Genomic DNA, 57671 nt, shown 5'->3' on the forward strand with positions numbered 1-57671 from the left:
CCGGACGCTGGCCGGCAAATGGCGTCGTTGCCACGGTCTGAATGGTCATGCTTCGCTCCTGATGTAAGTGCGTTCGTCTGTTAATAAAACGTTACGATACGCGAGGGGCGAAAAGCATGGCGCAAATTTAGCGGTGTTTATCGGTGACCAGCAGCGTCAATACGGCCGCCAGCAACATGCAGCCGCCGCCCAGGGCCAGCGTCTGCGCCGTGTGACCGTTAAAGAATTCGCGCGTGACGAAGCCGAGCAGCAGGCCGCTGACGATCTGCGGGATCACGACGAAGAAGTTGAACAGGCCCATGAAGTAACCCATGCGCCTGGCCGGCAAGGCGCCCGCCAGGATCGCATACGGCATCGTCAGGATGCTGGCCCAGGCAATGCCGACGCCGACCATCGGCAGCATCAGCATCTCTTTGCTATCGATGGCGACGATGCTGGCCAGGCTGATGCCGCCGATGGCGAGGCAGGTCGCGTGCACGACCTTGCGGCTGGTGGCGCGCGCGAACACCGGCAGGATGAAGGCGGCCAGCGCCGAGACGCCGCTGTAGACCGCGAACATGATGCCGACCCAGTTGCCGGCATCCTGGAAAGCAGCGGACTGCGCATCGCGCGTGCCGTAGACGGAATCGGCGATCGCGCTGCCGGTGTAGATCCACATCGCGAACAGGGCGATCCAGGTGAAGAACTGCACAAAGGCCAGCTGCACCATCGTCTTCGGCATCTTGCCGAAACCGCTCAGGATTTCGGTGAACGCCACACCGAAGCGGCGCGCATTGGCGCGTTCGCGGTTGAACGCGTCCATGTCCGGCGGCGGCAGTTCGTCGGCGGTGAACACGGTCCAGCTCACCGCGAGCATGAAGACCAGGGCGCCGGCATAGAAGGCGTAGCGCACGGTGTCGGGAATGCTGCCGTCGACCGGCACGTTCGACACGCCCATGCTCGTAAAAATGGCCGGCAGCAGCGAGGCGATCACGGCGCCGCAGCCGATGAAGAAGGTCTGCATCGCATAGCCCGCGGTCTGCTGCGAGACGTCGAGCTTGTCGCCAACAAAGGCACGAAACGGCTCCATCGAGACGTTGATCGCAGCATCCATCATCCACAGCACGGCCACCGCCATCCACAGCGCCGAAGAATTAGGCATCAGGAACATGGCGATCATCGCGAGCAAGGCGCCGACGAAGAAGAAGGGACGGCGGCGGCCCCAGGTCGGGTGCCAGGTGTTGTCGCTCAGGTAGCCGATGATCGGCTGCACCAGCAAACCCGTGACGGGCGCGGCGAGCCAGAACAGCGCCAGGTCGTCGGGGTTGGCGCCCAGGGTCGAGAAGATGCGGCTGGTGTTGGCGTTTTGCAGCGCGAAGCCGAACTGGATGCCGAAGAAGCCGAAGCTCATGTTCCACAACTGCCAGAACGACAGGCGCGGTTTGTCGAGCGCCTTGGTATGCATGTCCATCCGTGTCCCCAATGGCCCGGCGTCCCGGACTCTATGTGTGTGTGGCGAACGCGTCGCGTGCCGCGAAGCGCCGACTAAATTTGTAGCAAAATAACATGGCGTTTTCCGAGTGTCAATTCGAATGAGTCAGAGTAAAATCATCACGCGAGTCCGCTTCAAGACGGTCTTTGTAGTCAAATAACACAACCGATGGAGACCCCCATGCGCGACATGCAGCGCCGGCTGAGCAATTCCTTTTATGTCCTGAGCAGCTTGCCGGCCACGGCCATGGGCTTCGCCCTGTGCATCCAGATTTCCGCGCTCAGCTGGCTGCTGAGCACGAAATACGGGCTCGACATCCACGAGATCGGCGTCGTCTGGGCCGCCGGGCCGCTGGCCGGCATCCTCGGCCAGGTGATCATCGGTTTCATCAGCGACAAGACCTGGTTCTGGGGCGGGCGGCGGCGCCCGTTCATCCTGATCGGCGGCGTGCTGGCCGCCTTGTCGGTGTTCCTGCTGCCGCGCATCGAGGTCGTAGCAAGCCTGTTCGGCATCGGCAACCTGGTCGTGGTGGCGGTGATGGTCGCGCTGACGCTCGACCTGTCGATCAACATCGGTTTCAATCCCACGCGCTCGCTGATCGCGGACGTGACCCCGGATGGCGAAGCACGCACGCGCGGCTATACCTGGATGCAGACCATCTCCGGCTTCTGGGGTGTGATGGCGTATTTGATCGGCGCCTTCATCGACAACTACACGCTCATTTCGGTCGGCGTGGTGCTGGTGCTGCTGTTCTCGATCCTGCCTGTCCTGCTGATCGAAGAACCGCGCGAACTGGCGCCGGCAACCCGAGAAGCGGCCAGCGCCACCGACTGGCCCCAGCTGTGGCGCATCTGGGCGGCGCACGCGTTCACCTGGTTCGGGGTGCAGGCGATGTTCGTCTACATCATCGCGTTCATCCAGCAGCACGTGGTCGCACCCGGTGCGACCGTCGAACAGGCGGCGGCGCAATCGGGCCATGTCATCGCCATCTCGTTTGCGCTCATGAACGTGGTCGGCTTCCTGTTGCCGGCGCTGGTGCTGGCGCCCTTGGTGAAGCGCTTCGGGCGCGTGCGCACGCAAGTCGCCTGCACCGCCATCATGGCGCTCGCCTATTTCGCCATCGCCCTGTTCGCGCGTTCCCCGGTCACCCTGTACGTGCTGATGGGTGTGGTCGGCATCGGCTGGGCGGCGGTGGTCAGCCTGCCGTTTGCGATCATGAGCGAGCAGGTCGACCGCAGCCGCATGGGGTATTTCATGGGCCTGTTCAACCTGTCGGTGGTGCTGCCGCAGCTGGCGACGACCGTGGTCGGCTTCGTATTGAAAACCAGCGCCGACAAGAGCCTGCTGTTCCTGATCTGCGGCGGCTGCCTGGCGCTGTCGAGCGTGCTGTGGCTGCTGGTACGCGAAAAGGAGACGGCGCCTGCCGCCGCGCCGGCGCTGGCTGCTTCCCACTAATTCAAAGACCTCTCTCATGCCATCGATCCGTACCGTTTTCGTCCTGTTCGCCGCACTGCTGGCCGCACCCGCCTTCGCCGCCGACGCCACACCCGCTAAACCGTCGACCGCCCTGCCCGGCGTGCGCATCTTGCCCGACCTGGTCGAGATCCCGCAACTGCAGCGCAAGCGCCAGATCCGCCTGTACCTGCCGCCAGGCTATGCGACCTCCAACAAACGCTATCCGGTGCTGTACATGCACGACGCCCAGAACCTGTTCGACGACGCCACCGCGTTCTCGGGCGAATGGAAGGTCGATGAAACGCTCGACGCGCTGGCCAGGGAGGGCAAGCTCGAACTGATCGTGGTCGGCATCGACAACGGTGGAGATAAACGCATGACGGAACTGAACGCCTGGGACAACGCCCGCTTCGGCGCCGGGGAAGGCAGGCAGTACACCGACTTCATCGTCCACACCCTGAAGCCGATGATCGACGCGCAATACCGCACCCTGCCCGGACGCACCCACACGGCGATCATGGGCAGCTCGATGGGCGGCCTCGCCTCGCACTACGCGATTGCGCAATATCCGCAGGTGTTCGGTAAAGCCGGCGTCTTCTCGCCCGCCTACTGGACGGCGACGCCCGCCTTCGACTTCATGGCGCAGCACCCGCTGCCGCGGGATGCCCGCGTTTATCTGCTGATGGGCGACAAGGAAGGCGAATCAATGGTGCCGGACGTCGAGCGCATGGCCGGCGTCGTGCGCGCGAGCGGGCATCCGGCGGCAAACACGGTATTGAAGATCGTGCCGGGGCAACAGCACAACGAGGGGTTCTGGAGCGGCGAGTTGCGCGCGGCGTTGTTGTGGATGTTCGCCAGCGACAAGACAACGCCCTGACGCGACGGTGGTGCGCCGTAACACCGTAGGGTGGACTCCCGAGTCCACGCGTATGCGGCCGGTGCGTGTCGAAACGTCGGCGCCAGGACGCAAGCGTCGCACCGCGTGGACTCGGGAGTCCACCCTACGTTACTGATGCGTATCGAAACGGCGGCGTCGCGACACGGACGGTGCACCGCGTGGGCGAAGCGGTTCGCCGCCCGGCCCACTCTACAAAAACGGGGATCGACCCACTGGACCAATCCCCGTTTTTTGATTCATTGCGGCGAAACCGCAACCGTTACGCCTTCGGCTTGGCTTTCTTGAACGGCGGCTTGTCCGCTTTAAAACCCGGCTTTTCCGAGAAGCGGCGATCGCCCCCGAACGACTTCTTCGCGCCCGCCTTCTTCGGCGGCGGCGTTTCGCCGTCGCGCGTGATCTGCAACTGCTGGCCGGCGACCCACACGGTTTTCAGGTGATCGATCAGGTCCGGCGGCAAGTCGGCCGGCAGGTCGAGCGTTGAAAAATCGTCGTAGATTTCGATGCGGCCGATCAGCTTCGAATCGATGTTCGCTTCGTTGGCGATGGCGCCGACGATGTTGCCCGGCTTGACGCCGTTGGTGTGGCCGACTTCGATGCGGAAGGTGGCCATGCCGTCTTCCGGCGTCCGTGCGATGCGCTCCTTCTTGAAGCCGGCTTCGCGCGGCGCACGCGGGGCGCGTTCTTCCCAGCTGCCGCCATCTTCGCGCGACGGGCGCGGCAGGCGCTCGACGAAGTCGGTGCGCGCCGGGCGGTCTTCCCAGCTCGATGCCTTCGGTTCGCGGTCCGGCTTTTCCAGCAGCAGCGGCACGTCGCCGCGGCCCAGCTTGGCCAGCGCGGCGGCGATGTCGACCGCCGGTACGTTGTTCTCCTGCTCGTATTCCTCGATCAGGCCGCGGAACTGTTCCAGGCCGCCGGCGGCCAGGGTTTCCGTGATCTGTTCCTTGAACTTGGCGATGCGCACGTCGTTCACGGCTTTGATCGTCGGCAGCGTCAGCGGCGCGACCGGCTGGCGCGTGGCGCGTTCGATGGCTTTCAAGAGGCCACGCTCGCGCGGCGTGATGAACAGGATGGCGTCGCCGCTACGGCCGGCGCGGCCGGTACGGCCGATACGGTGGGTGTAGCTTTCCGGGTCCGACGGCACGTCGTAGTTGATGACGTGGCTGATGCGCTCGACGTCGAGGCCGCGCGCGGCGACGTCGGTGGCGACCAGGATGTCGATCTTGCCGTTTTTTAGCTGCTCGATGGTGCGCTCGCGCTGCACCTGCGCCATGTCGCCGTTGATCGCGGTGGCAGCGAAGCCGCGCGCCTGCAGCTTGGTTGCCAGCTCTTCGGTACCGAGCTTGGTGCGGGCGAAGATGATCATGCCGTCGAACGGTTCGGCTTCGAGGATGCGGGTCAGCGCTTCGAGCTTCTGCATGCCCGACACCAGCCAGTAACGCTGGGTGATGTTGTCGGCGGTGCCGGTCTTGGCGGCGACGGTGACTTCCGACGGATCACGCAGGTAGGTCTTGGCGATGCGCTTGATCGCCGGCGGCATGGTAGCCGAGAACAGCGCGATCTGGCGTTCGTCAGGAATCTGTTGCAGGATCTGCTCGACGTCGTCGATGAAGCCCATGCGCAGCATTTCGTCGGCTTCGTCAAGCACGAGGGTCTTCAGTTGCGACAGGTCGAGCGAGCCTTTTTCGATGTGGTCGATTACGCGGCCCGGGGTGCCGACGATGACTTGCACGCCGCGGCGCAGGGCCTGCAGCTGCGGGCCGTAACTCTGGCCGCCGTAGATCGGCAGCACGGCGAAGTTCTTCATGTGCGCCGCGTAGCTCTGGAAGGCTTCGGCCACCTGGATCGCCAGCTCGCGCGTCGGCGCCAGCACCAGCGCCTGCGGCGCCGACTGTTTGGTGTCGATGCGCGACAGCACCGGCAGCGCGAAGGCGGCGGTCTTGCCGGTACCCGTCTGCGCCTGTCCCAGCACGTCGCGGCCTTCCATCAACAGGGGAATGGTGGCGGCCTGGATCGGCGACGGCGTCTCGTAGCCGACGTCCTTCAGTGCCTTCAAAATAGGCGCCGGGATGTTCAGATCGGAAAACGTTGGGAGTGGGGTGTCAGACATGGATGAGTTGCTCTTAAATTAAAACGGAAGCGACAGTTTACACCGTCGCCCGCAAGGACGTGGGCCGATTGCCGACACATCCCATTTTTGGAATAGAAAAAGCCCTTGCAGGCAACAAAGCCTGCAAGGGCTGGGGTTCGCCCGCAGGCGAAAATACTTACAGCTTGTAGTTCAAACCGAGCAGCATCTGACGGCCGTACTTGGTGTAGCCGCGTGGACGATCCTTGGTGCCGGCATAGGTTTCGAACGCGGTGTCGGTCAGGTTATTCACCTGGAACAGCACCGACAGGCCCTTCACTTGCGGGAAGTCGTAACCCAGCTGCAGGTCGACGACCTTGTCCGACTTCACGAAGGTCAGTTCGTTGGCGCCGCCGATGCCGCCGATCTCGCCGACGAAGTCGCTGCGGTAGCGCTGGCTGACGCGGGCCGAGAAACCGTTCGCTTCATAGTAAGCGGTCAGGTTGATCACGCGCTTCGACAGGCCCGGCAGCGGGATCGCCATGCTGCCGAAACGCTGGTCCTTGACTTCGATTTCGCTGTTGTTGAACGAGGCGTTGGCAGTGACGCCGAAGCCGTCCAGCACTGGGGTCAGCATGTCCAGCGGTACCGAGGCAGCCAGTTCCAGGCCTTGCAGCTTGCCACCCTCGCCATTGCGTGGCTGGGTGATGGTGCCGATGTTGCTGGTGGCGCCTACCAGACGGTATTCCGAGAAGTCACGCGGACCGGTCAACTGGTAGATGTACGAATCGAGCTTCTTGTGGAAGCCGGCGACCGAGACATAGCCCTTGTTGCCGAAGTACTTTTCCCACGACAGGTCGACCTGCTTGGCGCGCCATGGGTCGAGCTGGGCGTTGCCGCCGTTGCCATATGGCGTACCGGTGCTCTGCGCGGTCAGGCCGACTTCCAGGGCGGCGTTGAGCTCGTTGAGCTTGGCGCGCGCCAGGGTCTTGCCGGCGCCGAAGCGGATGAATTGCTGGTCGGGCAGGCTCCAGGCCAGGTTCAGGCTCGGCAGGTAGTCGGTGTACTGCTTGCCGTCGGTCAGCGGCACCAGGTCGGCGAACGGCCAGGCGCGCAGCGTGTTGGCGGTCGAGCTCTGGTCGGTCTTGACGACCTGCACGCCGACGTTACCGCGCAGCGGCATCGCCATCAGCTCAGTGTCGATGTTGAGCTTGACGTAGCCGGTCTTGACCTTCTCGTCGATGGTCCAGTTCTTGGTCGCGCCCCATGGCACCAGCACCGACGGGCTATACGGGCCGAAGTTCTGGGCCAGCACGCCGGGGATATCCCAGCTCAGGGTGTTCGGCAGGCCGTACAGGTCTTGCGAACCGTTGACGACGTTCGATGCGAACGTACCGTTGCCGATCTTCGAGAAGCCGGTTTCCAGGTGCTGCTTGTCCTTCGAACGCTTGGACAGGTTGAAGCCGACTTCGACGCTCGAGAAGGCGCCTTCGGCGAACTTGTATTCGACGCTGGCGCGGGCCGAGTTCAGCTTGTCGGTCAGGTTCGGGGCGTTGACGTAACCTTCGCCGAACTGGCCGCCGATGGCGATCTGCGACGGGTCGTCGTAGATGCCCGACAGGTTCAGGCCCGGGATGGTGCCGTTGCGGTAGTCGAAGCCGAGGGTCTGGCGCACGGCGCGGCCGGCGTTGATCTCGACCAGCTCTTCCTTGTGGTCGGCCTTCGAGTGGCTCAGGTCGATGATGCCGACCCAGGCGCCGCTGGTGAAGCGGTTGTTCCAGCCGATGGCGGACAGTTTGTCCTCGCGCGTCAGGCGGTTGTTGCGCACGACCGGATTGACGTTGTTGGCGTTGCCGGCAACCATCACGCCGTTGACGATGGTTGGATTCGCGAAGACCACATTGGCGCCGTCATCCTGCAGCGGGATTTCCATGCCGCGGCGGATTTCTTCCTGGTCGAAGCGCGAATGGTACATGTCCAGGGTCGAGCTGAAATTCTTGTTCGGACGCCATTCGAGCACGCCCATCAGGCCGTCGCGCACCTGGTCGCCGGTGGTCGCCAGCGCCTTGATGCCCTTCGGCACCTTCACGGTCGAGCCCGGCACGACGGTCGAATTGTCGAGCCAGTCCCAGGTCTCGAACTGGCGCGAGACGTTCGGCTTGTCCTGGCGTGCGTAACCGATGGCCACGCCAATGGTGCGGTTGGCAAACTGGTCGATGTAGGAAGCGCTGACGCGGCTGCCGGTGTCGGGCGAACCGGCGCTGATCGAGCCGGCCGAGTTCTTTTCGCCGCGCACGTTGACGCTGATCGCGCGCTCGCGCAGCGACAGCGGCTTGATGGTCTGCATGTCGACCGTGCCCGACAGGCCCTGGCCGACGACGCCGGCGTCCGACGTCTTGTACACAGTAACGGCGTTGATCAGTTCCGATGGGTACTGGTCGTATTCGACGGTGCGGTTGGCGCTGGTGCTGACCTGCTCGCGGCCGTTGAGCAGCGCGGTCGACAGGTCGCCCGAAGTGCCGCGGATGCTGATCTGCTGTGCCTGGCCATTCACGCGCTGCGAGGACAGGCCCGGCAGGCGCGCCAGCGATTCGGCGATGGAGACGTCCGGCAGCTTGCCGATGTCTTCGGCGGAGATGGCTTCGACGATGCCGGTCGCATCGCGCTTGGTGGCAATCGCCGTTTCGATCGCGCGGCGGATACCGGTGACCGTTACGGTCTGGACCGGCGCATCGGCGGCCGCTTCGGTGACGGCGGTTTGGGCGCTGGCGCTGCCGGCCAGGGCCGACGCAAAAATGGCGCAGCCGGCCGCAACCGGGCTCAGCTTGAAGACAAGGCCCGAACCAGCGGTGCGCTTGTTTGCGAAGATATTCATGTGTCCCCTCAGATCAGACTACGTAATTTCCCGCAAGACAGCTGCACAGCCACGGCACGGGAGCTTTGTATAACGCCTCTTTAGACGTTCTGGCAAGAATTTTGTACTAAAACTAGATGCACTGTCAACGGGAGTTCATCCGCACTACGTTCTTCCCGCCTTGCACGTCCGCCTATATAGAGGAACGTATCCCGGCGTTGTATCCCAGCTACAAGAAGGCTTGTCGGTACGTGTAGTCGGACTACAAGTTGATTTACTTTCACCAACTTAGTGCAAAAATGCACTGTTTTGGTGCGATATTGCGGGTTTTGGCGATGCACTTGCCGCAGGGACCGTATTGCGTTAATCGGCATATGCCGTGACGCGGACACAACGCCGCCCAAGCACCTTCCCTGCCAGCACGAAGCATGTACCTAAACTAGAAATATTGTTGAATTGGTGACAGCCTATTCATATGGTATTCTCGCCAACGCATAGAGCGAATACTGCGTTTTGGCTCGTTGCTCGACAAACGTTTATGTAGGCAGACTACGTCTCATCGCATTAGAGCTTTTCTTCCATTCCTTTTTCCAGCCGAGTCCCGCATGCGACGCTCTTTTGCAACACTTTTTCTTGTCCTGGCTTGCCTGCAGCCGGCGCTGGCCGCGCCCGCCATCGAACACCTCGAGCCGCCCTTCTGGTGGACCGGCATGCAGCACAAGAACGTGCAACTGATGGTGCATGGCGCCGACATCGGCCGCATGCAGCCGACCCTCGCTTATCCGGGCGTGCGTATCGTTTCCAGTACCCGGGTGGCGAACCCGAACTACCTGTTCATCGATCTCGAGATCGCTCCCGGCGCCCAACCCGGCAGCGTCGATCTCGTGTTCGAAGGCGCCGACGGCACCCTGCGCCAGCCTTATCAACTGCGTGCGCGCGAGTCCGGATCGCGCGCACGCCAGGGCTTCGGCAATGCCGACGCCATCTACCAGATCATGCCGGACCGCTTCGCCAACGGCGACCCGGCCAACGACAGCGTGCCCGGCATGCTGGAACGGGCCGACCGCAAGCACCCGGGCGGGCGCCATGGCGGCGACATCCAGGGCGCGATCGACCGCCTCGACTACATCGCCGGCCTCGGCTTCACCCAGCTGTGGCCGACGCCGCTGGTCGAGAACGACATGCCGGCGTACTCGTACCACGGCTACGCCGCCACCAATCACTACCGGATCGACCCGCGCTATGGCAGCAACGACGATTTCGTGCGCCTGTCGCAAGAGGCGCGCAAGCGCGGCATCGGCCTGATCCAGGACGTGGTGCTGTCGCACATCGGTAAAAACCACTGGTGGATGAAGGACTTGCCGACGCCGGACTGGATCAACTTCGGCGGCCAGTTCGTACCGACCGCGCACCACCGCGTCGCGGTGCAGGACAAATATGCCTCGCAAGCCGACAGCCGCAACTTCACGGCCGGCTGGTTCGCCCCCAGCATGCCCGACCTGAACCAGACCAATCCGCTCGTGGCGAATTACCTCATCCAGAACAATATCTGGTGGATCGAATACGCGGGCTTGTCGGGCCTGCGCATCGACACCTACAGCTATTCCGACGGCGCCTTTCTTACTCAATACACCAAGCGCCTGATGGACGAATACCCGCATTTGAACCTGGTCGGCGAGGAATGGAGCACGCTCGTGCCGGTGGTGGCGCGCTGGCAGCGCGGCAAGGTCAATTTCGACGGCTATACCTCGTCGCTGCCGAGCCTGATGGACTTCCCGCTGGTGGAAGCGATGCGCACCGCCCTCGCCGACCCCACCAAAGGTTTCAACGAGGTCTACCAGACGCTCGCGCTCGACCACCTGTACCCGGAGCCGGACAAACTCGTCCTCTTTGGCGGCAACCACGACATGGCGCGCATGTACAGCGTGGTGGGCGAAGACTTTGACCGCTACCGCATGAACCTGGTGTTCCTGATGACGATGCCGCGCATCCCGCAGTTTTATACGGGCGACGAAATCCTGATGACCAGCACGACCAAGGGCCGTGACGACGCCAGTTACCGGCGCGATTTTCCGGGTGGCTGGGCCGGCGACCGGATCGATGCCTTCAGCGGCAAAGGATTGAGCCAGCGCCAGCGCGCGGCGCAGGAACTGGTGCGCAAGCTCGCCACCTGGCGCAAGACGCAACCAGTGATCCACAATGGGAAGCTGATGCATTTCGGCCCCGAAGACAATACCTGGGTCTACTTCCGCTACAGCGACAACAAGCGCGACAAAAAACGCGTGATGGTCGCCATGAACAACAACGACAAGGAGATGCGCTTGCCCATCGCCCGCTTCCAGGAAATGCTGCGCGGGACTGGCGCCGGCGTCGACGTCCTCACCGGCCAGACGGTCGACCTCACGCGCGAACTGCGCCTGGCGCCGAAAGCAACCCTCCTCATCGAACTGCCGGAAACATGATGCGCCGTACTCTTCTCGCCCTCTCCATTGCCATTGTTCTGACACCTGCCGCCGCGGTCGACAAACCCGGCGTCGACGCCTTTTTCGAGGCGATGGCGATCGAAGCCGGGTTGGTCAACAGCGGCCAGCAGGCGCGCTTCGTCGCCGGCGACAACCTGGCCGGCTATTTCGAAGGGTTTACCCACAGCCACGATGCCGGCGCCGGCTATGTGCTGAAAAGCGGGACCGTCTTCCACAACTACGTCAGCCATGTCGATGGCGTGCGCAACGAACGCGCCGGCGGGCGCGAACAGGTGCTCCCCTTCGGCCACCGCGTGGCCTACGCCAACGGCAGCAGCGAGGAACTGGCGCTGCTCTCGAAACAGCATGCGCTGGCGTTGCGCGTCACGGGCGCCAGGCCTTCGCTGCTGGGTTTGCAGCCGTTATTAAAAACGGCCGGCGCGGTCAGCTTCGCCGATGGCGTCGTCGTCGTCGCGCCGGGCAAGGGCGCCACCCAGTTCATGGCGCTGGCGGGCGACCGTCCGTTCGCGCTGGACGACAAGCTGCTGCTGCGCACGAGCGCACCTGCAGCCTCGTTCACCGTCGTCGCCGCATTCGGCGCCACCGCCGAGGAAGCCAGCCAGCGCGCACGCACCCTGGCCGCCGGCGACCCGATCGGCGCCGAACGGCGTGCTACCTACGCGACGCTCACGCGCAGCTATCTCGCCACCAGCGACGTTGAATACAACAAGGCGCTGAACTGGGCCAAGGCGGCTGCTCGCCTGTTCGTGGTCGACGAATACGGCGCCGGCATCTGGGCCGGCCTGCCCTGGTTCCGCGAAAACTGGGGCCGCGACACCTTCATCGCCCTGCCGGGCACGCTGCTGGTGTCGGGCCAGTTCGCGGATGCGCGCGCCGTGCTGGCCAACTTCGCGCGCTTCCAGAACCTGCGCACGCCCCGCGATAAAGATTATGGACGCATCCCGAACCGCGTCTCGCCCGACGAGATCATCTACAACACGGTCGACGGCACGCCCTGGATGCTGCGCGAAGCCCACGAATACATCCGCTACACGGGCGACCAGGCCTTTGCGCGCGAGATGTACAAGCTGGCCGTGCCCTATTTCGACGGCGCCATCGCCAACTATGTCGACGCCAACGGCTTGCTGCGCCACGCGGCCTCGGACACCTGGATGGATGCGCGCATCGAGAATGCCACGCACCAGCCCTGGTCGGACCGCGGTCCGCGCGCCAACGACATCCAGGCCCTCTGGTACACGGCGCTGGAAACCGGCGCCTGGCTGGCGACCCAGGCCGGCGACCACGAACGCGCGCGCGCATGGTCGGCGCTGGCCGCCAGGGCGCAGGCCAGTTTCCTGCGCCTGTTCTGGGATGGCGCGACCATGGCCGACCGCCTGCGCGCCGACGGCAGCCGCGACACCAAAGTGCGGCCGAACCAGCTGATGGTGGCGACGATTCCCTTCGACGACTTCGTGCCGGCGGCCGTGCAGGCGCGCGTGACGAAGAACGCCGTCTCGCAACTGCTCTACCCCTATGGCATTGCCTCGCTGAGCCAGGACGACCCCTACTTCCATCCACGCCACCAGAACCCCGGCTTCCACCACAAGGACGCGGCCTATCACAACGGCACCATCTGGGGCTGGAACGCTGGCTTTACGGTCACTGCCCTGAACCGCTTCGGCTACCAGGACCTCGGCTGGGCGCTGACGCAAAACCTCGGCGCGCAAATCCTCGGCCTCGACACGCTGGGCAACATGAGCGAAAACCTCGATGCGCTGCCGCGCGCGGATGGAAAACTACAGCCATCCGGCACCTTCGCCCAGTCCTGGAGCGTGGCCGAATATGCGCGCAACGGCTACCAGGACTACGTCGGCTTCAGGCCCGACCTGCCGGCCAATACGCTCGCCTTCGAACCGGCAATTCCGGCGGCGTGGTCGCGTTTCGAGGCCGTTCTGCCCTTTGGTATCGATGAGGACGTCGCCGTCGATTTCGTTCGCAGTCAAGGCGGCGAACGCTGGACCTTTACCCTGCGCGGCCAGAAGGCGCGGACCTTGCGCATGGCCTGGTTGAATCCCGACAAAAGCCGCTCCCAGGCAGCCTTCACGCTGGCGCCGGGCAAGGCGGTGACGCTGACGCTCGGCACGCGCCGCGCGACGCTGGATGGACGGCGGCTGGCCGTGCGCCAGCTGCGGCCCTCGTATGCGAAGGTCATCGGCGCCCTGCGCTTCGTCACGCCGAAGCCCTACCGCAGCGAAGATTTTCCCGTGCTGCGTGCGCAGGATGCGTTGCGCGGCATCATCGAACGCAACGAATACCGCTAATTGACAAGGATTCCCATGATCTCGCCCCGCTGGCTGCTGCCCGCCCTCCTCGCTGCAAGCAGCGCCGTCGCCGCCGATCCCGGCCCGCTGCGCGACGCTTTTTATGTGCGCGGCGGCTTCAATGCCTGGGGCCTGGACAACGCCTTGCAGCACAAGGGGAATGGGGTCTACCAGGCCGACATCCTGGTCAGCCCCGGCAACCATGGCTTCAAGCTGGGCAACGGCGACTGGAGCCGGGAGTGGGTACCGGCAGGGGTGCCGAACCTGGCGGCCAGCGTCGCCGTCAAGCCGGACCAGGAAGTGACCCTGGCCACCCGCGCCGGCCCGGAAGCGACGCTGTTCGTGGCGCGCACCGGCACCTACCGCTTCACGCTCGACGCTTCCAAACCGACCGCGCCAATGCTGCGTATTACTCGCCTGGCCGAGCGCAATACCGGCGCCGCGCCCGATCCGCATGCGGGCCGCGCACGCGTGGCGACGCTGCGCTATCCGACCTGGGACGGCAAGGAAGAAACGGCACGCTTCTCGATCGTCGACCCCGAAGCCCAGCTGCGCAGCTACACGCATTCGACCACGATGCAGCTGCGCGACCCGGTACCGCAGCACAGCAGCTACGCAGAAAGCGCCGATTCTCCCTACCTGCGCAGCGGGAACCTCGCCTTCGACGCGCTGTTCGCGCTGGCGGCCAGCGAGATGCGCCAGGATGCGGTGCGCGCCATCCGCGACGGCAACTACAACGGCGGCGCGCCGATTCCCTGCGACTGCTTCGAGACCGGAGAACAATGGCATTACGTCTGGACGCGCGACCTGTCGTATGCGGCCGACCTCGGCCTGGCCCTGCTCGATCCGGCGCGGGTGCGCAACTCGCTCGACTTCAAGCTGGCCGGGTTCAGGAAAGGCTTGCCGCAAGCGGCGCAGGTCGCGGGCAGCGGCCTGCAAATCGTGCAGGACACCGGCAGCGGCGGCAGCTGGCCGGTCAGCAGCGACCGCGTCGCCTGGGCCTTTGCGGCCGAAGAAACCCTGCGCACCCTGCCCGCCGCCGAACGCAGTGCCTTTGCCGCACGCGCGCTCGCGGCGCTCACCAACACGCTCGAGAACGACCGCATCGCCGCCTTCGACGCGACCGACGGCCTGTACACGGGCGAACAATCCTTCCTCGACTGGCGCGACCAGAGCTACGCCGCCTGGATCACCGACGACCTGGCGGCCATGGCGGGGGCGAAATCGGTGTCGACCAACGCCGCCCACTACCAGGCCCTGCTCCTCACCGCCCGTCTTGCGCGCGAAGCGGGAGACACCACGCGCGCAACGCGCTACACGGCGTGGGCGACTGCACTCAAGCAGGCCATCAACGCCAGACTGTGGCTGCCCGAGGCCGGCATGTACAGCAGTCTCACCGCCGCCCACTTCGACGGCGCGCCGCTGCACAAATTCGACTGGCTCGGCCAATCGCTGGCGATCATCACCGGCATCGCCAGCGCCGAGCAGGCGCGCAGCATCCTTGCGCGCTACCCCCACGGGCCGATGGGGCCGCCGGTGATCTGGCCGCAGCAGCCGGGCATGCCGGTGTACCACAACCGCGCCATGTGGCCCTTCGTCACCGGCTATGGCCTCAAGGCCGCGGCCCAGGTTGGCAATACAGCGGTGGCCGACGCCGCCTATGCTTCGCTGATGCGCGGCGCGGCGCTGAACATGTCGAACATGGAAAACCTCGAGTGGCTGTCCGGCCAGCCGCTGCTGCTCGACGAAAATCACCCAGGGCTGACCGGCCCGGTCATCAATTCGCGCCGCCAGCTGTGGTCGGTCGGCGCCTACCTCGGCATGGTGGTCGAACAGGTATTCGGCGTGACGGCGACCGATACCGGTATCGCGCTGCGGCCCTTCGTCACCACCACGCTGCGCCGCGAGACCTTTGCCGGCACCGGCCAGGCCACGCTGCACAACCTGCGCCTGCGTGGTGCGCGCGTTTCCGTACGCCTGCTGCTGCCGCCCGCCAGCACGGCGCCGGGTGTCCACCGGGTCGACGCGGTCCTGCTCAACGGCGCGCCGGCCGGCGCCACCATCGCCTGGGACAAGCTGCGCGACGGCGACACGATCGAGATTGCGCTCGGCGCGGTGGTCGCGGGCGAGCATGCCATGCGCCGCGTGAACGCCGCCCCCTATGTCGAAGCGCCGGCCGTGTTCGGCCCGCCCGAGCCGGCCATCACGTCGCTGGTGCGCGAGGGCGACGATCACGCACGCCTGTACTTCACGGCCGGCGCGAACGGGGGCGCCGCCACGGTGTACCACGTCTACCGCAACGGCAGGCAGGTCGCCACTACCGTCAAACCCGGCGAATGGCGCGACCCCGAAGTGCATCCCTACGCCTGCTACGCGGTCGAGGCGCAGTACCAGGGTTCGGGCAACCGTAGCCACCACAGCGCGCCGCGCTGCGTGGATGTGGCGACCGAGATTCCCGTGTCCGATCCACGCGTGAGTACGAACCTGAAACCGGCTGCAGGCAACGCGCCCTACCTGCCCAGCTGGGGCGCACCGCAAGACCGCTTCGAACTGCGCGACCTGCGCATCGACGCGGCCGGCACCTATGCGCTGCAGCTACGCTATCGCAACGAGGCGAACCAGATCAACCTGGGCATCAGCGCCGGCGTCAAATGGCTTACAGTCGAAGATGCCGCCGGGCGCACGCTGGCCGCCGGCGTGGTCCAGCTGCCGCACACGAAGCCGGTGGGCGCTGCAGCGCCGGCGACGCTGTCGACACCCTTGAGTGCGCGCCTGCAGCCGGGCGCCTACCGCATCCGGATGAGCGATTTCTACAACATGAGCTACCTGGAGAGCAATGCCAGCTTCAGCGGCGCCGGCGGTACCGGCGGGCCGTCGAACCGCTTCGACCTGTTCGGGGTACGAGTGCAGCGGGTGGAGTGAGAACGCGATGCCGGATGGGTACCGGCAGCGTTCGCAGCAGGACGTAGGGTGGGCGGCGTCAATGACGACGATGGTCATGCCCCGGAGTAGAGCCGCCCACCCTCCGGGTATGCCAGACGCGTATCGGCAGCATTTGCAGCAGGACGTAAGGTGGGCGGCTACACCCTGTGATATGAACAGACGCAGCGTGTGCGCCGCCCATGCGTTCAACGCACGCGTGCAGCGCACTCCCTCACACCGTCCCCAGTATCGCAAACAACTGCTTCGGATCGAGCGGCTTGACCAGGTGGTGGTCGAACCCCGCCTCCTGGGTGCGCTGGCGGTCGGCTTCCTGGCCGTAGCCGGTGACGGCGATCAGCAGGGTGCCGGCCGTCTCGGGCAGCGCGCGCAGGCGCCGTGCCAGTTCGTTGCCGTCCATGTCGGGCAGGCCGATGTCGAGCAGGCAGGCGTCGGGCCGGTCGGCCTGCGCGCGCGCCAGGCCTTTGCGCGCGTCGTGTTCGACCGCGACCTGGTGGCCCGCCGCTTCGAGCAGCATCGCCAGCATCGCCGCCGCATCGACGTTGTCGTCCACGATCAGGATGCGCAAGGCGCGCGGACCCGACTGCAGGGCGTGCTCGCCCGCCGCCGGCGCCGGCGACCGCTCCTGCGTGGCCAGGCGCGGCAGGCAGACGCTGAAGGTGCTGCCCTGGCCGGGACCGTCGCTGTGGCAGGCCACCGTGCCGTGGTGCAGTTCGACCAGGCTTTTCACCAGCGCCAGCCCCAGGCCCAGTCCGCCGGCCGAGCGGTCCGAGGTGCGCTCGGCCTGCGCGAACAGTTCGAACACGTGCGCGGCCAGCTCGGGCGCCATGCCGATGCCGTTGTCCGTCACCTCGATGCGCACGTGCGCGCCATCGACCGCGGCGCGCAGGCTGATGCTGCCGCCTTCGTCGGTGTACTTGGCCGCGTTCGCCAGGATATTCGTCAACACCTGCACCAGGCGCTTCTTGTCGCCGACGACCGTGGTCGCCTGCGGCGGCAGGTGCAGGGCCAGCTGGTGGCGCCGCGCCTGGATCAGGGGCGTGGCCTGCTCCACCGCATCCATGACAATCTGCTGGACGTCCTGAGGCGCGTTGTCGAGCGTGACCAGGCCGCGCGTGACGCGCGACACGTCGAGCAGGTCGTTGATCAGGTGCGTCATGTGGTCGACCTGGCGCCCGATGATCTGGCTCGTGTGGCGCACCCGCGCCTCGTCGAGCCGGCCCATGCGCAGCAGCTGGGCGGCGGCGCCGATCGGCGCGAGTGGATTACGCAGCTCATGCGCCAGCATGGCCAGGAATTCATCCTTGCGGCGGTCGGCTGTCTTGAGTTGTTCCTGCGCCAGGCGGCGTTCGGTGACGTCGCGGAAGAAGAAGGCGATGCCGCCGTCGAGCGAGCGGTGGGTGCGGATTTCGCTCCATGCAGATCCGCCGTCGGGCAGGGGATGCGCAATTTCAACGATTTCGGTCTTGCCGGTCTCCATCACCCGGCGGTAGACCGTTTCGGTATCGGTGCCCGAGATATGCGGGAAGACGTCCCAGTGATTGCGTCCGATGACCTGGTCGGCCGTGTGCTGGGTCAGGCGCAGCCCTTCCGCATTCATGCGCAGGATGGTCCAGTCGCGGTCGAGCACCGCGAAGCCTTCGGCCATGCTGTCGAAGATGTACTGGCTCTGGTCGCGTTCCATGCGCAGGGCGGACTGCGCCTGCGCCGCCTCGATCGCCGACCAGGTGCGCTCGGCCATGTCCTGCGCCAGCTGTACTTCGTCCCCGCGCCAGGCGCGTACCGTGGCATTGTGAATCGTCAACACGACCCGCAGCCGGCCGCTGCGCACCAGCGGCAGCAGCAGGTCGGCGCGCACGCCGATCTTGTCGTAAGCGTCGACGTAGCCGGCGGTACGCGGATCGCGCGCCACGTCGCCGTTGATCACCGCATGGCCGGCGCGCAGGTCGGCGATCATGTGCGGACCGAAGTCGTCCATGGTCTTGGTCTGTCCGGCCAGGCTGGCAAAGCCAGGCGCCGTCCAGTCGCTCCGGATGAAGAGCGTGCCGCGCGCGTCGTCCACTTCCGCATACAGCACGCGCGACACGCCGAGCTTGCGGCCCAGCATTTCGCAAGCCGCCTCGGTCACGTGGTCGGGGTTTTCCAGTTGGCGGATGCGGTCCGCCAGTTCCAGCTGGAAGGCCTGGTGCGAACGGATTTCCTCGAGCTGCTGCACTTTTTCCGACAGCGCGCGATTGGCGCGGTAGGCGCCGGTGACGTCGTTCCCCTGGGCGAAGATGCCGTTGACCCGCCCATCCGCTCCCAGGATCGGCTGGAACAGCAGGTCGACCCAGCGGTCTTCCAGCGCGGCGCCGGCCGACCGCTGCAGCGTGATACGGCGTTCGCGCAGGATGACCGGCTCACCGGTCCTGCATGCTTCATCGAGCAGCTCCTTATAGCCTTGTCCCGCCAGCTCCGGCAAGGCGTCGCGCGCCGGTTTGCCGACGATCTCGCGCTGCCCTACCAGGCGATACAAGGCCTGGTTGGCCATCTCGAAAACATGGTCCTTGCCGGTCAGGACGGCGATGAAGCCGGGCGCCTGGTCGAACAGGACCTGCAGCGCGCCGCGCTCGGCATTCAGGATGCGCGTCATGGCTTCGTGCATCTGCGGGCGGCTGATTTGCGTCACCTCCGGCACCGCGTTGGCGTCCTGCTTCAGGTAGTACGCGCCGCTCGCGTGGTCGAAGCGGTACAGGTCCGTGACGTCGATCGCGTTTTGCGCTACGTAGATCACCGCGCCGGCGTCGTCGAACACGGGACTGTGGATCGCGCTCCAGTAGCGCTCCTCGAAACCCGGTCCTTCTGGCGTCTCGACCGGAATCGCATAGCGCAGCAGGGCGCTGGTATGCGGCTGGCGCGTGGCAATCGCCTGCTCGATCGAGACCCGCACGTCGTCGAGGTTGGTCGAGCCGGGGTCGCTCGGATTGGGCGGGAAGGCGTCGAAGATGTGCTTGCCGACGAGTTCGTCCGCCGTCCTTCGCGTCGCGCGCAGGTAGGCCGGATTGGCGCCGATGAGAATGAAGCCGGTATCGATCAGCAGGTAAGGGTAAGGCGAGGCGGCAAACAGCGCCGCGAAGTCCGGTCGGGTATGCATGCTGCATTTTACATACAAAGGGAGCGCGGCGGCCGCGCCACGCCCTCCTTCTACAAATAACGTGGCCTACGCGTCGGCCGCGGCGGCGGCTGCCCGGACGGCGGGCCTCAGCAGCAGCAGCCGTCCCTCGACCACGCGAAACTCGAGCGGCATGCGCATGTGGGTGACCTCGCCATCGGTGGCGACCTTGATGCGCTTGCGCGGCGACAGCGCGGCATGCTTCACCGTCAGGCGCTTGAAGGAAAAGGCGATCACGTTGTCGGCATCGCCCAGGCGTCCGAGGGCGCCGCGCAGCAGCAGGCCGAGCATGCCGAGCTTGCCCACCGGGCGCGGCGCGATCGCGGCCAATTCTCCTTCTCCGAGCGCCTCGCCCATCGGCTCCAGCCCGACCTGCTCCATCTGCAGCCGGTTGTTGCCGACGAACAGAGTCGGCGTGCGCAGCTTGCGCATGATGCCGTCGAGCTCGAGCCGGATGCGCAGCGGACGGTGGCGCCCGAGCGCCGTCTTCAGAGCCGAAAGGATGGCCACCACGCGGCTGCGCCCGTACTGGCGTTTATCGAGCTCGCGCGCTTCCAGCAGCTGCGGATACAGGCCGACGCTGGCGTTGACGAGGAAGATACGGTCGTTGACCATGCCGATCTGGACCGGCGTGACGCGGGCGTCGAGCAGCGCGCGCACGGCTTCTTCGAGGTCTTCGGGAATGCCGTGGGTGCGGCCGAAATAGTTAAACGTCCCCTGCGGCAGCACGCCGAACAGGCAGCCTTGCTGCACCGCCTCGTGGGCGACGGTGTTGATGGTGCCGTCACCGCCGGCGGCAACCACCACGCCATCGTTCTCTCGAGCCTGGGTTGCCATGCGGCGCGCGATGTCCTGCAGTTTGCCGGGATCGTCGACGATCTCGAGGTGGACGGTGCGACCAGCCGCCTGCAGCACGTCGCGGATGGTCGACTCGCGCAATGCCGTTTCGGAATGGCCGGAGCCGGCGTTCATGACGACGTAGAAGGCTGCGTTCGGACCGGGTTCGACGGGATGCATGGATGGTTTGACTGTTGTAGGTTGGATGTCGAATTGACAAGCTCATCCTATCACTGTGCATACGGGCATGCTGCACCGCAGCCGTGCGGCAATAAAGAGTCGAACCAAGCCTACTCGTCGGCGGTCGGCCAGTGGTCCGGATCCTGCAGCAACTGGTACATGACGTAGGCGTCGACATAGCCGAGGCGCTTGTGGCGGAATGCCTTGGGCAGGGTGCCGACAATGGCAAAGCCGAGCTTTTTCCACAGCATGACGGCGGCCGTGTTGGTGCTCACCACATAATTGAACTGCATCGCCAGGTAACCCTGGCTGCGCGCCTCGAGCATGCTGTGTTCGCCCAGCATGCGGCCCACGCCCGCGCCCTGCGCCGCCGGGCTGACCATGTAGGAAGCGTTGGCGACGTGGCGCCCGCGCCCGAGCTGGTTCGGCACGACGCGGTACATGCCCAGCACGCGCTCGCCCAGCGCCGCCACGCGGCTGGTGACGCCAGGGCCGAACCAATAGGCCTGCACCGCTTCGCGGGTAGTTTCCGGCTCGAACGGATACGTTTCCCCCGCATGCACATGGGCGCTGAAAATGTTCCACATGGCGTCGAAATCGGCGCTGGTCGCGGGGCGGATCTGGAGTTCTTTCACGGCTCGGCAATACTTCTTATCAAAAATGAAATTGATTCTAGCACCGGGTTTGGCGAACTCAGCGCCCGATACGGAAGTCGACCGTGCCGGGGCGTCCGTCCAGGTGCAGGGTCGCGGCCGCGCGCGGCGCCTCGGCCACCACCTGCCCGCGGCGCACGACCAGGCGGCGCGCGGCGCGCAGGCGGATCGCCTCCACCGGGCTGGCAGCGTCGAGCAGCACGAAGTCGGCATGGCAGCCGGGAGCGATGCCATAGCCCTCGAGTCCGAGGATGCGCGCCGGCGTGTCGGTGATGGCCCGGTAGCACTGCAGCATGGCCGCCTGCCCCGTCATCTGCGCCACGTGCAGGCCCATGTGCGCCACTTCCAGCATGTCGCCCGAACCCATGCCGTACCAGGGGTCCATCACGCAATCGTGGCCAAAGGCGACGTCGACGCCGGCGGCCAGCAATTCCGGCACGCGCGTCATGCCGCGCCGCTTGGGGTAGCTATCGTGGCGGCCCTGCAGGGTGATGTTAATCAGGGGATTCGCGATTGCCGCCACGCCCGATTCGGCGATCAGCGGCAGCAATTTACTGACATAGTAATTGTCCATCGAATGCATCGAGGTCAGGTGCGAACCGGCGACGCGTCCCTGCAGGCCGAGGCGCCAGGTTTCGTAAGCCAGCGTTTCGATGTGGCGCGACAGCGGGTCGTCGCTTTCGTCGCAATGCATGTCCACGCGCAGGCCGCGTTCAGCCGCGAATTCGCACAGCAGGCGCACCGACTCCGTGCCCTGCGCCATGGTGCGCTCGAAATGCGGGATGCCGCCAACCACGTCCACGCCCATGGCAATGGCCCGCTTCAGGTTATCGAAGGCGCCCGGGCTGCGCAGCAGGCCATCCTGCGGAAAGGCGACCAGCTGCAGGTCGAGATACGGCGCCACCCGCCGTTTCACGTCGAGCAGGGCTTCCACCGCCAGCAGGCGGTCGTCGCAAATATCGACGTGGGTACGGATCGCCAGCAGGCCGCGCGCCACGGCCCAGTCGCAATATTGCAACGCCCGTTCGATCAGCGCTTCCTGCGCCAGTTGCGGTTTCAGTTCGCCCCACAGCGCGATGCCTTCGAGCAAGGTGCCGGATTGGTTGACGCGCGGCAGGCCGTAGCTGAGCGTGGCATCCATGTGAAAATGGGCGTCGACAAACGGCGCCGACAGCAGGTCGCCGCCGGCATCGATTTCGCGTGCGCCCTGTACCGACAGGCGCGCTTCGACAGCGGCGATGCGGCCGCCGGCGACGCCGACGTCGATCCCGCTGCGGCCATCGGCCAGGGTGGCATTACGTATTACAAGGTCCATGGGCGCTCCTGTTCAGGTCGAATGATTGTAGCGATTTCCCATCACTTTCGATGTTGTGTACGTGTTTAATAAGGTGTTCAATTGTAACGGTGCTGCGATGCAATATTGCGCTCATGACACGGTGACAAATTTCGCTTTGCGGCACTCAGCATCGGGGCTACACTGGTTATGTTGCAGTGCGCCATAAGCTTTATGTCATAGCCTTTGCGCCATCTACTGCCCGACCCGTCATAACCGATAGCCGATCGATAAGGATTTTCCGATGACTTCGCTTCCAGAACAGTTTTCAGCAGCGCGTCTTACCCAGCTCGACAATGGATTCAACCTGATGCGCAGCTTCGGCGACCAGGCCCTCGACCAGACCAGCCGCGTCGTCGCGCTCCAGCTCAACGCCTCGCGCAGCGCCCTCGAACAATCGTCCGCCGCGCTGCGTCAATTGCTGGCCATGCGCGACCCGCGCGACCTGCTGGCGTTCGGCTCGCATTCCCAACAGCAGCTGCGCTCGATGCTCGACTATGGCAACGAGCTGTTCAGCATCGCCGCCGGCTTCTCGCCGCTGCGCAGCTACAGCGCCGACGCCCTGAATGCGATCACCACGGCGAATGCCGCAGCGGCGCAGCAAACGGCCGATGCGGCCGTGGCGAGCATGACGCCGTCGCTGCCCGCTGCGGCAACTCCTGCGGCCGACGCTGAGCCTGCCCCTGCTCCCGTAGTTGCGGCGCCATTCACCGCGCCCGTGGCCGAACCGGAAAGCGTGCCATCGATCGAGGTCGTGACCTCCGTCGTCGCGCCAAACGTCGCGCCGACCGCGATCGCGCTGGCCGCCAGTGAGATCACCGACATGTCGGTCGAACCGCCGCATCCGGTCGCCGCCAGCGTGCCGGTGGAAGTGTCGGTCGAGATCGAACTGCCGAAGGTCGAGCCAGTAGATGCGACACCGCCGGTCGGCAATCCAACGACAACCACCAAAGTTACGGAAATCCGCGGCACCAGGGGCCGCCGCAAGCAGCCCTGAGCGGCCGCGCGTGGCGCGCTGCGCCTGATGCGCAAAAAAAGTAAACTAGCGGGCTGCGGCCCGCTTTTTTATTTGGCCGGCTTTTGCATTCGCCACAGGCAGAAACAAGGAACAACATGAGTTTAGCAAGCCTGGTCGGCAGCTTCGTGCTGCGCCACTGGAAGGCGTATGCCTCGTCGGCGGTGATGCTGGTGGGTGTCGCCGTGTGCACGGTCTGGGTGCCGCGCACGGTGGGCCGCCTGATCGACGGCCTGGCCGCGCACACCCTGTCGCCCCACGACCTCACCATGGGCATCCTCGAGCTGCTGGCCCTCGGCGCGGCGATCTACGTGCTCCGCGTGAGCTGGCGCATCCGCCTGTATTCGGCCGCCTACCGCCTCGGCGTCGAGCTGCGCACGCGCCTGTATGCGCGCCTGGCCGCGCAAGGCCCGGGGTTCTACCAGAAGCAGCGCACCGGCGACCTGATGGCGCTGGCGACGAACGACATCGACGCCATCGAGATGGCGGCCGGCGAAGCCATGCTGGCCGGATTCGACGGTACGCTCACCCTGGTCATGGTGCTGGGCGTGATGCTGCTCGGGGTCGACTACCGCCTGGCGCTGATCGCCCTGCTCCCCTTTCCGCTCATGGGCCTCGCCTTCTGGTACATCTCGCGCCACATCCACACCGCCGAAACGGATTCCTTGAAACGTTTTTCGGCGCTGAACGACCACGTGCAGGAATCGCTCTCCGGCGTGCGCACCGTGCGCGCCCTCGGCCTGGAAGCGCGCAGCAGCGCGCAGTTCTCTGCACTGGCCGGCAAGGCGGCAGACGCCAGCCTGGACGCCAAAAAATGGGAAGCAGCCTACGAGCCGGCGGTCGGCCTGACCCTCACCGCGGCCAGCACCCTGACGCTGGGCCTGGGCGGCTACCTGGTCTGGCAGAACCAGCTCACCATCGGTGCATTGACCAGTTTTACCATGTACCTCGGCCAGCTGATCTGGCCGATGTTCGCGGCCGGCTGGGTGCTGTCGCTGATCGAACGCGGCCGCGCCGGCCTGGCGCGCCTGCAGCCGATGCTCGATGCGCCGCTGACGGTGGTCGACGAAGGCAGCCTGGAACGCATCGAAGACGGTCCGCTGGTCTTGCGCGACGTGCGCTTCACCTACGGCGGCGCCGAGAAACCGGCGCTCGATGGCGTCTCGGTGCTGCTCCGCCCCGGCATGACGCTGGGCCTGGTCGGCCCGACCGGCGCCGGCAAATCGACGCTGCTGCGCGTGCTGCTGCGCCAGGCCACGCCGCAAGCGGGGACCGTCACCTGGGGCGGCCACCCGCTGGCGAGCTACCAGCTGGCGGCCTTGCGCGCGGCCACCAGCTGGGTGCCGCAGGAATCCTTCCTGTTCTCGGCCAGCATCGCCGAGAACATCGCCCTGGCCCGCCCCGGCGCCAGCCGCGCCGAGATCGAGGCGGCAGCCGGCATGGCCGCCATCCACGACGACATCCTGCGCTTCCCGCAAGGCTACGACACGCCGGTCGGCGAAAAAGGCATCACGCTCTCGGGCGGCCAGCGCCAGCGCGTGGCGATCGCGCGCTCGCTGCTGGCGCACAGTTCATTGCTGCTGCTGGACGACGCCCTGTCGGCGGTCGACACCGGCACCGAGACGCGCATCCTCGAGCACCTGGCCGAGCTGCGCGCCGCCAGGCCGGAGCTGTCGGCGATCATCGCCAGCCATCGCCTGTCGGCGGTCGTCAACGCCGACCTGATCGTGGTGCTGAAAGAGGGCCGCATCGTCGAATCGGGCGACCACGAGACACTGCTCGCGCTGGACGGCTGGTATGCCAGCCAGTGGCGCTACCAACAACTGGAGGCCAGCCTTGACGCAAGCTAAAACAGAAAAAGCCGGCCGCGCCCAGCTCACCCAGGCGTCGAGCCTGCTCAAGCGCGCCGCCTGGCCCGACCGCCGCCAGCTGATGCTGGCCACCTTGTGGCTGATGCTGTCCGCCTTCCTCGAAGTGATCGGCCCGATTTTGGGTAAAGCCCTGATCGACGACCACCTGCTGCCGCGCCACGCCGACTGGACGCGCATGTCGCTGCTGCTGGGCGGCGTGCTGCTTACCGGCTGGGCCGCCTCCTGGCTGCGCTACCTGCAGCTGATCCGCCTGTCCGGCATGGCGATGCGCTCGGTGCAGCGCCTGCGCGAATGGGTGTACGGCCACGTGATGCGCCTGCCGATGGCCTTCTTCGACCGCGCCATCACCGGCCAGCTGGTCAGCCGCGTGACCAACGATACCGAGGCCGTCAAAACCCTGTACATCCAGGTGCTGTTCGTACTGCTCGATTCGAGCATCGTCCTGGTCGGCACCATGATCGCCATGGCCTGGCTCGACTGGCGCCTGATGCTGATCGTGCTGGCGCTGCTGCCGGCGGTGCTGGTCATCGTCTGGCTGTACCAGCGCCTCTCCGCGCCGGCGGTGACGCGCGCGCGTGCACTGCGCAGCGACATCAATGGCCAGATGGCCGAATCGATCGGCGGCATGACGGTGCTCCAGGCCAGCAACGCCGCCGGCCGCTTCGGCCAGCGTTTTGCCGCTACCAACGACAAGCACTACGACGCGCGCCTGTCGGAACTGAAGGCCAACGCTTTCCTGCTGCGGCCCGCGCTCGACCTGCTCAACGTGATCCTGCTGGCGGTCGTCATCTTCAGCTTCGGCCAGCGCGAGATCGGCGCGGTCGAGGTCGGGGTGCTGTACGCCTTCATCAGCTACATCGCGCGCGTGGTCGAGCCGCTCATCCAGATCACGATGCAGTTCAGCGGCCTGCAGCAGGCGGTGGTCGCCACCGCGCGCGTCGCCACCCTGCTCGACGAACCCGGCGCCGCCGAACACACGGCCGGCCGCGCCGCCGGCGCGCGCCTCGAAGCCCGCCCCGACGCGCCGGCGGTGCGCGTGCAGGGTCTGACGTTTGCCTACGTGCCGGGCCAGAACGTCCTGCACGACATCACGCTCGACATCCCGCAAGGAGCCTTTTTCGGCATCGTCGGCCACACCGGCAGCGGCAAATCGACCCTGCTGTCGCTGCTGCTGCGCTACTACCCGGCCGAGACCGGGCGCATCGAGATCTGCGGCGAACCGATCGCCGGCATCGACAACGACCATTTTCGCAATGAAGTCGGCCTGGTGCCGCAAGACCCGTTCATCCTGGCCGCATCGGCGCGCGAAAACATCGACATGGGGCGCGATCTTCCCTTCGAGCGCATCGAAGCCGCGGCACGCGCCGCCCACGCGCACGACTTCATCGAAGCGCTGGAACAGGGCTACGACACCTCGCTCGGCGAAGGCGGCTCGCGCCTGTCCTCGGGCCAGAAGCAGCTGATCGCCATCGCCCGCGCCCTGGCCGGCGAACCGCGCATCCTGCTGCTCGACGAAGCCACCTCGCGCATCGACAGCGCCACCGAACAGATCGTGCAGGAAGCACTAGACGAATTGCGCGGCCACGTGACGATCATCGCGATCGCGCACCGGCTGTCGACGATTCGCGATGCGGACCGGATCGTTGTGCTCAATCACGGGCGTATCACCGAGTCGGGTGCGCACGAGGAGCTGATGGGGATCGAGGGTGGCTTGTATCAGCGCTTGTATTTGCTGCAGCAGCTGGCGGTGTGAGGTGCTTCAGACCCGTAGGGTGGGCGGCTACACCTCGTAAGGTTGATGACCAGTGGCGTTTCTGCCGCCCACGCGTTCAACCAGCCGGTGAGACGTCGCGAAGTTTCAGAAGATAGTTGAACGCGTGGGCGGCATTCAGGCAGCGACTAACCACGCGCCCGGGTGTAGCCGCCCACCCTACGGGTCTGTGCTTCGTTCTTGAAATGGACTGCTTTAACCGGACTGGCAGTTTGGCAGACATCATCCACCCGTCACCGGCAACCGTATCGCAAACGTCGCCCCCTTCCCCCTCCCTGCGCTACTGACGCTCAGCGTGCCGCCGTGCAGTTCGACGATGCGGCGCGCGATGAACAGGCCCAGGCCGAGGCCGGTGGCGTTGTCGTGCTGCTGCAGCGTGAAGGCGCCGAAGACGTGCGGCAGGTCGTCCGGGGCGATGCCCTGCCCCGAGTCGGCGATGTCGATCGCCACGGTTCCTTCGCTGCGCCCGATCGTGATGCGGATCACGCCGCCTTCGGGCGTGAACTTGGTGGCGTTGAAGAGCAGGTTCCAGACTACCTGCTGCAGGCGGCGGCCGTCGGCGTCGAGGCGGATGTGGTCGCCGTAATCGGCGGGCGTGACCAGCATCCGGATCCCCTTGGTGTGGGCAAAGGTTTCCACGGTCGAGATGGCGTCGCGCAGGATTTGCCCCAGCTTGACGGGAGAGCGCACGATCGACATCTGGCCGGTGAGCGTGCGCGCGGCGTCGATCAGGTCGTCGACCATGCCCGTTTCCTGGTGCACGTGCACGCGCATCGATTCGAGACCTTTGATCACCTTGGGCGGCAGGTCCGGGATCGTGCGCAGCATCAGGTCGATGCGCATCGACAGGGCCGACAGCGGCGTGCGCATTTCGTGCGACACCGTCGCCAGGAACAGGTCGCGCGTGCGGTTCACGCGCGTCAGGTCGTCGATGGTTTCGCGCTGGCGGTCGAGCGTGCCGGACAGGGTGCCCAGCAGCGCCACGTAGGTGCCCATGCGCTGTTCGGACACGGGCGCGTCCAGCCGCACCTCGTTCCACAGCATGTGGCCGGGCAGGCCAATCTGCCGGGCGATGCGCTCGCATTCGAGCTGCGAGCTGAAGTCGGCGAAGCGCCAGCCGAATACCAGCACGCCATACACCTCGCCGCGCAGCAGCAGCGGCAGCGAACACACGCGCATCCCGCAAAACAGTGCCGCGGCCGGCTTGCCGTCGCCACGCGACAGCTGCACCAGCGTGCGCTCGAGCGCCGTACCGGGGCCGTCGACGGCCCACAGGCTGGAACGTTCGAGCAGGCTGGCCAAACGCGAACCGGTCTTCGGTCCGATGCGGCGCACGCCCTCGGCGTCGAAGGCGGACGTGACCAGGCCGGTCGCCTGCGCGAACTGGGTCAGCGGCGTGTCCCAGTCTCCCCAGTCGACTGGTGCATTGGCGCGCAGGTTGACCGTGATCACCGGGGTTTTTCGGCCGGCAGGTCGGGCGATGGCGGCAAGGGAGCGCCTTTGGCGACGGCTTCCTCGATCAGCGGACTGCGGCGCGACGGCGAGCGCGACAGCAAACCGTAGTAGGACGAAAACGGCAGTTGCGGCACGGCGCCGGCCTGCGCACTGTCTTCCTCCTCGAGCAGCAGCAGGCCGCCGGTACCGATGGTGTACTCGCGCGTGACCTGCAGGTTGCGGCTGCCACGCACCTTGGGCACGGCGATCGCGCGCCGCAGCACGGTCGATACCTCGACGTAGTTCAGCAGGACGATGTTGTCGACCAGGTGCGAACCCTTCAGGTCTTCGCTGATCTGCGACACGCCCAGCAGTTCCGGGCTTTCGTAGTTGAACAGGGTCGTGGCCAGGCGGTCCTTGAAAAAGGTCGCCAGCGCGTACAGGTAATCGGCCACTTCGCTGCGGCTCGTGATCTCGTAGACGGCGATCGAATCGAACACCACGCAGTCGATGCCCTGTTCTTCGACCAGCCTGGCGATGCGGTCGAAGTGGACATCGAGTTCCAGTTCCAGCGGCGACTCGTAATGGATATGCAGGTCGCCGGCGTCCACCAGCGCCTGCAGGTCGAAACCGAGCGACCTGGCGTTGCGTATCAGCTGGGCCGGGTGCTCGTCCAGGCTCACCAGCAGCGCCTTGTGGCCGGCCTGCACCGCGTGCGTCAGGAACTGCACGCTCAGCACCGTCTTGCCGGTGCCCGAAATGCCGCTCACCAGCGTCACCGACCCTTTATAGATGCCGCCATCCATCATGCGGTCGAGCGCGGGCGAACCCGTCGACAGGCGCTCGTCCGACGTCGGCTGCGCTTCCCAGGCGAGCGGGCGCGATTGCGCGCGGCGGTAGACCTGCACGCCGACCGCCGGCTCGATGCGCATCGTATGGCTGCCGCCGATGAAATCCTGGCCACGCGACTTCATCACCGTCAGGCGGCGCTGCACGCGGCGGCGGTTTTCCTCGCGCCCGAGCGAAATGATGGTGTCGAACACGAAACGCTCGTGCGCCAGCACGCCGGTGAGGGATTCGTCCTTTTCGGCGGTGACCATCGAGGTGACGCCCAGGCGCGTCAGGCCGTCGATCAGCAGGTGCACGTCTTCGCGGAAGGGCATGTCGTTCAGTTCCGCATACAGGCGCAGCGGCGTCAGGCCGTCGATCAGCAGGCGCCTGGCCTGCATGTCGACCAGCGCGGCCGCAAAGGCGCCGTCGGGATTGCGGAATTCGCTCAGCAGCACGGCCGGACTGGTCTGGATGATCTTGATCTTGCCGCGGTCGATCATGCCCTGCAGGTCCCAATCGAAGCCGGCGGCGTCGCGCAGCAGCTTGGCCGGGTCGAGCTCGAACGACACGATGGCGCCGGGTTCGTCGTAGTCGCGCGCGCCGTGGTAAATGAAACCCAGGCCCAGCGTGGTTTTGCCCGAGCCCGGCGGGCCCTCGACGATCAGGTTGTTATTGCGCGGAATGCCGCCAAGGAGAATGTCGTCGAGGCCACTGATTCCGGTTTTTACCAGTCCGCTCATGACTCCTCCCTGTCGATGTACGCTGAGCTTAACACGGCCGAGGGGCGTGTTTACCTGGTACTCCTGCGAAATAATTGAACGCCAACATTGCTCTTTCAACGTCGCATATTTGCGATATGTCGTCAAAAAAAGTGATATTTCTGTCTTGCAACAAGAATATAATGGCAGATGGGCGCGCGTCATGACGCTAAACCGACCATCCTCGAGAGACCATCTATGCCGGCAGCACGCACGTTCAGACAGCCACGCCGTCGCACCGCGACGCTGCTGGCCTCGTTATTGCTGGCGTCCTCCTGCGCCTGGGGACAAACCGCCGCACCGCTGGCCGAACGCCTGGCCGGGATCCGCGAAATCAACCGCTTCATTCCCGAACGCGCGCTGCCGCTGCTGCTCGGCGTCGAACACGAAGCGCGCGTGGCCACGGTCGCGGACAAGGGCGAAATGCTGGCCCAGCTGTGCGTCGCCTATATGGGCGTCGGCCGGCTCGACAAGGCGCTGGCCACCTGCGACGAGCTGATCGCGTTCGGCCGCCAGGCCAACGACAATGGCGCACTGGCCAAGGGCCTGCTGTCCAAGGGCTATATCAAGTACCGGCAAAAAGAGCTGGCCGTGTCGCATGCGCTGGTCTGGGAAGCGGAGCGCCTGGCCTTGACGACCGACGACGTCGAACTGCGCGTGCGCGTCGGGGTGTCCTCGGCCGAGTCGTACGCCGAAGACGGCAACTTTCCCCTGTCGCTGGAAAAGACCCAGGCGGTGCTGGCCTATACCCGCCAGCACGGCGGACCGGTCCACCTCGTCATGGTGCTCAACTCGCTGGCGCGCCTGTATGGCCAGATGCGCGAGCACGACAAGGGCTTCGAAGCCCTGGCCGAAGCGACCGAGGCGGCCGGCAAGACCAATTCTCCCGGCCGCATGGCGACGCTCAAGGCCACCGAATACGGCCTCGCGGTCGATACCGGCCAGTTGCCGCGCGCGCTGAAGGCGCAGACGATGGCGCTCGACCTGCAGCGCCAGATCGGCGCCCAGTCGCTGGTGGTGCGCTCGCTGGTCAACCTGGCGGACTGCTATCTCAAGATGGGCGACTATCGCAATGCGAAGTCGTATTCGGTACAGGCGATCGCGGCTGCCGGGAAAATCAACGACGAGGTGGCGCTGGCGACGGCACAGGTGAACCTGGGACAGGCATTCCTGTCGACCGGGAACCTGACCGAAGGCAAGCGCAGTTTCGAAGCGGGCCTGGCCTCGTATGAAAAACGCGGCGACAAGCCCGAACTGCAGATCGTGCTGGCCGAGTACGGCGAGGCGCTCGAACGGGCGGGCGACTACGCCGGCGCGGTGCAGGCGTACCACCGCGAGCGTACCCTGTCGAACGAACTGTTCGAGCGGCGCCGCCAGAAGGCGATGCTCGAGCTGCAGGAAAAATACGACGCCGACAAGAAGGAGCGCCAGATCGTCCTGCTCGAGCGCGAGAACGAGATCAAGTCGGTCGAGATCGACAACCGCCGCCTGCAGCAGCGCGTGTGGTGGCTGCTGGCCGCTGTGTTCGCGCTGGCCTCGCTCGTGGTCGCCCTCCTGTACCGCAAGGTGCGCCACGCGAACGCTCAGCTGTTCCTGAAAAACCAGGAACTGAAGCAGCAGAGCGCGCGCGACCCGCTGACGAACCTGTACAACCGCCGCCACTTCCAGGAGTTCATGCGCGGCGACCGCGTCGCCGACCGCATTAGCGAGCGCATGAGCGACCAGCGCGGCGCCGGCACCGCGGGCGAGGAGATGGTCAGCGCGCTGTTCCTGCTCGACGTCGATCACTTCAAGCACATCAACGACACCTGGGGCCACAGCGCCGGCGACGCGGTGCTGATCAGGATTGCGGAGAGCCTGCGCGAGATCCTGCGCGAGACCGACATGATCGTGCGCTGGGGCGGCGAGGAATTCCTCGCCTTCCTGCCGGCGATCCCGAAGAGCGGTCTGGACGAAGTCGCGCGCCGCCTGCTGACCGGCATCGGCGCGACCAGCATCGCCTGCCAGGGCACGACGCTGTCGGTCAACGTGTCGATCGGCTTCGCGCCGTATCCGCTGGCCCCGGGCGGCCAGCCGCTGCCGTGGGAGCGCGCCGTCAACCTGGTCGACATGGCGCTGTACATGGCCAAGGGCCACGGCCGCAACCGCGCCTACGGCGTGCGCGGCTTCACCAATTTCGGGCGCACCTCGCTCGAGGAAGTCGAGCAGAACCTGGAGCAGGCCTGGCGCGCGGGGTTCGTCGATATGTCGATCGTGACGGGCGGGTATCCGGATCTGCGCGCGAGCGCGTAAAGCCAGTTCGTAGGGTGGACGGGTCCCCCGTCCACGCGTTGAACGGTCAATCGCTCTCTACTCCCAACACAATCCGGTTTCCACCGGCCCACCCCAATCTGCCGGATACATTCCTTCCCGGACATATCGGGAAAAACTCGAATACGGCCACAACGATGCATGCGGTGCATGCCCGTGCTTGACCGGATTAATGTGAATGTAATCGACGTGCCGCTCAAAATCGCACTCATCCCTGATCTGGTGCTCCCAAAACCGGCGTTGCCAGATGGCCGACTCGCCGCGACGCTGCATGCACGACGTTATCGGGGCCGAACTGGATCGATCACGGCAGACGTAGGAGACGTGGTGTTTTATCTCGCGCCAGCGTTGTGAAAAATCGGTGTCGTCCTCGGGCAGGGTCCAGATGCAATGTAAGTGGTCAGGGAGTTGGACCCAAGCGTCGATTGTGAAGGGGCGGCGTGCGCGCACCATCTGGATCGCGGCGCGCGTTGCAGCCAGTACGTCGGGTTCGCACAAGATTGGGCGCCGGCGCCATGCGACGAGGGTGAAGAAGTAGGTGGAGCCGGTGCGGGCGCGACGGAAACGGGACATCGCGCGATCGTAATGCGGTGAATGTGCGCACGTTAGGCGAGCGGTGCCGGAAGATGAGGCCGATCAAACGCAGCGCGACGATGAGTGTCACAGGGCATGAAAACGGTGAACGCGTGGACGGGAGACCCGTCCACCCTACATTTTTGCGATGTGCGCCGTAGGGTGGACGGGTTCCCCGTCCACGCGTTCAACGGTAAAGCAATCGCCGGCGCGTTGACGAGTCCGGTGGACAACGCATGGACGGAAACCCGTCCACCCTACCGTGCGGCTTCCTGCATCTTTTCGCCGGCCCGCTCGACCTTCTCGCCCACCTTGCTGGTCGCCTTTTCCAGGCCACGGCCGGCTTCCTGGGTGGCGTCCTTGATCTTTTCGCGCGCGGCCTCGGTGCGTTCGGCCAGTTGGCGGCGTTCTTCCTCGGCGCGGGCAGCCAGTTTTTGCGCTGCTTCATCCGCCTTTTCGATCGGGGCGCGCAAGCCGTCGGCCACCTTTTCGCCGGCCTCGTCGATCGCCTTGCCGGCCTTTTGCGCCGGCCCCACCGCTTCCTCGTCGCGCGTGCAGCCGGCGGCCAGGGCCAGGACCAGCAGCGCACCGGACATGGTCATCGTCTTCATGTTTCGCTCCTGTGTTCGTGTTTCCGAAAGCATACACCCAGCGTGGCCGCTCGGGTGCCTCACCTTCCTTCGACCTCATCGGCGCGCGGATGTTCGGGGGAGCGTGCCTCGATCCTGTCTTTCAGGGCGCGGGTGGCGTCGTCTTCGCCCCAGCGTTTGGTAAAGGTGCGCAGGCGCGTGCGGGCGCGTTCGTACGAGGCGGCCGACAGCGCCGACTCGACCGAGGTCTTCGCTTCGCGCCAGGCCTTGTCGCGCTGGCGCTTGCGGGTGCAGGCGCCGCTGGCGTCGTTGAGCGCCTTTTGCACACGCTGCAGCTGCTCGGGCGTGGCTTTGGTGCTGCGCAGGGCGATCAGTTCGCTCTGGGCTTCGCGCGGCTTGCATTCGACGGCCAGCGCGATCGCCTTGTCCATCTGCGCTTCGATGCGCCGCTTCGACGGATTCGCAATCAGCCAGACCACCCACAGCACGGCCAGCGCCAGCAGCCACCAGCGCAGGCGCACCGGCGTGCGCCGCGGCGGCACGGCGGGGCTGCTGCGCGGCGGCGGCACCCGTGTATTGGCACCGGCGGCGGCGCCGGCAGGTGGACGCATATCCGCCGCCGGTGCGGCTGGCTGCGCCGGCGCCCTGGCGGGTGGCGCGGCCTGCGCGTCGGCGCGGGCCGCGGCGGCGGCGGCGGTGACGGCTGCGGCCGAGGCGGCAGCGTTCATGGCGGCCGTGACGACGATCGCCTCGCGCGCCGGCGGCTCCTGCGCCGCGCTGGCCGGCGCCGCAGGTGCGGCCGCCGCAACGGGCGCAGGTGCAGCCACCTCCACAGGTGCAGCCACTGGCGCGGGCACTGCCGCCGGTGGCACCGGCCTTGCCTCTTCCTGCGCGGTCCCGCAATACGGACAAAAGTTAACGCGCCGCGGCAGTGCGTGCCCGCACGCGGCCTGGATGCAGCGGACCATCGGTTGCTCTTGCACAGCCCTCCCCTGTTATTGCGGATCCGGGACGCCGTCGTCCGGATCGGGAATCGATGGCGCCTGTGGTCCCAGGCCAGGAATGTCGGCCACGGTTCCCCACTTGCCGAAGCGCGGGTCCTGCGCCATGCTCCAGGCGCGCGTGGACAGCTCGATCTCGCCGCGCGCCAGTTGCTGCGCGATCTCGCCAACCCCGAACGGCCCGCGCTGGGCGCCCGCCACGAACAGTTTATAGGTAAGCTGTGAAGCGGCCTGCGCCGCCGGCAGCGGATCGGGAATCGCGGCCGCCACGCTCGCCGCTGTGCCGAGGGCGCGCACTTCCAGCGCCGCCGCGGCGCGCGCCTCGCTGGCCAGGATCTCGGGTTTGACGATGCGCTTGTCGACCGGACGTTCGACTTCCCAGCTGTAGGCGTCCTGCGCCGAATCGGGGACGGTATCGCTCCAGGCGGCGATCGCCGCCAGCGCGGCGTCGACCGCGGCTTGCGACAGCGTGCTGTCGACGGCCTGCGCACGGCGCAGCCAGGCTTCGTACAGGCGCCGCGCCGTGATGTTCGGCAGCGACGGCGACGGCAACTGGGCGCCGGTTTCGTCGGTTTCCAGGCGCGGCTCGTACACGCGCTGCTGGTAATGGCGCATCAGCGCCGCCAGCAGCAGCAACTGGTGCGGGCCGAGCGCGGCCTGGCGATTGCGCACGGCCGCGATCACCTGCTCGCGGTAATACGGCGGCAAGCCGTTCGAGCGGATCGCGTACTCGTTCCCGATCTGCAGCCATTCGCCGGAACCGGGCTCGACTTCGAACAGGTATTGCCCGCGCGGCTGGAAGGCCGCTTCGCGGTCGCCCTGGTCCGCCTTCCTGCGGATCACGCCGAGCGCGATCGCCTGCAGGAACCACTCGTAGTCGTCGGCCAGGCGATTGAGTTCGTCCATCGACGGCGAAATCGGATGGCGAAAGCGCGTCGAGTCGAAATGCAGGTGGGTAGGAATTTTCGGGTTCTCGATCTGGTACGAGGCGCGCCAGGTCGGCAGCCCGCGCAGGACCGTCATCGGGAAGCCCGACAGTTCGATGTAGCAGGTCGCGCGCCCCGGAATGCCGGTGTTCACCACCGACACCAGGTCGCCATGAAAATACCCGGTCGGGATCGCGGCGCGGATCTCGCCCTCCATCCGGCGCCAGGCACCGACGTCGCCCACTCCAATAAAACATTTAAATTGGTCCGAATTCGGAGTGAACTCGGCGGAGAAGCGCGCGTTCACCCAGGGCATGGCACTACGAATCCATTCGGCGAAGATGCGCTGGCGTTCCTGCGGCGTCATCGCGTTCAGGCGTTCGAGCAGCGGGTCGACCGGTTCGCCCTGCAGCTCGCTGTTCGAGAGTTGCGTCTGCGCGCGGCGGAACAGCTTTAATAATAAATCCGCGCGTGTACGCTCGTCGCCCAGCTGCGGAAACAGTTTTCCGGAGCCACCGAATTCCAGTAGCACCTCTTCGCTCCACGCGCTGACGTCGCCGGTCAGGCGCACCGGCGCCGGCTGCATGTCGCCGGCCAGCTTGATGTAGGTGGCGTGTTCCTGGCGCGCGTCGGCGCGCAGCTGGCTGATGCGGCCGTCGACGGCGCGCAGGATGTCCTGCACATGGCGCCGGCCTTCCTGGAATTCGCCGGCGATGCCGCTCCATTGGGCATTGCCGTATTCGTCGGTCGACTGCGGTTCGCCCAGCCAGGCCGACATGCCGCGCATGACGTCGATCGACTGGCCGGCGGCCACCGCCAGCATGTGGAAGCGCAGGTAATCGGCGATGTCGCGCTTCAAATGCGCCATGACCTCACGTGCCTGCGCATCCTTGCCGAACAGGCGGCCCGCCGCCTGCGACAGGTTGTTCAGCGATTCCTCGACTTGCCGCGTGCGCAGCGCGTCGCGGATGTCGCGGTAGCGACGGCCATTGCGCTCGGCATTGGCGAGATCGCGCTGCAGCAGGCGCGATTTGACCTGTTCCAGCAGCGACAGCACGAATTCCAATCCGCCCTGCTTGCGGTCATCCAGCAGGGCATACAGGCGCTCGCGCACACGCGCCTTCAAGCCATTGGTCAGTTCGACCGTATGGCGCTTGATGCGGTCTTCGCTGGTCTCGGCGCTGGCGCCGGCTTCGCGAATCGCATCGCGCTCCAGGTTCGGCAGCAGCTCGGCCACGCGTTCTCGCCATTGCGGCACGTCGAAGGCGGCCATGATGCGGTCCATCTCGAGCTGCACCTTGCTCTCCACGCGTTCCAGCAGCGAGCGCCCTTCCTTGTCGCGCAACAGCAGGCCGGTCAGCGCGTATTCCTGGAACGGCGCCACGTCCACCGTCCCCTTTTTGAAATCGGGGAATTCGTCGAAGGGCAGCTCGCGCATGTCCATGTGTTCGCGCATGAAGCCATCGCGTTCCCCGTCGCCCGCGCGCCGCGCCAGGGCGCCGTCGCGCCCGACCAGGCCGAAGAATTCCTTGACCATCAGCGCCGCCAGTTCATAGGCGCGGATATCTTCGCGCAGGCTTTGCTGGGTGTCGAGCACCGACTGGCCGAATGCCGAATACACCTTCGAGTACGACAGGCGCATGTCGCCGAAACGCGCTTCCGGCACGCGCGGGTTGTAGGGTCCCAGCTTGTGCTGCTGCTGGTTGACCGCCACCGAGCGCTTGCGGTTGGCGAAGTCGGCCGAGGCAAAGTCTTCGAACAGGGTATCGGCCACCATCTGGTACACGTCCTTGACGTCGTGGGTGGCCTTGTTGGCGAGATTCGCGGTGTCGACGAAGTAGACGTCGTCGAACGGCGCGCCGCGCCCGGTGATGCTGTCCGGGTCCATCCATTTGACCTGCGCGTTCATGTCGCGCATGGTCGTTTCCAGCTCCATCATGGTGGCGTAGGCATTCGCTTCGGTACGTTCCTTGTTCGCTTTCGCAAACCCCGACGGCATGAACATCACCAGGTCGACCTGGCTGTCCGCCACTTCCTGGCGCGCGATCGCTTTCGCCATCCAGCCCAGGTCGATCGCGCTGCCGGCGCCGGTGCCGCCCGCGTTCGAGGCGATGACGACGATGCGGAATTTCGAGGTATCGACCTGCAGCCCGAGGCGCTGGTAATTCTCCTTGCGCTCGATGCCGGCGTTACTGCCCAGGTAATTCAGCGCCCCCTTGATGCGCCCGCGCAGCTTGGGGTATTTGTCGAACAGGTACAGGCGCGCCACGGCGCGGATCTGGCCCGCCCCTTTCGACGGGTCGATGCCGAGCGAACGCAGTTTTTTCGGGCGCAGCGGCATCCATTTCTCGATCAACGGAAAGCGCGCCAGGCTGTCGTCGGACTCGTGGTACTGCGGCAGGTCGAGCGGTTCCACCAGCCGTTCCTCGTCGGTGAGTTTCACCAGTTCGTACCAGGGATCGGTGCGCTGCGATTTGCCCTCGTCGATGACGGAATTCGAATCGAGGTCGAAGTGCAGGAAGCGCGCCACCGGGAAGTCGGCGATCGATTCGACCCGGGTCGGGTGGTGCCGGTTCCAGACGGCCGACAGGATGCGCCGGCGGATGCGCATCATGACTTCCATGCCGGTGCCGCCGGCGCCGATGAACAGCGTCGGGCGCAGGTCGACCTTCAGTTCGGACTTGCGGTTGATCTGCTCGTGTGTCGGGATATCTGCCATGTCGTTTCCTTTAACGGCGGCCGATGAACAGCGCCGCGACCAGGCCGCCCAGGCCGACCGCGACCAGCGGCACCGTCACCCCGAAGGTGAGATATTTGCTGGCGTTGATGATCGCCAGTACTACCGCGGCCGACAGGAAGGCGAGGCCGACGAACAGCAGCCAGCCGGCGCTGCCGGCAGTGGACGGCGCCACGCGGCGCACCACCAGGTGGTGCACATAGGCGTTGCGCACGAAGAAGTACACCACCAGCAGCACCAGGAACACGCCGGTGCCGATGGCGACGTCGCGCGTGGAGGTGTCGGTCGCCGGCGCCGGGGCGCCGGGCATCACGTCGAGCGTGCCGGTCGGCGTTTCCGGCGTGGTTTTCGGCAGCGGATCGTCGGGCACGGCCTTGTCGGCGGGGAGCTTGAAGCCGGGGTCGGCCTGGGCGGTGGTGTTTTGGGCTTGCATGGTCTTTTCCTTGGGGGTCAGCGGCCGAGACGGACTTGCGCACCTTCGCGCAGGTCAATCAGCTGGTGGCCGAACAGGGTGGTCTTCAGGCGTGCCACTTCATTGCCCGCCTTGTCGTAAATCGGTTGAATGGTGCCGGTACGCGCGCGCATGGTGCGCTGCTCGTCCTCGACGGTGACCAGCGCGCGGCGCGGCCGCATCCAGCCGTAAGCGGCCGCCGCGCCGGCCGCCAGCAGCGCCAGCAAACCACCGCCCGCGGCCAGCAGCGGTCCGCTGCCGTAATGGACGCGCACTTCGATCGGCAGCAGCGCGGTCGATGCCTGCACCTGCGCGGGCGGCGTGAAAATCTCGGGCAGCGGGTCGCCGGGGAACAGTTCGGCCATGCGCTCACGAAAGCCTGTCGACAAGGCCAGCTTCTGGTCGGCCAGGTGCAGTGCGATCGTCCCCGGCAGCACATAGGCCGAGCCGGCCGATTTCAACGCCGCCATCGACCACTTGCCGGGCAGTTGCGCCACCGGCAGTTGCAGGGTCGAGCCGAGCGGCTGCGCCTTGCCCGGCGCCAGCGCATCGATGCGGCTGCTGGCCAGCGTAACGGCGCGCTGCTCTCCGCCCAGCGTCGAGCGCGCGCTCAGGCGGGCGCTGACGATGGTGTACGGGTACATCGTGTTCTCGAGCTGCCAGCCGATCTTCGCGTTCGGCGCGGTCGCGTCGGGCGCGACGTCGGCGCGCAGCACGCCGTTTGCGCCCATGGCGAAAGTGACACCGGGTGCATTCTCGACCTTGCGCGGCACCAGGCGTACGGTATCGCGGTCGAGCGGTTTCAGGCGCGCCGGCGGTTCGGTGATGATCCGGCGCACCGCGCCCGAGGCCAGCAAGCCGTCGAGGGCGCGCGCCCCGCCCGCTCCGATCGCGAATGCGTACACCATCAAGCCGTTGGCCGTGTAGTGCGCGCCCTTGACCGGCATGCGCAGCGGGAAAGCCAGCGCGGTGCGGATCTTGTCGCCGCTGTGGATCAACCCGTAAAACTCGCGGTTGCGCAAGCTTGTGGCCTGGTCGTTGTTCGGGCTGTTGCGGTTGTTGGTGACCAGCCAGACGATGCCATCCTTGCCGCCCAGCGCCTGGGTCATGGCGGCGCCTACCGCCTCGCCGAGGTCGGTGTCGGCCAATGCGCCGCCGGCTTTGCGGGCGGTGTCGAGCCTGGCGAGCGCACCGGTGACGGCGCCGCGCGTCTCCTTGTCGACCGTGGTCGACACCAGCGCGCGCGGCGACGGCGCGTTCGGCTGCGACTGGTTGAACGCCGCCAGCACCAGCGCGTCGCCTGGCTGCGCCACGGCCAGCGCCAGTTCCGTCACCAGCGGCTTGAAGGGCGATTGCGGATCGCTGTAGAACGGTTCCATCCAGCCCGAATTCTGGACCAGGAAAACATGCGGCGTCGCCCACGCCTCGGCAGCGCCGCACAGCAGCACCAAGCTGGCAAGCACGCGTATAAAAGCCGCCATCACGACACGACTTCCAGGCGCCAGCCGCGCACCGTGTTCCAGTCCGGATGGTGCAGCCACAGCGCGCCGTCGTACACGAAGGGCGTGCAGTCGAGCGGGCGCGCCAGGCGTGCGACTTCGTCGAGGATCACGTTGCGCTTGCCGATCCATTCGATCGTGGTCTTGGCGATCGTGCGCCCGGCCAGCGCTTCCTCGGCGCGGCCGGTGTAGGCGTGGAAGCGCAGCACCAGGCCGCTCGGCTGGGCGCGGTTATTGTTAAAACTGCGCAGCAGCGGCAGCACCAGCGAATCGTCGGCGACCGCGTCTTCGATGTGCTCGGCCGACCAGGGTTGATCGAGCACTGGATGGCCGCGCCGGAACAGGAAGTTGGCAAAGCCCAGGCGCGCGCCGTCGATCGGCTCGACCTGCGGATTGTCGGCGCCGAGTTCGAGGAAGGAATAGGCCTGGCCGTCGTGCCCGATGTGCCACAGGCGGCCGTCGCGGCTCTGGGTCGGGCCGCCGAAATCGAGTTTCGGGGTCCAGCCGCGCGGCCACGGCGTCCAGCGCGGCGCTTCGCCCGGGCGCCACACCAGCTGCCCTTCGGCGTGCAGCCAGAACAGGCGGTTGTCGTAGCCGATCGGACGCTTCCAGCCGGTCGTCGGGGCGCCGGAACAATCGAAGGTGGTGCCGTTGACGAAGTCGAGCTGGGCGTCGAGCAGGTGCAGCACGCCGTCTTCGACGTACAGGCAGCCGACCTGGCGCCGCATCACGCCGGGGCTCGACGCCAGGCGCCCGGCGAACAGCAGTTCGAGGCGGTAGCTTTCGTTGACCGGATTGATCCACAGGCGCGAAAGGCCCGTATCGAGCGGCACGATGCCGACTTCGCCGCGCGCCGGGTTCACCGCCGGCAGCCAGCTGTAGCCGCCGGCCGTGAAGCGCAGTTCGCTGCCGGCTTCCTCGGCGCCCATCACGTGCCACAACTGGGCCATCGGGTCCCAGTATTGCAGCACGCCGCGCGCCGGCGCCAGCGCCAGCAGGCGCTGTTCGGGAAAGCCGTAGCTGCCGGCGATGAATTCGCAGTGGGCGTTCGGCGGCGCCGGCATCGCCAGTTCGGCGCGGTTCGGGTGCGGCGCCGCCGGCCGTCCTTCCAGGCGGTCGCCCAGCGCCAGCGAAGTGACCGGCAAGCCGTGCGGCACGTGACGCGGCAGCGCCTGGTCGCTGGGAGCGCCCCACCAGTCGGGCTGGTGATGGTGGCGTCCCTGCAGCCGCTCCAATGCCGCGCCGCAGGTCGGGCAGTACGCAAAACCTTCGGGGTAGATCGGCGCGCAGGCGCAACCGGCGGGCAGCGACGCGCCGAGCAGGTGGGCGACGTCGGGCAGCCGGCCGCGCGCATGCGCCAGCCAGTCGATCGTGCCCAGGCCTTGCGTGGCCTGCAGCGCGAATTGTCCGCTCGTCTCGTCTTCCAGCCAGGTGCTGGTCGGCGTGTCCCATTGAATTGCCATCGTGCTCCGCCGTCGGTTGCGATCTGAGTTGAGATATGCATGCCACCCACGTGATGCGGGTGGCGATTGCTGTCTAAATCATAACTGCCCTGCCACCTTCGCGGCGCGCCGTTCGGGCGGTAGCGCCGCACGGCACTGCCGGGTGCGCCATCCGCGCCTTCCGGGTGCCGCGGCAAGGACCGTATAATGTGCGCTCCACTCGCGCACGCTTCCCATGACCACCCTCGCCCCCACGCCCGACCTGCCGGCACACGCCATCGATGCCGCCGCCGCGCACCTCGAAAACATCCTCGCCGTCGCCATCGAGCACGGCCCCGCGCATCGGGCGCTGGTCGTCTACGACACGCGCACCGGCCTTTCGCGCGCACTGGTCGAAGCCTACCGGCGCAACCTGCCCGACGCTGACTTTCTCGACTTCGACAGCGTCGACGCCGCCGAGGTGCTGGCGCGCTTTCGCCAGTTGGCGCCGCAAGACCTGGTGGTGCTGGTGCAATCGACCAATTTCAGGCTGGAGGCGTTCAGGATCCGTGTCGAACTTTTTAAATTGGGCCTGAAGGTGATCGAGCACGTGCACCTGTCGCGCATGCCCGGCATCCAGGGCGAGCACTACATCGCGGCGCTGGAATACGATCCGGCCTACTTCCGCGGCGTCGGCCGCGCGCTGAAGGGCCGCATCGATGCGGCGCCGCATGGACGCGTGTGCGGCGGCGGCGAGGAGCTGGTGTTCGCTTCGCGCTTCGAGCCGGCCAAGCTGAACATCGGCGACTACAGCGAGATGCACAACGTCGGCGGCCAGTTCCCGATCGGCGAAGTGTTCACCGAAGCGCTCGACCTGGAAGCGGTGAACGGGCGCGCGCAGATCCACGTGTTCGGCGACACGTCGTACCTGTCGAACCGGCCACAAGTACCGGTGACGATCGTCGTCGAGCGTGGCCGCGTGGCCGCCACCGAGAACGCCACGCCGGAATTCCAGCGCGTGCTCGACATCATCCGCGCCGACGAAGGCGAAGTCTGGGTGCGCGAGCTGGGCTTCGGCATGAACCGCGCTTTTACGCGCGAGCGCCGCGTCGACGACATCGGCACCTACGAGCGCATGTGCGGCATCCACCTCTCGCTCGGCGCCAAGCATGGCGTGTATCCGAAGCCGGGGTTCAAACGCAAGGATGCGCGTTATCACATTGACGTCTTCGTGGTGACGGACGCCGTTTATCTCGGCTCGGAGCGGGTGTACGCGAATGGCGCCTGGTGCCCTTGAATTAATGAATTTGACGACGACAAGTGGTAACATCGCAGGGTTACCAATTATTCATACAAAACAGGTGGGACTGGAATGAAAGAGGACCTTTCGAAGCGCGTGGACGAGATCCAGGCGATCAGCGCGGTGCCGAAGATTCTTGAAACCGTCGCCGCCATGACCGCGCTGCGCTTCGTCTGCATCGCGCACGTCACCGACGACGCGTGGATCGCCTGCGCCGTGCTCGACAAGCTCGGTTTCGGCCTGGCGCCGGGCGGCCAGCTCGACGTCACCACCACGCTGTGCGAGGAAGTGCGCGACACGGCCCGCGCGGTCATCATCGACTGCGTGCGCGACAGCGAGCAGTATTGCGCGCACCACACGCCGCGCCTGTACGGCTTCCAGAGCTATTTTTCGATTCCCATCTTCCGCACCGACGGCAGTTATTTCGGCACCCTGTGCGGGCTCGACCCGGAACCGGCGCGCCTGACCGACAGCACGACGGTGGCGACGCTGCACCTGTTCGCCGAGCTGGTCTCGAAGCAGCTCGATGCCGACGTCGAGCTTGTCGCCGCGCGCGCCGACCTCTCCAGCGAACGCGAAACGGCCGAACTGCGCGAGCAGTTCATCGCCGTCCTCGGCCACGACCTGCGCACCCCGCTCGGCTCGATCCTGCTCGGCACCGAACTGCTGGCGCTGAAGCACCCCGACCCCGAATCGCGCCCGATCGTCGAACGCATCCGCCGCAGCGCCACGCGCATGGCGGCGCTGGTGGACGACGTGGTCGATTTCACGCGCGGCCGCATGGGCAGCGGCATCCCGATGCGCATGCGCGAATCGAACGTCGACAGCACGCTCGAACAGGTGGTCGACGAAATGCGCGGGCTGTATCCGCAGCGCGCGATCGAGGCGCGCATCACCCCCGCCCTGCGCCTGCGCTGCGACCCCGAACGCATCGCCCAGCTGCTGTCGAACCTGCTGAAGAACGCGCTGGTACACGGCAGCGCCGACGCGCCGGTGCAGGTGGTGGCCGCGACGATCGCCGGCGAATTCGTGCTGTCGGTCGCCAACGGCGGCCGTGAACTGCCGCAATCGGTAATCGACAGCCTGTTCAAGCCCTACTGGCGCGCCGCTTCGCGTTCCGGCAGCGATGGCCTGGGACTGGGCCTGTACATCGTCGACCAGATCGCGCGCGCCCACAACGGCACCATCGAAGTCAGCTCGCAGGGCGGCACCACGGTATTCCTGTTCCGGCTGGTCGGCGCGACACTGCCGTCCACACCGGCCACCACGCGGACCGCCCATGCTGACTCCTGAACAGCGCGCCGGCTACGACCGCGACGGCTTCATCGTCCTGCCCGGCTTCAAGGAAGCGGCGCAGATCGCCGCGCTGCGCGCGCGCGCCGAAGCCATCGTCGACGCCTTCGACCCCAACGAATCGCGGGCGATTTTCACGACGCGCGACCAGGAGCGCGCCAGCGACGCCTGGTTCCTCGGCTCGGATAATACGGTGCGCTGCTTCTTCGAGGAAGAAGCCTTTGGCGCCGACGGCCAGCTGCGCCAGCCGAAAGCCCTGTCGATCAACAAGATCGGCCACGCGATGCACGACCTCGACCCGGTGTTCTCCGCCTTTACGCGCGACCCGAAACTGGCGCAGGTGGCGCGCGACCTCGGCCTGGCCCAGGCGCAGGTCTGGCAGTCGATGTACATCTTCAAGCAACCCGGCATCGGCGGCGAAGTGCGCTGGCACCAGGACGCGACCTTCTTCGACACCGCCCCGATCAGCGTCACCACCTTCTGGTTCGCGCTGGAAGACGCGACCATCGACAACGGCTGCCTGTGGGCCGAACCGGGCGGCCACCGCGGCCCTTTGCGCGAACGTTTTATCCGCGAGGGCGACGCGATCAGGATGGAAAAGCTGGACGCGATGCCGTGGCCGGACGACAGTACCGCGGTGCCGCTCGAAGCGGCGGCCGGGACGCTGATCTGCTTCCATGGCCTGCTGCCGCATTACAGCGCGCCGAACCGCTCGCCGGTGTCGCGCCATGCGTTTACCTTGCATGCGACGGATGGGGGGACGGTGTATTCGCCGCGGAACTGGATTCAGCGTGACGGGACCTTTCCGGTATGCGGATTCGACTGATTTTGTCCTTCCAGTATCTTTTAATGCACTTTCAGTGCTAAAGTGCGGCCATGGATTGTCATATCGAGGTTTTTCACAACGGGCACTGGCTCGAAGCGGCGCAGGCCAGCTTTTCCGATGTCGTGCGCAATGGTTTTCGCGCGAGCGACTGCGTATTCGAGTACGACCTGGACTATGCATTCGGCGAGGCGCCGCCGCCGGTGTCGCTCGCACTTCCAGTAGACGCCGACCGCCACCGGCTGCAAGCATGGCCGGCCTTCCTGTACGACCTGGTCCCCCAGGGTAACGGGCGCAAGTTTCTCCTCGACCGTTTGCAGCTTCCAAACGCGCAGGCGTCCGATCTCCCACTGCTGCTCGCAGGGGCCTTCAACCCCATCGGCCGGCTTCGCGTCACGGAAGCGGTGGAGTACTTCGAGCAGCATGTCGAACGCCATGACCTTGCTGCCAGCGGCTTCGCTTTCCATGAGCTGCTCGCGCGCGCGCCCGAATTCCATGAAGCAATGATGGTGCATGGAATGCTGGCGGCCGGAGGTACCGGCATCCAGGGCGTCGCCCCGAAATACCTGCTGACCGAAGCACACGATGGCAGGTGGTATCCGGACGCCGCGCTTCCCGACGCACAAGCCCGGCGCCATTTCATCGTCAAGCGTCCACGCGGCCCTTCCGAGGCCGACCGCAAGGTACTGCGCAATGAAGCACGCTACATGGAAGTCGCGCAGCGCTTCGGCATCCGCAGCTTCGACCTTCCTGCCCTGCATGGCGACATGCTGTTCATACCGCGCTTCGACCGCCGCGCGCAGGACGGGCGCGTGCTGCGCTTCCACCAGGAGAGCGCAGCTTCGATCGCCGGTCTGGGCGGCTTCGGTATCCAGGCGAACCAGTTCGATTTGCTTGCCGCGATCCGTAAGGTTGTGGATGCGCCGCTGGAAGAGACCATCGAGTTCATCCGGCGTGACGTGCTCAACCTGGCGATGCGCAACCCGGACAACCATGCCCGCAATACCGCCGTGCATACCGTCGATGGGGTGACCCGCATCACGCCGCTGTTCGATTTCGCCCCGATGTACCTGGACCCCGAGGGCATCACCCGCGCTGCCCGCTGGTATCACCTCGAGACGAACAAGGAACTGCAGCGCTGGGAAGACATCCTGGCGCACCTGGCCTTGCCCACGCCGGAACACCAGCAACTGGTCGAGTCGCTGGTACGGTTCGGCGAGCAGATGGCGGCGCTGCCCGAGTGCATGCGCGAGATGGAAGTCGACGGCGACATCGTCGATTTCGTCATGCCCAGCATCGAGGCGCAACGGGCCCAACTTCTGGCACTGAGATAGTCATGAGCAAAAGAAAACCGATGGACAAGACGCAGGCGCGGGAACGGCGCAACCGGTTGCTGGAAACCGCCGCTGCGGCCGAGCTGTCGCTTACCGAAGGCGTACGCGAAATGCGCGCGATCGCCGGCATGACGCAGGAAGAATTCGCGCGTCACCGCGAGGTCAGCGCCCGGGTTATCAAGGCGATCGAACTTGGACAGGGTAATCCGACCGTGGGGACGCTAAACCGGATCGGTCATTTCTTTGGGCTGGAGGTGGCGTTCGTGCCAGTGCGGAGAGCGGCAGTGGCTGCGGAACAGAAGCGATCACCGGTCGAGACGGCGGAATCCTCGGACTCGCACATCGTGCTCGGCATGACAGCTGCAGCATGGCTACAGACAATGAAAAACATTCAGGAAAGTATAAACACTAATGCGGAAATGCTTTCCGAAGCTTTCAAGAAAATCGAGGACATAGATCCCGAAATGTTGTCCAAAGCCTTGAAAGACGTTGAAGGTAAGGAAGATTTACAAACGAGTCAAGGGGAGGCGAAAGACAAGCCACGACCAACGTCAGTGATTGACTCCACTCCCCGACGGAAGAAAAAGCATCAGGGTTAAAGCCAAGGCGTCTCAAACGATGGGCTGACTATTGGTGCATTCCAACAACCGATCTACATTTTCAAACAGCCAGGCATCGGCGGCGAAGTGCGCTGGCACCAGGACGCGACCTTCTTCGACACCGCCCCGGTCAGCGTCACCACCTTCTGGTTCGCGCTGGAAGACGCGACCATCGACAACGGCTGCCTGTGGGCCGAACCGGGCAGGCACCGCGGCCCTTTGCGCGAACGTTTTATCCACGAGGGCGACGCGATCAGGATGGAAAAGCTGGACGCGATGCCGTGGCCGAGTCGGGACTCCACCCTACGAACCCTGACTCGCATGCGCTTTATGCCGACGAGGTTCCGCGCTCACGCACACCCAAACCCCGACTGCGCCAGCGCCCGCGTCAAGTCCGCCTTGAACACCGCATAATCGATCGCCTTTTCCACAAACTCGCCCGCGCCCAGCATGCGTGTGCGCACGCGGTCGTACTCGTTGCGCGAGCTCGACAGGACGATGACGGGGACGTCGGACAGGAAGGGTTTGGACGAGATTTCTTTGAGTACTTCGAAGCCGTCGACCTTCGGCAGTTTCAGGTCGAGCAGGACGACGTCGAAATCGGACGCCTTGTTCAGTTCGCGCAGCGCTTCTTCGCCGTCGGAGACGACGACGACTTCATGGTCGGCGGCGCAGCTCTGCAATACGCGGCGCGTCAACTCTACGTCGAAGGGAAAATCATCGACAATCAGGGCTTTTTTGACCATCGGCCCATCGTACATGAATGCCGGCAATGTGGCTTAAATTGACATTAATTCATGTAAAAATGCGACGGCGCCGCATGGCACGGTGCGGCAAGGGACGCGCGCCATGCGGACGGGCGTGTCCGCTTCAGGCCTGTTCCTCCGGTTCCGGTCCGCGCGTCTTGCCCGGCGGCGCCAGCTTGACCGGCCGTTTAGTGCGCGCCGATTCGTAGATCGCCTCGATGATGCGCTGGTCCTGCAAGCCTTCCTCGCCCGGCGTGTGCGGCTCCTTGTCCTTGCGTACGCATTGGGCGAAGTGATCGAGCTCCCTGGCGAACTGGTTGCCTTCCTCGATCTGCAGTTCCGAGGTCTGCTCCCTGCCCTGTTCGACGCGCGAAACGCGCAGGCGGTTGCCTTCGTAGGCATAGGCCGGACTCATCTCGGCCCAGGCGCTGGCGCCGTTCAGGCGGTACATCTGCGATTTGTGCGAGCTGTAACCGGTCGAGCAGGTGGCGGTGAAGCCGCTCGGGAAGCGCAGCGTGAACTGGCAGCTTTCCTCGACTTCTTTAAAACGCGCGTCGCCCGGCGTCGACCAGGTGTGGCCGATGACTTCGACCGGTTCTTCGCCGCTCAGGAAGCGCGCCTGGCTGATGCAGTACAGGCCGACGTCCGGCAGCGGGCCGCCGCCGGCCAGCGCCCGTTTCAGACGCCAGTGCTGCGGGTCGCCCATGTTCTGCGAATTGACGGAGGTGAACTCGCGCAGCTCGCCCAGCTTTTTGTCCTTGATCATTTTTACCAATCCACGCTCGAGCGGCGAGTACTGGCGGCGGTAGGCAATCATCAGCTTGCGTTTGGCGCTCTTGCAGGCGTCGATCATGCTCTGGCATTCGGCCACCGTGTTCGCCATCGGCTTTTCGCACAGCACGTGCTTGCCAGCCTTGGCGGCGCGGATCGTGTACTCGGCGTGCATGCTGTTCGGCAGCGCGATGTAGACGCCCTGCACTTCCGGCATCTGCGCCAGCTTGTCGTAATCCTTGTAGTCGAGCACCGCGCTCTCGGGGATGTTGTACTGGCGCGCGACTTTTAACGCCTTGGCGCGGTCGCCGCTGACCAGCGCCACCGGTTTCGCGTGCTTGCTCTGGGCGAAAGCCGGCAGCATTTCGTTCACCGAAATACGCCCGACGCCGACAATCGCGATGCCGACCCGCTCGTTCCACGGGTCGCCCGGCGGTTCGGTCTTTTCCGGCTTTTCGGTCCTGGTTTCGATGGGCGGGAAGGTAATTTTATCTTTCTCGGCCGCCCCGGCCGCCATGGCGGGGCTCGACAGGGCGGCCAGGGTGCCTACATAGCGCAGGAAATCGCGGCGCGGCGCTTGGTCGTGACTCATGAATGCATCCTTTCGGCGAATGCTGCTGACAAAGTGGAAATTGAAAAATGGATGCAAATCCTCGCACACTGTCAAAAATGACAATTTTCTATTGCTTGTGATCCATAACCGTCTGTCGCACCAGCGTGCATTCCGTCGCACCGCCTCCCTCCTGTCGATGATTTGATGAAATCATACGATTTTGAACAGCTGGAGCCGCCATGCATACCATCGTCCCGAACGCCTCTTCCCGTCGACGCCGTCCAGCCGGAACGCGCGCCCTGTTGCTCCTGCTGTGCATGCCGGCGCTGGCCTGGGCCGGCGTCGACGCCGAGATCGCCCGCGTCGAGCGTGGCTTGCGCGCGCCGGTGGTGCTGGCCGGCGCGGCGGCGCCGTCGCGCACGCTGGCGGACGAGATGGCGCGCCTGCACGTCCCTGGCGTCAGCATCGCGCTGATCCGCGGCGGCAAGATCGCATGGACGCGCGGCTACGGCCTGGCTTACCCGGGCGGTCCCGCCATCACGCCCGACACGCTGTTCCAGGCCGCCTCCATCAGCAAGCCGGTGACGGCCATGGCGGCATTGCGCCTGGCGCAGGATGGCCGGCTCGATCTCGACGCCGGCATCGACACCTTGCTGACGGGCTGGAAGCTGCCGCCGGCGGACGGCGCCGCGCTGGTGACGCCGCGCCGCTTGTTGGCGCACACGGCCGGCATCGGCGTGGCGGGCTTTCCCGGCTATGCCGCGAACGCACCGGTACCGACGCTGGTGCAGGTGCTCGACGGCGCGGCGCCGGCCAACACGCAGCCGGTGCGCGTCGAGACGGCGCCGGGCAGCGCCTGGCGTTACTCCGGGGGCGGCTACAGCGTCGTCCAGCAGGCGCTGATCGACCACACGGGGCAAGCCTTCGACGTGCTGCTCGACGAGACGGTGCTGCGCCCGCTCGGCATGCGCGACAGCCGCTTCGCCCAGTCGCTGCCCGCCAGCCTGCTGCCACGCGCGGCCCTGCCGCACGACGAGCAGGGCAAGCCGATCGCCGGCGGTCCCTATACCTATCCGGAACTGGCGGCGGCCGGCCTGTGGACCACGCCGCGCGACCTGGCCCGCTTTGCGCTCGACCTGCAGCGCAGCGCCGGCGGCGGCAAGGGCGTGCTCTCGCCGCAAATGGCGCGCACGATGCTCACGCCGGTGAAAAACGGTTATGGCCTGGGCCTGAACGTGGAAGGCAACGGGACAGCGCGCAGCTTTGCCCATGGCGGCAGCAACATGGGCTACCAGAACACCTTGTTTGCATATGCCGACCGTGGCGACGGCGCCGTGATCATGACGAACGGCGCCAACGGCGCGGAGCTGGCCAACAGCCTGCTGCGCGCCCTCGCCGCCGAATACAAGTGGCCGAGCCAGCACCCGCAAGTGCGCAAGGCCGTGTCCCTGGATGCCGCCGCGCAGGAAAAGCTGGCCGGCCGCTACGAAATCAAGGGACTGGGCGACTTCCGCATCGCGCGCAAGGAAGGCCGGCTCATGGTGGCGCTGCGCGACGACAGCTGGGAGCCCTTGTATGCGGCCTCGCCGACGCGGCTGTTCGTGCTCTCGCGCGAACTCGACCTGCACATGGAGGGCGATGGCGGGCGTCTCGTGTCCGGCTCCTTCGACGTGCGCTTCCAGCGGGCGCCATGACGCTCCGATAAAGCGCCGGCAAGGGCTGATGCGTGTTGCGTATGCATCATGTATCAGCTTTTTTACAAATCGGCCTCAGGCTTGCTCGAAAGATACCATTAGAATCGTTTCTCCAAATTATCTATAAAAACAGGGGAAACATGATCCGTTTGCCAATCGCACTGGCGGCCTTATGCCTCAGCGTCTCCGCCTTCGCGGCCGATCCTTTCGACGACAAGTTCCGCCAGCTCGACGAGCTGCTGCCGACCGCGTCGACCGTCCGCACCGCCTCGGGCGCGCCGGGCCAGGCCTACTGGCAGCAGCGCGCGGATTACACCATCCGCGCCACCCTCGACGAGGCGAACCGCGCGATCCGCGGCGCCGAGACGATCACCTACCATAACAATTCCCCGGATACGCTCAACTATCTGTGGGTCCAGCTCGACCAGAACATCTACAAGCCGAACTCGGACGCGCGCATGTCGGCGACGTCGGTCTCGCGCGAGGCATGGGCCAAGCCGCGCAGCCCGGAGGAAGGCATGAAGTTCGACGCCCTGCGCACGACTTTCGAAGGCTTGACCTTTGATGGCGGCTTCAACATTACCAACGTGAAGTCGGGCAGCCGTCAACTCGCCCACACCATCAACCGCACGATGATGCGCATCGACCTGCCGCAGCCATTGAAGCCGGGCCAGCGCTTCACCTTCGAGGTCGAGTGGAACTACAAGATCAACGAACAGAAGGTACTGGGCGGGCGCTCGGGCTACGAGAAGTTCGACGAAGACAAGAACGACCTGTTCGAGATCGCCCAGTGGTTCCCGCGCATGGCCGCCTATTACGACGTCTACGGCTGGCAGCACAAGCAGTTCCTCGGCGCCGGCGAATTCACGCTCGAATTCGGCGACTACGACGTCGAAATCACGGTGCCAAGCGACCACATCGTGGCCTCGACCGGCGTGCTGCAGAACCCGGGTTCGGTATTGACCCCGGCCCAGCGCGAGCGCCTGGCCCAGGCGAAGAACGCGAAAAAGCCGGTGATCATCGTCACCCAGGCCGAGGCCGAAGCGGCCGAGAAAAAGCGCGCAACCACCAGTAAAACCTGGCACTTCAAGGCGAAGAACGTGCGCGACTTCGCGTTCGCGTCGAGCCGCAAGTTCATCTGGGACGCGCAGGGCATCAAGAGCGGCGATACCGACGTGATGGCGATGTCCTACTATCCGAAGGAAGGCAACCCGCTGTGGGAGAAGTATTCGACCCAGGCGGTGGTGCACACCATCGAGCAGTACAACAAATATTCGTTCGACTATCCGTACCCGACTGCGATTTCCGTGAACGGCCCGGTGGGCGGCATGGAATACCCGATGATCTCGTTCAACGGCCCGCGTCCGACCAAGGACAAGAAGACCGGCGAACTCACCTACGGCAAGCGCACCAAATATGGCCTGATCGGCGTGATCATCCATGAAGTGGGCCACAACTACTTCCCGATGATCGTCAACTCGGACGAGCGCCAGTGGACCTGGATGGACGAAGGCTTGAACTCCTTCGTGCAGACCCTGGCCCAGGAAGCCTGGGAAGAGCAATGGCCGGAAATGCGCGGCGAGCCGCGTCTGATCACCGACTACATGAAGAGCCGCAACCAGGTGCCGATCATGACCAACTCGGAGTCGCTCCTCCAGTTCGGCAACAACGCCTACGCCAAGCCGGCCGCCGCGCTGACCGTGCTGCGCGAGACGGTGCTGGGCCGCGAACTGTTCGACTTCGCCTTCCGCGAATACGCGCAGCGCTGGAAGTTCAAGCGCCCGACCCCGGCCGACTTCTTCCGCACCATGGAAGACGCATCGGGTACGGACCTCGACTGGTTCTGGCGCGGCTGGTTCTACACGACCGACGCGGTGGACGTCAGCATCGACGGCATCAGCGAGTACACGATCAGCTCGCAGAATCCGGAAACGGAAAAGGCATGGCGCCGCAAGATGCGCGATGCCGAGCCGACCTCGCTCACCGACCAGCGCAACAAGGGCATGCCGCGCCGCGTCGACGCGCATCCGGAACTGAAGGATTTCTATAACGAGCACGACGACTTCACCGTCACGAATGCCGACCGCAACAAGTTCAACGAAGGTCAGGAAAAGCTTGAGGACTGGGAAAAGGCCTTGCTCAGTTCGGGCAAGCACCTGTACCTGGTCGACTTCACCAACATCGGCGGCCTGGTGACGCCGCTGGTGCTGGAGATCCAGCTCGCCAGCGGCAAGAAGTACGTCGAGCGCATTCCGGCCGAAGTGTGGCGCTATTCGCCGAAGAAGATCACGAAGCTGATCGTCACCGACGAGCCGATGACCAGCCTGGTGCAGGATCCGTTCTGGGAAACCGCCGACATCGACCAGAGCAATAACGCCTGGCCGCGCAAGCTGACCCCGTCGCGCCTGGAGCTGTTCAAGAGCGAGCGTCCGCAGTCGGACATGATGAAGGACTTCAATACCAAGTTGAAGACCAAGGAAGAAAAGGCGGCGACCGCCGAGGAGCCGAAGAAGGAGACGGTGCCGAAGGTGCAGTGACGTTTATGTAGGGTGGGCCGGGCCACGCAAGGCTCTCGATCCCACGCGGTACGGCAGTTGCCTGGTGCTCGACTTCGATCCCGCCACGGCTACTCGACCTGTGCGACTGCGTGGACACAAGTGTCCACCCTGCGTCCCTTCGTTTTTGGCCGGTGACCACGCGCAAGCGTGTCACCGGTTTGTTTCATTTGGAACGATCGAATTTTTATGAACATGAAGCACATCGCGCATTCGCTTGCACTGACCCTCGCCGCCTTCACCCTGTCCAGCGCCACCCACGCCGCCGACCCGTTCGACGACAAATTCCGCCAGCTCGACGAACTGCTGCCAACGCCCTCGGCCACGCGCAGCGCGTCCGGCGCGCCCGGCCACGCCTACTGGCAGCAGCGCGCTGACTACCAATTGCGCGCGACGCTGGACGAAGCGAAGCGCGCGATCACGGGCGCCGGCACCATCACCTACCACAACAACTCGCCCGACACCCTGCACTACCTGTGGGTGCAGCTGGACCAGAACATGTTCCGCGGCGACTCGGACAACCGCAACATCTCGACCATCCCCTCGCGCGACGCCTGGCAAAAGGGCGGACCGGAAGGCGTGAAGTTCGACGCGATCCGCTTTGCCTTCGAGAGCCGGAAGTTCGAAGGCGGCTTCCAGGTCGCCAGCGTGAAAGGCGCGAACGGCCAGCCGCTCCGCCACGTGATCAACAAGACGATGATGCGCGTCGACCTGCCGCAGCCCCTGAAACCGGGCCAGCGCTTCTCGTTCGCGCTCGAGTGGCGTTTTAATATTCCCGAAGCGAGCGTGCTGGGCCGGCGCATGGGCTTCGAGCGTTTCGACAAGGAGGATAAAAACGACCTGTTCGAAATCGCCCAGTGGTTCCCGCGCATGGCGGCCTACTACGACGTGGCCGGCTGGCAGAACAAGCAATACCTGGGCGACGGCGAATTCACGCTCGAATTCGGCGACTACGACGTGGCGATCACGGTGCCGAGCGACCATATCGTCGCTTCCACGGGCGAACTGCAGAACGCCAATGAAGTGCTGACGGGCGCCCAGCGCGAACGCCTGGCGCGCGCGAAGACGTCGAAAACGCCGGTGATCATCGTTACCCAGGCCGAGGCGGAAGCGGCGGAAAAGCGCCGCGCCACCACCATGAAAACCTGGCGCTATAAAGCGAAGAACGTGCGCGATTTCGCCTTTGCCTCGAGCCGCAAGTTCATCTGGGATGCGCAGGGCATGAAGAGTGGCGACACCACTGTGATGGCGATGTCCTACTACCCGAAGGAAGGCAACCCGCTGTGGGAGAAGTACTCGACGCAAGCCATCGTCCACACGATCGAGCAGTACAGCAAATACTCGTTCGACTATCCCTACCCGACGGCGATCTCGGTGAACGGCCCGATCGGCGGCATGGAATACCCGATGATCTCGTTCAACGGCCCGCGCCCGACCAAGGATAAAAAGACCGGCGAACTGACGTACTCGAAGGCGACCAAGTATGGCCTGATCAGCGTGATCATCCATGAAGTCGGCCACAACTATTATCCGATGATCGTCAACTCGGACGAGCGCCAGTGGACATGGATGGACGAGGGGCTAAATAGCTTCCTCCAGTTCCTGGCCGAGGAAGCCTGGGAAGAAAACTACCCGGCGCGCCGGGGCGAGCCGCGCGACATCGTCGACTACATGAAGAGCAAGAACCAGACGCCGATCATGACCAATTCGGAGTCGGTGCTGCAGCGCGGCCCGAACGCCTACGGCAAGCCGGCCACCGCCCTGAACGTGCTGCGCGAGACGGTACTGGGCCGCGAGCTGTTCGACTTCGCCTTCAAGGAGTACGGGCGCCGCTGGAAGTTCAAGCGCCCCACGCCCGCCGACCTGTTCCGCACCATGGAAGACGCGTCCGGCACGGACCTCGACTGGTTCTGGCGCGGCTGGTTCTATACCACCGACGCGGTCGACGTCAGCGTCGACGGCATCAGCGAGTACACGGTCAGTTCGCAGAATCCGGACATCGAAAAAGCCTGGCGCCGCAAGCTGCGCGACGCCGAGCCGATGTCGCTCACCGACCAGCGCAACAAGGGCATGCCGCGCCGCGTCGATGCGCATCCCGAGCTGAAGGATTTCTACAACGAGCATGACGACTTCACGGTCACGAATGCCGACCGTAACAAATACCAGGAAACGCAAGACAAGCTCGAGGACTGGGAAAAGGCGCTGCTCTCCTCGGGCAAGCACCTGTACCTGGTCGATTTCACGAATGTCGGCGGGCTGGTGACGCCGCTGGTGCTGGAGATCCAGCTGGCCAGCGGCAAGAAGTACATCGAGCGCATCCCGGCCGAAGTGTGGCGTTACTCGCCGAAGAAGATCACCAAGCTGATCGTCACCGACGAACCGATGACGAGCCTGGTGCAGGACCCGTTCTGGGAGACGGCCGACATCGACCAGAACAACAATGCCTGGCCGCGCAAGCTGATGCCGTCGCGCCTGGAACTGTTCAAGAACCAGCCACCGTCGAACGATATGATGAAGGACTTCAATGCCACGTTGAAGACCAAGGAAGAAAAGGCCGCCGCCGCAGCGAAGTAAATCGTTAGCGTATGCGCACCGTAGGGTGGGCACTCGTGCCCACGCGGCCTCACCGTTCGCACAGCCGCGGCAAGATCGAAGTCGAGCGATACGCAAAGGCCGCACCGCGTGGGCTCAAGAGCCCACCCTACGTTTGGAACAGCTTGGATTGACATGAACATGACACACCTCACCCGCCTCTTCGCACTCACCCTTCTCCTGGTCAGCACCCTCGCCTCCGCGCACCGCTTCCACGCCGGCATGACCGACATCGCCTTCAACGCCCGCACCGGCAACACCGAGATCGTCCACACCTACATGGCGCACGACGTCGAAGCCTTGCTGGCCAACCTGTACGGCCGCCAGTTCGACCTCTCCGACCCCGAAGACCAGGATGCGATACGCAAGTATGTCGAAGGCCGTTTCCGCATCCTCGGCCAGGACAAGGCCCCGCTGCCCCTGCGCTGGGTCGGCATGACCGCCGATGCCGAGAAGGTGACCATATTCCAGGAGATCGAACAGACGCCCCTGTGGAGGGCAAGCGCCATTCACGACAAGATCCTGATCGATTTCATTCCCGACCAGGTCAATACCGTCAACCTCAACGAAGGTAATGTTGTGCGCACCCTGACCTTCGACCGCAACAATCTCGAACAACCAACGCGTTAAGACATCCATGCTTTCCATTCGCCCAATACCCCTTGCACTGGCAGCGCTATTCGCCTCCTCTTTCGCCCTCGCCGACGACCTCGTCCTGCAGCGCGTGCTGGTCGAAGGTTCCCGTATGAGCCAGCTCGGTATCGCCGATTCCGCCAATGCCGGCACCGTCGGCCAGAAGGAGCTGGCCGCGCGCACCACCTACCGTCCCGGCGAGATGCTCGAAGCGATGCCGGGCCTGATCGCCAGCCAGCACAGCGGCGAAGGGAAAGCCAACCAGTTCTACCTGCGCGGCTTCAACCTCGACCACGGCACCGACCTTGCTACCTGGGTCGACGGCATGCCGGTCAACCAGCGCAGCCATGCGCACGGCCAGGGCTGGACCGACGTCAACTTCCTGATCCCGGAACTGGTCGGCCGCCTCGACTACCGCAAGGGACCGTACTCGGCGCGCGACAGCGATTTCGCGTCCGCCGGCAGCGCCGAGATCAGCTACGCCAACCGGCTGGTCAAAGACATCGCCAGCGCCACGCTCGGCCAGGACGGTTTCAGGCGCGCGATGGTCGCCGGTTCGCCCGAGCTCGCGGGCGGCACCCTGCTCTACGCGCTCGAACTGATGGACAACGAGGGTCCCTGGACCCGGCCCGACGACTACCGCAAGCGCAACGGCATCCTGCGCTACAGCCGCGGCTACGCCAACAACGGCTGGAGCGTCACCGCCATGGCCTACCGCGGTACCTGGAACGCGACCGACCAGATCCCGCTGCGCGCGGTGGAAGATGGCAGCCTGGGCCGCTTCGACGCCATCGACGACAGCGACGGCGGCAGCGCGCGCCGCTACAGCCTGTCCGGCATCTGGCGCCAGACCGGCGCCGATTCGGCCTCGAAAGTGAGCGCCTACCTGATCCGCAACCAGCTCGACCTGTTTTCGAATTTTACGTACTTCATGAACGATCCGGTCAACGGCGACCAGTTCGCCCAGCCG

At 65.4% G+C, this 57671-nt stretch carries 39 protein-coding genes (2 of these 39 running past the window's edge); 20 read left to right on the forward strand and 19 right to left on the reverse strand.

The genetic code is table 11. The features are described 5' to 3' along the window. Window positions 1-49: the beginning of an alpha-D-glucose phosphate-specific phosphoglucomutase gene (locus tag AC56LG_RS06570; RefSeq protein WP_497165307.1), read on the reverse strand. It extends 1583 nt beyond the left edge of the window; 49 of the gene's 1632 nt are visible here — the first part of the coding sequence; the start codon lies at window positions 47-49; its stop codon lies off the left edge, out of view. Between the two features lie 78 nt (window positions 50-127). Then, the gene (locus AC56LG_RS06575; RefSeq protein WP_497165308.1) at window positions 128-1450 is read right to left on the reverse strand and encodes an MFS transporter; all 1323 of its coding nucleotides are present in this window, start codon (window positions 1448-1450) and stop codon (window positions 128-130) included. A gap of 201 nt (window positions 1451-1651) precedes the next feature. Between AC56LG_RS06575 and AC56LG_RS06580 the strand changes: the two genes are divergently transcribed. Then, a complete protein-coding gene (locus AC56LG_RS06580) occupies window positions 1652-2926 on the forward strand; it encodes an MFS transporter (RefSeq protein ID WP_497165309.1) in 1275 nt (424 codons plus the stop codon). 16 nt (window positions 2927-2942) lie between these two features. Beyond that, window positions 2943-3803 (forward strand): alpha/beta hydrolase, encoded by an 861-nt coding sequence (locus tag AC56LG_RS06585; RefSeq protein ID WP_497165310.1) that lies wholly within the window; start codon window positions 2943-2945, stop codon window positions 3801-3803. Window positions 3804-4083: 280 nt separating this feature from the next. Here AC56LG_RS06585 and AC56LG_RS06590 read toward each other — a convergent pair whose 3' ends face one another. Further along, a complete protein-coding gene (locus AC56LG_RS06590) occupies window positions 4084-5931 on the reverse strand; it encodes a DEAD/DEAH box helicase (RefSeq protein WP_497165311.1) in 1848 nt (615 codons plus the stop codon). A gap of 157 nt (window positions 5932-6088) precedes the next feature. Beyond that, a complete protein-coding gene (locus AC56LG_RS06595; RefSeq protein WP_497165312.1) occupies window positions 6089-8764 on the reverse strand; it encodes a TonB-dependent receptor in 2676 nt (891 codons plus the stop codon). 584 nt (window positions 8765-9348) lie between these two features. On the opposite strand from AC56LG_RS06595, the gene AC56LG_RS06600 reads away from it, so the two are divergent. Genes AC56LG_RS06600 through AC56LG_RS06610 form a run of 3 tightly spaced genes read left to right on the forward strand, consistent with a single transcriptional unit; the run spans window position 9349 to window position 16448 of the window. Then, on the forward strand, window positions 9349-11205 hold the full coding sequence (locus AC56LG_RS06600; protein ID WP_497165313.1) for a glycoside hydrolase family 13 protein: 1857 nt from the start codon (window positions 9349-9351) through the stop codon (window positions 11203-11205). Continuing rightward, window positions 11205-13526 (forward strand): amylo-alpha-1,6-glucosidase, encoded by a 2322-nt coding sequence (locus AC56LG_RS06605; RefSeq protein ID WP_497165314.1) that lies wholly within the window; start codon window positions 11205-11207, stop codon window positions 13524-13526. The genes AC56LG_RS06600 and AC56LG_RS06605 overlap by 1 nt, the downstream gene beginning before the upstream one ends. Window positions 13527-13541: 15 nt before the next feature. Beyond that, on the forward strand, window positions 13542-16448 hold the full coding sequence (locus tag AC56LG_RS06610; RefSeq protein ID WP_497165315.1) for an MGH1-like glycoside hydrolase domain-containing protein: 2907 nt from the start codon (window positions 13542-13544) through the stop codon (window positions 16446-16448). A gap of 232 nt (window positions 16449-16680) precedes the next feature. Here the strand turns inward: AC56LG_RS06610 and AC56LG_RS06615 are convergent, their stop codons facing one another. The 4 genes from AC56LG_RS06615 to AC56LG_RS06630 all read right to left on the reverse strand — a co-directional run bounded on the left by AC56LG_RS06615 (window position 16681) and on the right by AC56LG_RS06630 (window position 22602). Continuing rightward, window positions 16681-19599 carry a hybrid sensor histidine kinase/response regulator gene (locus AC56LG_RS06615; protein WP_497165316.1) on the reverse strand — a complete coding sequence of 973 codons (2919 nt, stop codon included), beginning with the start codon at window positions 19597-19599 and terminating at the stop codon, window positions 16681-16683. 66 nt (window positions 19600-19665) lie between these two features. Beyond that, entirely contained in the window at window positions 19666-20634 is a 969-nt protein-coding gene (locus AC56LG_RS06620; protein WP_497165317.1) for a diacylglycerol/lipid kinase family protein, read from the reverse strand. Window positions 20635-20744: 110 nt separating this feature from the next. Next, window positions 20745-21269 carry a GNAT family N-acetyltransferase gene (locus tag AC56LG_RS06625; protein ID WP_497165318.1) on the reverse strand — a complete coding sequence of 175 codons (525 nt, stop codon included), beginning with the start codon at window positions 21267-21269 and terminating at the stop codon, window positions 20745-20747. A gap of 58 nt (window positions 21270-21327) precedes the next feature. After that, window positions 21328-22602, reverse strand: coding sequence for an amidohydrolase family protein (locus AC56LG_RS06630; RefSeq protein WP_497165319.1), 1275 nt, complete (start codon window positions 22600-22602; stop codon window positions 21328-21330). A gap of 262 nt (window positions 22603-22864) precedes the next feature. Here AC56LG_RS06630 and AC56LG_RS06635 point away from each other — a divergent pair, with 262 nt between their 5' ends. From AC56LG_RS06635 to AC56LG_RS06645, 3 genes are all read left to right on the forward strand, one after another. Beyond that, a complete protein-coding gene (locus tag AC56LG_RS06635) occupies window positions 22865-23617 on the forward strand; it encodes a phasin family protein (protein WP_497165320.1) in 753 nt (250 codons plus the stop codon). A gap of 116 nt (window positions 23618-23733) precedes the next feature. Next, window positions 23734-25485: an ABC transporter ATP-binding protein gene (locus tag AC56LG_RS06640; protein WP_497165321.1), complete on the forward strand. Its 1752-nt coding sequence runs from the start codon at window positions 23734-23736 to the stop codon at window positions 25483-25485. After that, window positions 25472-27259 carry an ABC transporter ATP-binding protein gene (locus tag AC56LG_RS06645; RefSeq protein WP_497165322.1) on the forward strand — a complete coding sequence of 596 codons (1788 nt, stop codon included), beginning with the start codon at window positions 25472-25474 and terminating at the stop codon, window positions 27257-27259. Before AC56LG_RS06640 ends, AC56LG_RS06645 begins: the two co-directional genes overlap by 14 nt. Before the next feature lie 240 nt (window positions 27260-27499). On the opposite strand, the gene AC56LG_RS06650 is transcribed toward AC56LG_RS06645, so the two are convergent. Then, window positions 27500-28729 (reverse strand): sensor histidine kinase, encoded by a 1230-nt coding sequence (locus tag AC56LG_RS06650; protein WP_497165323.1) that lies wholly within the window; start codon window positions 28727-28729, stop codon window positions 27500-27502. Next, the gene (locus AC56LG_RS06655) at window positions 28726-30282 is read right to left on the reverse strand and encodes an ATPase domain-containing protein (protein ID WP_497165324.1); all 1557 of its coding nucleotides are present in this window, start codon (window positions 30280-30282) and stop codon (window positions 28726-28728) included. Before AC56LG_RS06655 ends, AC56LG_RS06650 begins: the two co-directional genes overlap by 4 nt. A 216-nt stretch (window positions 30283-30498) precedes the next feature. Between AC56LG_RS06655 and AC56LG_RS06660 the strand changes: the two genes are divergently transcribed. Then, window positions 30499-32592 carry a GGDEF domain-containing protein gene (locus AC56LG_RS06660; RefSeq protein ID WP_497165325.1) on the forward strand — a complete coding sequence of 698 codons (2094 nt, stop codon included), beginning with the start codon at window positions 30499-30501 and terminating at the stop codon, window positions 32590-32592. Window positions 32593-32649: 57 nt separating this feature from the next. Here AC56LG_RS06660 and AC56LG_RS06665 read toward each other — a convergent pair whose 3' ends face one another. From AC56LG_RS06665 to AC56LG_RS06695, 7 genes are all read right to left on the reverse strand, one after another. Then, complete coding sequence (locus tag AC56LG_RS06665) at window positions 32650-33183, reverse strand: REP-associated tyrosine transposase (RefSeq protein ID WP_497165326.1); 534 nt, start codon at window positions 33181-33183, stop codon at window positions 32650-32652. 257 nt (window positions 33184-33440) lie between these two features. Beyond that, window positions 33441-33794 (reverse strand): hypothetical protein, encoded by a 354-nt coding sequence (locus AC56LG_RS06670; protein WP_497165327.1) that lies wholly within the window; start codon window positions 33792-33794, stop codon window positions 33441-33443. A gap of 59 nt (window positions 33795-33853) precedes the next feature. Beyond that, entirely contained in the window at window positions 33854-34600 is a 747-nt protein-coding gene (locus AC56LG_RS06675; protein WP_497165328.1) for a hypothetical protein, read from the reverse strand. A gap of 168 nt (window positions 34601-34768) precedes the next feature. Continuing rightward, the gene (locus tag AC56LG_RS06680; RefSeq protein WP_497165329.1) at window positions 34769-38419 is read right to left on the reverse strand and encodes a tubulin-like doman-containing protein; all 3651 of its coding nucleotides are present in this window, start codon (window positions 38417-38419) and stop codon (window positions 34769-34771) included. Window positions 38420-38429: 10 nt separating this feature from the next. Next, window positions 38430-38870 (reverse strand): hypothetical protein, encoded by a 441-nt coding sequence (locus AC56LG_RS06685; protein WP_192049040.1) that lies wholly within the window; start codon window positions 38868-38870, stop codon window positions 38430-38432. Window positions 38871-38887: 17 nt separating this feature from the next. Beyond that, a complete protein-coding gene (locus AC56LG_RS06690; protein ID WP_497165330.1) occupies window positions 38888-40351 on the reverse strand; it encodes a hypothetical protein in 1464 nt (487 codons plus the stop codon). A gap of 17 nt (window positions 40352-40368) precedes the next feature. Further along, window positions 40369-41850: a hypothetical protein gene (locus AC56LG_RS06695; protein WP_497165331.1), complete on the reverse strand. Its 1482-nt coding sequence runs from the start codon at window positions 41848-41850 to the stop codon at window positions 40369-40371. A 214-nt stretch (window positions 41851-42064) separates the two neighbouring features. Here AC56LG_RS06695 and AC56LG_RS06700 point away from each other — a divergent pair, with 214 nt between their 5' ends. The 6 genes from AC56LG_RS06700 (at window position 42065) to AC56LG_RS06725 (ending at window position 47571) form a co-directional block, all read left to right on the forward strand. Beyond that, on the forward strand, window positions 42065-43105 hold the full coding sequence (locus AC56LG_RS06700; RefSeq protein WP_497165332.1) for a M29 family metallopeptidase: 1041 nt from the start codon (window positions 42065-42067) through the stop codon (window positions 43103-43105). 75 nt (window positions 43106-43180) lie between these two features. After that, window positions 43181-44401 carry a GAF domain-containing sensor histidine kinase gene (locus tag AC56LG_RS06705; RefSeq protein WP_497165333.1) on the forward strand — a complete coding sequence of 407 codons (1221 nt, stop codon included), beginning with the start codon at window positions 43181-43183 and terminating at the stop codon, window positions 44399-44401. Continuing rightward, window positions 44388-45227: a phytanoyl-CoA dioxygenase family protein gene (locus AC56LG_RS06710; protein ID WP_497165334.1), complete on the forward strand. Its 840-nt coding sequence runs from the start codon at window positions 44388-44390 to the stop codon at window positions 45225-45227. The genes AC56LG_RS06705 and AC56LG_RS06710 overlap by 14 nt, the downstream gene beginning before the upstream one ends. 50 nt (window positions 45228-45277) lie before the next feature. After that, window positions 45278-46558 carry a type II toxin-antitoxin system HipA family toxin gene (locus AC56LG_RS06715; RefSeq protein ID WP_497165335.1) on the forward strand — a complete coding sequence of 427 codons (1281 nt, stop codon included), beginning with the start codon at window positions 45278-45280 and terminating at the stop codon, window positions 46556-46558. Between the two features lie 2 nt (window positions 46559-46560). Continuing rightward, complete coding sequence (locus AC56LG_RS06720) at window positions 46561-47157, forward strand: helix-turn-helix domain-containing protein (RefSeq protein WP_497165336.1); 597 nt, start codon at window positions 46561-46563, stop codon at window positions 47155-47157. A gap of 51 nt (window positions 47158-47208) precedes the next feature. Further along, on the forward strand, window positions 47209-47571 hold the full coding sequence (locus tag AC56LG_RS06725) for a phytanoyl-CoA dioxygenase family protein (RefSeq protein ID WP_497165826.1): 363 nt from the start codon (window positions 47209-47211) through the stop codon (window positions 47569-47571). On the opposite strand, the gene AC56LG_RS06730 is transcribed toward AC56LG_RS06725, so the two are convergent. Both AC56LG_RS06730 and AC56LG_RS06735 read right to left on the reverse strand, forming a co-directional pair. Further along, the gene (locus tag AC56LG_RS06730; RefSeq protein ID WP_497165337.1) at window positions 47508-47903 is read right to left on the reverse strand and encodes a response regulator; all 396 of its coding nucleotides are present in this window, start codon (window positions 47901-47903) and stop codon (window positions 47508-47510) included. The genes AC56LG_RS06725 and AC56LG_RS06730 overlap by 64 nt on opposite strands. A gap of 124 nt (window positions 47904-48027) precedes the next feature. Then, a complete protein-coding gene (locus AC56LG_RS06735; protein WP_497165338.1) occupies window positions 48028-49266 on the reverse strand; it encodes a Gfo/Idh/MocA family protein in 1239 nt (412 codons plus the stop codon). A gap of 200 nt (window positions 49267-49466) precedes the next feature. Between AC56LG_RS06735 and AC56LG_RS06740 the strand changes: the two genes are divergently transcribed. The 5 genes from AC56LG_RS06740 to AC56LG_RS06760 form a co-directional block, all read left to right on the forward strand. Next, window positions 49467-50921 carry a serine hydrolase domain-containing protein gene (locus AC56LG_RS06740; protein ID WP_497165339.1) on the forward strand — a complete coding sequence of 485 codons (1455 nt, stop codon included), beginning with the start codon at window positions 49467-49469 and terminating at the stop codon, window positions 50919-50921. A gap of 140 nt (window positions 50922-51061) precedes the next feature. Continuing rightward, window positions 51062-53458, forward strand: a complete 2397-nt coding sequence (locus AC56LG_RS06745) for a M1 family metallopeptidase (RefSeq protein WP_497165340.1) — start codon at window positions 51062-51064, stop codon at window positions 53456-53458. 207 nt (window positions 53459-53665) lie between these two features. Then, window positions 53666-56050, forward strand: a complete 2385-nt coding sequence (locus tag AC56LG_RS06750) for a M1 family metallopeptidase (protein WP_497165341.1) — start codon at window positions 53666-53668, stop codon at window positions 56048-56050. A gap of 153 nt (window positions 56051-56203) precedes the next feature. Next, window positions 56204-56698, forward strand: coding sequence for a DUF6702 family protein (locus tag AC56LG_RS06755; RefSeq protein WP_497165342.1), 495 nt, complete (start codon window positions 56204-56206; stop codon window positions 56696-56698). A gap of 7 nt (window positions 56699-56705) precedes the next feature. Continuing rightward, window positions 56706-57671, forward strand: the 5' portion of a protein-coding gene (locus AC56LG_RS06760) for a TonB-dependent receptor (protein WP_497165343.1). Its footprint extends 1068 nt past the window's final position; the window shows 966 of its 2034 coding nt (coding positions 1-966); its start codon is at window positions 56706-56708; the stop codon falls past the right edge of the window.

Source organism: Telluria sp. ZB2R32 (assembly GCF_059685715.1).

Bases quoted from the DNA above. Each gene is read 5' to 3' on its own strand.
- AC56LG_RS06680 (WP_497165329.1), bottom strand. From the start codon at position 38,419: ATGGCAGATATCCCGACACACGAGCAGATCAACCGCAAGTCCGAACTG.
- AC56LG_RS06605 (WP_497165314.1), top strand. From the start codon at position 11,205: ATGCGCCGTACTCTTCTCGCCCTCTCCATTGCCATTGTTCTGACACCT.
- AC56LG_RS06695 (WP_497165331.1), bottom strand. From the start codon at position 41,850: ATGGCAATTCAATGGGACACGCCGACCAGCACCTGGCTGGAAGACGAG.
- AC56LG_RS06710 (WP_497165334.1), top strand. From the start codon at position 44,388: ATGCTGACTCCTGAACAGCGCGCCGGCTACGACCGCGACGGCTTCATC.
- AC56LG_RS06705 (WP_497165333.1), top strand. From the start codon at position 43,181: ATGAAAGAGGACCTTTCGAAGCGCGTGGACGAGATCCAGGCGATCAGC.
- AC56LG_RS06655 (WP_497165324.1), bottom strand. From the start codon at position 30,282: ATGAGCGGACTGGTAAAAACCGGAATCAGTGGCCTCGACGACATTCTC.
- AC56LG_RS06720 (WP_497165336.1), top strand. From the start codon at position 46,561: ATGAGCAAAAGAAAACCGATGGACAAGACGCAGGCGCGGGAACGGCGC.
- AC56LG_RS06755 (WP_497165342.1), top strand. From the start codon at position 56,204: ATGAACATGACACACCTCACCCGCCTCTTCGCACTCACCCTTCTCCTG.
- AC56LG_RS06635 (WP_497165320.1), top strand. From the start codon at position 22,865: ATGACTTCGCTTCCAGAACAGTTTTCAGCAGCGCGTCTTACCCAGCTC.
- AC56LG_RS06575 (WP_497165308.1), bottom strand. From the start codon at position 1,450: ATGGACATGCATACCAAGGCGCTCGACAAACCGCGCCTGTCGTTCTGG.
- AC56LG_RS06670 (WP_497165327.1), bottom strand. From the start codon at position 33,794: ATGAAGACGATGACCATGTCCGGTGCGCTGCTGGTCCTGGCCCTGGCC.
- AC56LG_RS06745 (WP_497165340.1), top strand. From the start codon at position 51,062: ATGATCCGTTTGCCAATCGCACTGGCGGCCTTATGCCTCAGCGTCTCC.
- AC56LG_RS06715 (WP_497165335.1), top strand. From the start codon at position 45,278: ATGGATTGTCATATCGAGGTTTTTCACAACGGGCACTGGCTCGAAGCG.
- AC56LG_RS06665 (WP_497165326.1), bottom strand. From the start codon at position 33,183: ATGTCCCGTTTCCGTCGCGCCCGCACCGGCTCCACCTACTTCTTCACC.
- AC56LG_RS06660 (WP_497165325.1), top strand. From the start codon at position 30,499: ATGCCGGCAGCACGCACGTTCAGACAGCCACGCCGTCGCACCGCGACG.
- AC56LG_RS06685 (WP_192049040.1), bottom strand. From the start codon at position 38,870: ATGCAAGCCCAAAACACCACCGCCCAGGCCGACCCCGGCTTCAAGCTC.
- AC56LG_RS06700 (WP_497165332.1), top strand. From the start codon at position 42,065: ATGACCACCCTCGCCCCCACGCCCGACCTGCCGGCACACGCCATCGAT.
- AC56LG_RS06585 (WP_497165310.1), top strand. From the start codon at position 2,943: ATGCCATCGATCCGTACCGTTTTCGTCCTGTTCGCCGCACTGCTGGCC.
- AC56LG_RS06610 (WP_497165315.1), top strand. From the start codon at position 13,542: ATGATCTCGCCCCGCTGGCTGCTGCCCGCCCTCCTCGCTGCAAGCAGC.
- AC56LG_RS06600 (WP_497165313.1), top strand. From the start codon at position 9,349: ATGCGACGCTCTTTTGCAACACTTTTTCTTGTCCTGGCTTGCCTGCAG.
- AC56LG_RS06735 (WP_497165338.1), bottom strand. From the start codon at position 49,266: ATGAGTCACGACCAAGCGCCGCGCCGCGATTTCCTGCGCTATGTAGGC.
- AC56LG_RS06740 (WP_497165339.1), top strand. From the start codon at position 49,467: ATGCATACCATCGTCCCGAACGCCTCTTCCCGTCGACGCCGTCCAGCC.
- AC56LG_RS06615 (WP_497165316.1), bottom strand. From the start codon at position 19,599: ATGCATACCCGACCGGACTTCGCGGCGCTGTTTGCCGCCTCGCCTTAC.
- AC56LG_RS06595 (WP_497165312.1), bottom strand. From the start codon at position 8,764: ATGAATATCTTCGCAAACAAGCGCACCGCTGGTTCGGGCCTTGTCTTC.
- AC56LG_RS06580 (WP_497165309.1), top strand. From the start codon at position 1,652: ATGCGCGACATGCAGCGCCGGCTGAGCAATTCCTTTTATGTCCTGAGC.
- AC56LG_RS06620 (WP_497165317.1), bottom strand. From the start codon at position 20,634: ATGCATCCCGTCGAACCCGGTCCGAACGCAGCCTTCTACGTCGTCATG.
- AC56LG_RS06640 (WP_497165321.1), top strand. From the start codon at position 23,734: ATGAGTTTAGCAAGCCTGGTCGGCAGCTTCGTGCTGCGCCACTGGAAG.
- AC56LG_RS06730 (WP_497165337.1), bottom strand. From the start codon at position 47,903: ATGGTCAAAAAAGCCCTGATTGTCGATGATTTTCCCTTCGACGTAGAG.
- AC56LG_RS06630 (WP_497165319.1), bottom strand. From the start codon at position 22,602: ATGGACCTTGTAATACGTAATGCCACCCTGGCCGATGGCCGCAGCGGG.
- AC56LG_RS06590 (WP_497165311.1), bottom strand. From the start codon at position 5,931: ATGTCTGACACCCCACTCCCAACGTTTTCCGATCTGAACATCCCGGCG.
- AC56LG_RS06750 (WP_497165341.1), top strand. From the start codon at position 53,666: ATGAACATGAAGCACATCGCGCATTCGCTTGCACTGACCCTCGCCGCC.